Annotated in this window: 57 protein-coding genes (2 of these 57 running past the window's edge); 33 read left to right on the top strand and 24 right to left on the bottom strand. The window is 47.3% G+C overall.

Annotation, left to right across the window (positions count from 1 at the left end):
• Positions 1–230: the end of a carbohydrate kinase family protein gene (locus AYJ58_RS02455; protein ID WP_106648673.1), read on the top strand. Its footprint begins 730 nt before the window's first position; the window shows 230 of its 960 coding nt (coding positions 731–960); its start codon lies beyond the left edge, outside the window; the stop codon is at positions 228–230.
• A 254-nt stretch (positions 231–484) separates the two neighbouring features.
• On the top strand, positions 485–1,018 hold the full coding sequence (gene mog / locus AYJ58_RS02450; protein ID WP_106648670.1) for a molybdopterin adenylyltransferase: 534 nt from the start codon (positions 485–487) through the stop codon (positions 1,016–1,018).
• Positions 1,019–1,090: 72 nt separating this feature from the next.
• Here mog and AYJ58_RS02445 read toward each other — a convergent pair whose 3' ends face one another.
• The 4 genes from AYJ58_RS02445 to AYJ58_RS02430 form a co-directional block, all read right to left on the bottom strand.
• Positions 1,091–1,339: a hypothetical protein gene (locus tag AYJ58_RS02445; protein WP_106648667.1), complete on the bottom strand. Its 249-nt coding sequence runs from the start codon at positions 1,337–1,339 to the stop codon at positions 1,091–1,093.
• Between the two features lie 79 nt (positions 1,340–1,418).
• The gene (locus AYJ58_RS02440; RefSeq protein WP_106648665.1) at positions 1,419–2,558 is read right to left on the bottom strand and encodes an ABC transporter permease; all 1,140 of its coding nucleotides are present in this window, start codon (positions 2,556–2,558) and stop codon (positions 1,419–1,421) included.
• Between the two features lie 94 nt (positions 2,559–2,652).
• Positions 2,653–3,387: an ABC transporter ATP-binding protein gene (locus AYJ58_RS02435; RefSeq protein ID WP_106648662.1), complete on the bottom strand. Its 735-nt coding sequence runs from the start codon at positions 3,385–3,387 to the stop codon at positions 2,653–2,655.
• Between the two features lie 3 nt (positions 3,388–3,390).
• Positions 3,391–5,052, bottom strand: a complete 1,662-nt coding sequence (locus AYJ58_RS02430) for an alpha/beta hydrolase (protein ID WP_106648660.1) — start codon at positions 5,050–5,052, stop codon at positions 3,391–3,393.
• A gap of 93 nt (positions 5,053–5,145) precedes the next feature.
• Here AYJ58_RS02430 and AYJ58_RS02425 point away from each other — a divergent pair, with 93 nt between their 5' ends.
• The 7 genes from AYJ58_RS02425 to AYJ58_RS02395 all read left to right on the top strand — a co-directional run bounded on the left by AYJ58_RS02425 (position 5,146) and on the right by AYJ58_RS02395 (position 13,482).
• Complete coding sequence (locus AYJ58_RS02425; protein WP_106648657.1) at positions 5,146–5,517, top strand: GntR family transcriptional regulator; 372 nt, start codon at positions 5,146–5,148, stop codon at positions 5,515–5,517.
• Positions 5,518–5,569: 52 nt separating this feature from the next.
• Entirely contained in the window at positions 5,570–6,433 is an 864-nt protein-coding gene (locus AYJ58_RS02420) for an ABC transporter ATP-binding protein (protein ID WP_106648655.1), read from the top strand.
• Positions 6,430–7,740: an ABC transporter permease gene (locus AYJ58_RS02415; RefSeq protein ID WP_106648653.1), complete on the top strand. Its 1,311-nt coding sequence runs from the start codon at positions 6,430–6,432 to the stop codon at positions 7,738–7,740. Before AYJ58_RS02420 ends, AYJ58_RS02415 begins: the two co-directional genes overlap by 4 nt.
• Before the next feature lie 128 nt (positions 7,741–7,868).
• Entirely contained in the window at positions 7,869–9,674 is a 1,806-nt protein-coding gene (locus AYJ58_RS02410; RefSeq protein ID WP_106648650.1) for an AMP-dependent synthetase/ligase, read from the top strand.
• A gap of 140 nt (positions 9,675–9,814) precedes the next feature.
• The gene (locus AYJ58_RS02405; RefSeq protein ID WP_106648648.1) at positions 9,815–12,271 is read left to right on the top strand and encodes a toxin-antitoxin system YwqK family antitoxin; all 2,457 of its coding nucleotides are present in this window, start codon (positions 9,815–9,817) and stop codon (positions 12,269–12,271) included.
• Positions 12,272–12,399: 128 nt separating this feature from the next.
• Positions 12,400–12,810 carry an acyl-CoA thioesterase gene (locus AYJ58_RS02400; RefSeq protein ID WP_106648645.1) on the top strand — a complete coding sequence of 137 codons (411 nt, stop codon included), beginning with the start codon at positions 12,400–12,402 and terminating at the stop codon, positions 12,808–12,810.
• 123 nt (positions 12,811–12,933) lie between these two features.
• A complete protein-coding gene (locus AYJ58_RS02395; protein ID WP_106648643.1) occupies positions 12,934–13,482 on the top strand; it encodes an HPP family protein in 549 nt (182 codons plus the stop codon).
• On the opposite strand, the gene AYJ58_RS02390 is transcribed toward AYJ58_RS02395, so the two are convergent.
• Both AYJ58_RS02390 and AYJ58_RS02385 read right to left on the bottom strand, forming a co-directional pair.
• A complete protein-coding gene (locus AYJ58_RS02390) occupies positions 13,479–13,745 on the bottom strand; it encodes a GNAT family N-acetyltransferase (protein WP_106648640.1) in 267 nt (88 codons plus the stop codon). The genes AYJ58_RS02395 and AYJ58_RS02390 overlap by 4 nt on opposite strands.
• Before the next feature lie 62 nt (positions 13,746–13,807).
• Positions 13,808–14,236 (bottom strand): acyl-CoA thioesterase, encoded by a 429-nt coding sequence (locus AYJ58_RS02385; RefSeq protein ID WP_106651727.1) that lies wholly within the window; start codon positions 14,234–14,236, stop codon positions 13,808–13,810.
• 156 nt (positions 14,237–14,392) lie between these two features.
• Here AYJ58_RS02385 and AYJ58_RS02380 point away from each other — a divergent pair, with 156 nt between their 5' ends.
• The 4 genes from AYJ58_RS02380 to AYJ58_RS02365 all read left to right on the top strand — a co-directional run bounded on the left by AYJ58_RS02380 (position 14,393) and on the right by AYJ58_RS02365 (position 17,138).
• Positions 14,393–14,788 carry a GFA family protein gene (locus AYJ58_RS02380; protein WP_106648638.1) on the top strand — a complete coding sequence of 132 codons (396 nt, stop codon included), beginning with the start codon at positions 14,393–14,395 and terminating at the stop codon, positions 14,786–14,788.
• A gap of 3 nt (positions 14,789–14,791) precedes the next feature.
• Entirely contained in the window at positions 14,792–15,148 is a 357-nt protein-coding gene (locus AYJ58_RS02375) for a MerR family transcriptional regulator (protein ID WP_106648636.1), read from the top strand.
• Positions 15,149–15,367: 219 nt separating this feature from the next.
• A complete protein-coding gene (locus tag AYJ58_RS02370; protein WP_106648633.1) occupies positions 15,368–15,754 on the top strand; it encodes a carboxymuconolactone decarboxylase family protein in 387 nt (128 codons plus the stop codon).
• Between the two features lie 292 nt (positions 15,755–16,046).
• On the top strand, positions 16,047–17,138 hold the full coding sequence (locus AYJ58_RS02365) for a hypothetical protein (protein ID WP_106648631.1): 1,092 nt from the start codon (positions 16,047–16,049) through the stop codon (positions 17,136–17,138).
• Between the two features lie 93 nt (positions 17,139–17,231).
• Here the strand turns inward: AYJ58_RS02365 and mtnC are convergent, their stop codons facing one another.
• Positions 17,232–17,912, bottom strand: a complete 681-nt coding sequence (gene mtnC / locus AYJ58_RS02360) for an acireductone synthase (RefSeq protein WP_106648629.1) — start codon at positions 17,910–17,912, stop codon at positions 17,232–17,234.
• Between the two features lie 242 nt (positions 17,913–18,154).
• Here mtnC and AYJ58_RS02355 point away from each other — a divergent pair, with 242 nt between their 5' ends.
• Entirely contained in the window at positions 18,155–19,312 is a 1,158-nt protein-coding gene (locus tag AYJ58_RS02355) for an alpha/beta hydrolase-fold protein (RefSeq protein ID WP_232790849.1), read from the top strand.
• A gap of 209 nt (positions 19,313–19,521) precedes the next feature.
• Positions 19,522–19,950: a hypothetical protein gene (locus AYJ58_RS02350; RefSeq protein ID WP_106648624.1), complete on the top strand. Its 429-nt coding sequence runs from the start codon at positions 19,522–19,524 to the stop codon at positions 19,948–19,950.
• 105 nt (positions 19,951–20,055) lie between these two features.
• On the opposite strand, the gene AYJ58_RS02345 is transcribed toward AYJ58_RS02350, so the two are convergent.
• Positions 20,056–22,254, bottom strand: a complete 2,199-nt coding sequence (locus AYJ58_RS02345; RefSeq protein ID WP_106648622.1) for a TonB-dependent receptor domain-containing protein — start codon at positions 22,252–22,254, stop codon at positions 20,056–20,058.
• A 354-nt stretch (positions 22,255–22,608) separates the two neighbouring features.
• Here AYJ58_RS02345 and AYJ58_RS02340 point away from each other — a divergent pair, with 354 nt between their 5' ends.
• The 3 genes from AYJ58_RS02340 (at position 22,609) to AYJ58_RS02330 (ending at position 24,711) form a co-directional block, all read left to right on the top strand.
• Positions 22,609–23,622 (top strand): DUF3137 domain-containing protein, encoded by a 1,014-nt coding sequence (locus AYJ58_RS02340; RefSeq protein ID WP_106648620.1) that lies wholly within the window; start codon positions 22,609–22,611, stop codon positions 23,620–23,622.
• A 26-nt stretch (positions 23,623–23,648) separates the two neighbouring features.
• On the top strand, positions 23,649–23,858 hold the full coding sequence (locus tag AYJ58_RS02335; RefSeq protein ID WP_106648618.1) for a hypothetical protein: 210 nt from the start codon (positions 23,649–23,651) through the stop codon (positions 23,856–23,858).
• A gap of 124 nt (positions 23,859–23,982) precedes the next feature.
• The gene (locus AYJ58_RS02330; protein WP_106648616.1) at positions 23,983–24,711 is read left to right on the top strand and encodes a hypothetical protein; all 729 of its coding nucleotides are present in this window, start codon (positions 23,983–23,985) and stop codon (positions 24,709–24,711) included.
• A 108-nt stretch (positions 24,712–24,819) separates the two neighbouring features.
• On the opposite strand, the gene AYJ58_RS02325 is transcribed toward AYJ58_RS02330, so the two are convergent.
• Positions 24,820–26,712, bottom strand: coding sequence for a DUF885 domain-containing protein (locus AYJ58_RS02325; protein WP_232790848.1), 1,893 nt, complete (start codon positions 26,710–26,712; stop codon positions 24,820–24,822).
• Between the two features lie 582 nt (positions 26,713–27,294).
• Between AYJ58_RS02325 and AYJ58_RS02315 the strand changes: the two genes are divergently transcribed.
• The 3 genes from AYJ58_RS02315 (at position 27,295) to AYJ58_RS02305 (ending at position 29,222) form a co-directional block, all read left to right on the top strand.
• A complete protein-coding gene (locus AYJ58_RS02315) occupies positions 27,295–27,846 on the top strand; it encodes a protein tyrosine phosphatase family protein (RefSeq protein WP_106648612.1) in 552 nt (183 codons plus the stop codon).
• A gap of 70 nt (positions 27,847–27,916) precedes the next feature.
• Complete coding sequence (locus AYJ58_RS02310; protein WP_106648610.1) at positions 27,917–28,477, top strand: MarR family winged helix-turn-helix transcriptional regulator; 561 nt, start codon at positions 27,917–27,919, stop codon at positions 28,475–28,477.
• Positions 28,470–29,222 carry a siderophore-interacting protein gene (locus AYJ58_RS02305; RefSeq protein WP_106648609.1) on the top strand — a complete coding sequence of 251 codons (753 nt, stop codon included), beginning with the start codon at positions 28,470–28,472 and terminating at the stop codon, positions 29,220–29,222. The genes AYJ58_RS02310 and AYJ58_RS02305 overlap by 8 nt, the downstream gene beginning before the upstream one ends.
• Before the next feature lie 97 nt (positions 29,223–29,319).
• On the opposite strand, the gene hutI is transcribed toward AYJ58_RS02305, so the two are convergent.
• Positions 29,320–30,546 (bottom strand): imidazolonepropionase, encoded by a 1,227-nt coding sequence (gene hutI, locus AYJ58_RS02300; protein ID WP_106648607.1) that lies wholly within the window; start codon positions 30,544–30,546, stop codon positions 29,320–29,322.
• Between the two features lie 174 nt (positions 30,547–30,720).
• Here hutI and hutC point away from each other — a divergent pair, with 174 nt between their 5' ends.
• The 3 genes from hutC to hutH all read left to right on the top strand — a co-directional run bounded on the left by hutC (position 30,721) and on the right by hutH (position 34,846).
• Positions 30,721–31,428, top strand: a complete 708-nt coding sequence (gene hutC / locus AYJ58_RS02295; protein ID WP_106651726.1) for a histidine utilization repressor — start codon at positions 30,721–30,723, stop codon at positions 31,426–31,428.
• Positions 31,429–31,584: 156 nt separating this feature from the next.
• Positions 31,585–33,252 (top strand): urocanate hydratase, encoded by a 1,668-nt coding sequence (gene hutU / locus AYJ58_RS02290; protein WP_106648605.1) that lies wholly within the window; start codon positions 31,585–31,587, stop codon positions 33,250–33,252.
• 52 nt (positions 33,253–33,304) lie between these two features.
• A complete protein-coding gene (gene hutH / locus AYJ58_RS02285) occupies positions 33,305–34,846 on the top strand; it encodes a histidine ammonia-lyase (protein ID WP_106648603.1) in 1,542 nt (513 codons plus the stop codon).
• A 172-nt stretch (positions 34,847–35,018) separates the two neighbouring features.
• Here the strand turns inward: hutH and AYJ58_RS02280 are convergent, their stop codons facing one another.
• Both AYJ58_RS02280 and AYJ58_RS02275 read right to left on the bottom strand, forming a co-directional pair.
• Positions 35,019–36,353 (bottom strand): M48 family metallopeptidase, encoded by a 1,335-nt coding sequence (locus AYJ58_RS02280; RefSeq protein ID WP_106648601.1) that lies wholly within the window; start codon positions 36,351–36,353, stop codon positions 35,019–35,021.
• Positions 36,354–36,561: 208 nt separating this feature from the next.
• Positions 36,562–37,197, bottom strand: coding sequence for a hypothetical protein (locus AYJ58_RS02275; protein WP_106648599.1), 636 nt, complete (start codon positions 37,195–37,197; stop codon positions 36,562–36,564).
• 402 nt (positions 37,198–37,599) lie between these two features.
• On the opposite strand from AYJ58_RS02275, the gene AYJ58_RS02270 reads away from it, so the two are divergent.
• Positions 37,600–38,238 carry an MliC family protein gene (locus AYJ58_RS02270; RefSeq protein ID WP_106648597.1) on the top strand — a complete coding sequence of 213 codons (639 nt, stop codon included), beginning with the start codon at positions 37,600–37,602 and terminating at the stop codon, positions 38,236–38,238.
• An 18-nt stretch (positions 38,239–38,256) separates the two neighbouring features.
• Complete coding sequence (locus tag AYJ58_RS02265; protein ID WP_106648594.1) at positions 38,257–38,709, top strand: VOC family protein; 453 nt, start codon at positions 38,257–38,259, stop codon at positions 38,707–38,709.
• Here AYJ58_RS02265 and AYJ58_RS02260 read toward each other — a convergent pair.
• Positions 38,692–39,723, bottom strand: coding sequence for a DUF481 domain-containing protein (locus tag AYJ58_RS02260; protein ID WP_232790847.1), 1,032 nt, complete (start codon positions 39,721–39,723; stop codon positions 38,692–38,694). The two genes, AYJ58_RS02265 and AYJ58_RS02260, sit on opposite strands and share 18 nt — an antisense overlap.
• 92 nt (positions 39,724–39,815) lie before the next feature.
• Complete coding sequence (locus AYJ58_RS02255; RefSeq protein WP_063881930.1) at positions 39,816–40,442, bottom strand: DUF3157 family protein; 627 nt, start codon at positions 40,440–40,442, stop codon at positions 39,816–39,818.
• A gap of 232 nt (positions 40,443–40,674) precedes the next feature.
• Between AYJ58_RS02255 and AYJ58_RS02250 the strand changes: the two genes are divergently transcribed.
• The gene (locus AYJ58_RS02250; RefSeq protein ID WP_106648592.1) at positions 40,675–41,067 is read left to right on the top strand and encodes a DUF1090 domain-containing protein; all 393 of its coding nucleotides are present in this window, start codon (positions 40,675–40,677) and stop codon (positions 41,065–41,067) included.
• 35 nt (positions 41,068–41,102) lie between these two features.
• On the opposite strand, the gene AYJ58_RS02245 is transcribed toward AYJ58_RS02250, so the two are convergent.
• Positions 41,103–41,681, bottom strand: coding sequence for an outer membrane beta-barrel protein (locus AYJ58_RS02245; protein WP_106648590.1), 579 nt, complete (start codon positions 41,679–41,681; stop codon positions 41,103–41,105).
• A gap of 208 nt (positions 41,682–41,889) precedes the next feature.
• Between AYJ58_RS02245 and AYJ58_RS02240 the strand changes: the two genes are divergently transcribed.
• Positions 41,890–43,158, top strand: coding sequence for a mechanosensitive ion channel family protein (locus tag AYJ58_RS02240; protein ID WP_106648587.1), 1,269 nt, complete (start codon positions 41,890–41,892; stop codon positions 43,156–43,158).
• Here AYJ58_RS02240 and AYJ58_RS02235 read toward each other — a convergent pair.
• Both AYJ58_RS02235 and AYJ58_RS02230 read right to left on the bottom strand, forming a co-directional pair.
• Complete coding sequence (locus AYJ58_RS02235) at positions 43,155–43,778, bottom strand: LysE family translocator (RefSeq protein WP_106648584.1); 624 nt, start codon at positions 43,776–43,778, stop codon at positions 43,155–43,157. The genes AYJ58_RS02240 and AYJ58_RS02235 overlap by 4 nt on opposite strands.
• 27 nt (positions 43,779–43,805) lie before the next feature.
• Positions 43,806–44,369 carry a lysophospholipid acyltransferase family protein gene (locus AYJ58_RS02230; RefSeq protein WP_106648582.1) on the bottom strand — a complete coding sequence of 188 codons (564 nt, stop codon included), beginning with the start codon at positions 44,367–44,369 and terminating at the stop codon, positions 43,806–43,808.
• Positions 44,370–44,498: 129 nt separating this feature from the next.
• Here AYJ58_RS02230 and AYJ58_RS02225 point away from each other — a divergent pair, with 129 nt between their 5' ends.
• A complete protein-coding gene (locus tag AYJ58_RS02225) occupies positions 44,499–44,951 on the top strand; it encodes a YybH family protein (RefSeq protein ID WP_106648579.1) in 453 nt (150 codons plus the stop codon).
• Positions 44,952–44,990: 39 nt separating this feature from the next.
• On the opposite strand, the gene AYJ58_RS02220 is transcribed toward AYJ58_RS02225, so the two are convergent.
• Positions 44,991–45,794: an NRDE family protein gene (locus tag AYJ58_RS02220; protein WP_106648577.1), complete on the bottom strand. Its 804-nt coding sequence runs from the start codon at positions 45,792–45,794 to the stop codon at positions 44,991–44,993.
• 61 nt (positions 45,795–45,855) lie between these two features.
• Complete coding sequence (locus tag AYJ58_RS02215) at positions 45,856–47,502, bottom strand: metal transporter (RefSeq protein WP_106651724.1); 1,647 nt, start codon at positions 47,500–47,502, stop codon at positions 45,856–45,858.
• Positions 47,503–47,721: 219 nt separating this feature from the next.
• Here AYJ58_RS02215 and AYJ58_RS02210 point away from each other — a divergent pair, with 219 nt between their 5' ends.
• Positions 47,722–48,315 (top strand): YhgN family NAAT transporter, encoded by a 594-nt coding sequence (locus AYJ58_RS02210; protein ID WP_011848195.1) that lies wholly within the window; start codon positions 47,722–47,724, stop codon positions 48,313–48,315.
• A 314-nt stretch (positions 48,316–48,629) separates the two neighbouring features.
• Entirely contained in the window at positions 48,630–51,224 is a 2,595-nt protein-coding gene (locus tag AYJ58_RS02205; RefSeq protein WP_106648574.1) for an immune inhibitor A domain-containing protein, read from the top strand.
• A gap of 94 nt (positions 51,225–51,318) precedes the next feature.
• On the opposite strand, the gene AYJ58_RS02200 is transcribed toward AYJ58_RS02205, so the two are convergent.
• Positions 51,319–51,882, bottom strand: coding sequence for a chorismate--pyruvate lyase family protein (locus tag AYJ58_RS02200; protein ID WP_106648571.1), 564 nt, complete (start codon positions 51,880–51,882; stop codon positions 51,319–51,321).
• 171 nt (positions 51,883–52,053) lie between these two features.
• On the opposite strand from AYJ58_RS02200, the gene AYJ58_RS02195 reads away from it, so the two are divergent.
• Positions 52,054–52,476: a flagellar basal body-associated protein FliL gene (locus AYJ58_RS02195; protein WP_106648569.1), complete on the top strand. Its 423-nt coding sequence runs from the start codon at positions 52,054–52,056 to the stop codon at positions 52,474–52,476.
• A 58-nt stretch (positions 52,477–52,534) separates the two neighbouring features.
• Positions 52,535–53,626, top strand: a complete 1,092-nt coding sequence (gene rlmF, locus AYJ58_RS02190) for a 23S rRNA (adenine(1618)-N(6))-methyltransferase RlmF (RefSeq protein ID WP_106648566.1) — start codon at positions 52,535–52,537, stop codon at positions 53,624–53,626.
• 75 nt (positions 53,627–53,701) lie between these two features.
• Here the strand turns inward: rlmF and AYJ58_RS02185 are convergent, their stop codons facing one another.
• The 4 genes from AYJ58_RS02185 to moeA form a co-directional block, all read right to left on the bottom strand.
• Entirely contained in the window at positions 53,702–53,959 is a 258-nt protein-coding gene (locus AYJ58_RS02185; RefSeq protein ID WP_106648564.1) for a putative hemolysin, read from the bottom strand.
• A 17-nt stretch (positions 53,960–53,976) separates the two neighbouring features.
• Positions 53,977–54,639, bottom strand: coding sequence for a Bax inhibitor-1 family protein (locus AYJ58_RS02180; protein ID WP_106648561.1), 663 nt, complete (start codon positions 54,637–54,639; stop codon positions 53,977–53,979).
• 99 nt (positions 54,640–54,738) lie between these two features.
• Complete coding sequence (gene moeB / locus AYJ58_RS02175) at positions 54,739–55,506, bottom strand: molybdopterin-synthase adenylyltransferase MoeB (RefSeq protein ID WP_106648559.1); 768 nt, start codon at positions 55,504–55,506, stop codon at positions 54,739–54,741.
• Between the two features lie 10 nt (positions 55,507–55,516).
• Positions 55,517–56,393, bottom strand: the 3' portion of a protein-coding gene (gene moeA / locus AYJ58_RS02170) for a molybdopterin molybdotransferase MoeA (protein ID WP_106648557.1). The gene runs 377 nt beyond the window's last position; the window shows 877 of its 1,254 coding nt (coding positions 378–1,254); its start codon lies off the right edge, out of view — the gene reads right to left on this strand; the stop codon is at positions 55,517–55,519.

Raw genomic sequence — 56,393 nt, 5'->3', positions numbered from 1 at the left:
AAATCTCTGCCGTCGATACCACGGCCGCGGGCGACAGTTTTATCTCAGGTTTTCTGTTCGCCTTAGGTTTAGATCTGCAATACGATTTAGGTAATTTGACCTTGAAACAGAGGCTCGAAAGTAAAGAACACTTAGAGGCGGCGGTGGTATTTGCCACTCGCTGCGGCGCGATTACCTGCGGGCAAAAGGGCGCGTTTCCTTCTTTGCCCACACTTTCGCAGGTGAGCTAAAGCTGACTGCATTAACGATAACATCCAAGGTGGGCCTGTTGAGTTTGCCTTGGATTTTTTGTCTTTTAGATTTTCTGCTCGCCATTTTTCAATGGCAGAGCGCGAACCCCATCACGTTTTAGTCGCCCCTTTTCCTGAGCATTTATGCTATTTTAGCTGCGGCTAAAGGTCGAAGCTGTAGCGGCTTCTTCCATGCTTGATGTCGATATTTTTTATTTCGGCATGTTTCATTTCAACATCACTGGGGATTTCCTATGAGCAAAGCAAAAATCGGTATTGTGACGGTAAGCGATCGCGCCAGCGCGGGGATTTATGAAGATATCTCAGGCAAGGCGATTATCGACACGCTCAACGACTACCTCACCAGCGAGTGGGAGCCGATTTATCAAGTGATCCCCGATGAGCAGGATGTGATTGAAGCGACGCTGATCAAAATGGCCGACGAGCAGGACTGCTGTTTGATTGTCACCACGGGCGGCACAGGACCTGCGAAACGCGATGTTACCCCAGAAGCCACAGAAGCCGTATGCGATCGCATGATGCCTGGCTTTGGCGAGTTGATGCGTGCTGAATCCTTAAAGTTTGTACCCACCGCCATTTTATCGCGCCAAACCGCAGGTCTACGGGGGGATTCGTTGATCGTGAACTTGCCCGGTAAGCCAAAATCGATTCGCGAATGTTTAGATGCCGTGTTCCCCGCTATTCCTTACTGTATCGATTTGATGGAAGGCCCGTATTTAGAGTGCAATGAGTCGGTAATCAAACCATTCAGGCCTAAGGCTAAGTAAGCTTCTATCTAGCTTGTAAAAACAATAAAGCCACTGAAATTCAATGGCTTTATTGTTTTGTTCGTTTAGGGCTCATAACTGATTAATCTGCTGCTTTAGCTCGTACTCTGGCTCTGTCACGATTTTTTCAAGTACTTGTACTCGCTCGATCAGTGCTTGGTTTTGTAGGCTGAGTTGAGTCACTTTATCCTTAAGATGGCTATCGTCTGCGGCGCCTACTCCAAATTGGCGTGCTTTTAGATAGTGCTTAAGCATCTCAGTGGCACTCATTCCTATGATGAAGGTGACCATAATCACCATTAAGACATACTCGTTTTCCATAACAAACTCCCGTAGTTATTGAGGTTTTCAACTTGGAGACGATTTGGCGATCTCCGCCAAGTTGAGCAATCGATTTACCTTACAAACCGAAGATTACTTTTTCACTCTTGAGCGACCTTTCCATGCCAAACGCCAGCAATACCGCAATGGCGAGTGTGCCTAAGGTCGACACCAGTAACTGCAACATGGGCAAGTCTTTACCTTTGATAAAGTCCATTAAGGCCTGTTGCTGACCCGAGACTGGCAGCCACTGCAGCATGTCTGGCGCTATGTTGTAGCTGGCGGCCATCGACAAGGCTAAGGGCACAAACAGCACCATAGTCAGGTAGGATTGTGCTTCCTTAAAGGTTTTTGCCATGAAAGACACAAACAATTGTAGGCAAGCGGCCATAAACGCGACGGGGATGCCGACCACTAACATCAGCGCCATAAATTCCGTGGTGATGTTGACGCTAAAGCCGAGTTCTTGCCAAGGCACAAAGGTGTAGGCGATTTTAGACACCAGCAAAATCAGCACTAAACCGAGCAAAGCGAACAGACTCACGGCGATGATTTTCGACAGCACTAATTGGCGAGTGGTCAGTGGATGACTAAGTAACAAAGCCAGCGAGTTACGTTCACGTTCACCCGCGCTGGTATCTATGGCGAGGTTCATGCCCGAGATAAATACCGAGTAAATCATAGTGAAAATCGCGATGCCTAAGATCATCCCGCCCTTAGAGTCACTGGTCGCTTGGTCATGGACACTGACCTTCAGTGGTTGCATCACGCGGGGATCGATACCGCGGGCTATCAGCCGTAGACTGCCCATTTCTGTGCTGTAGGACTGCAGTTGCTTCTCGAGTCGGCGAATCGAGTTTTGCAGTTTTTCATTGGAATTATCGGCAACAATCGTGATCTCGGCGCCTTTGCCTTGGTTCATTTGCGCGGCATAGTCTGTGCTGATGATAAGCTCTATGGCCTTAAGTTCACTGTCCTTAGCTTCACCGCTGTTAATACCTTTATTCGATAAAAAACGGACTAAATCCGGCGCTTTATCAGGGTTGGTAATAGTGATTTTAAGATCGTCTGGACTCGTTAGCTGACCAATTAACACCATAAACAGGCCGCACATGATCAGCGGTGTGCCTATGGCGTAGTACAGACCCGCCATCACAGAGCGCTTATCGCGGGCGGCATCGATGAGTTCTTTACGAACCATAGCGATTATTTTATTCATACTGTCATTCCTTTAACCATGTTCTTAAATGCCACGCCTTTACATATCAAGGCCTTAAAGGTTAAAACCTGCGGCCGTAATCTTTGCTGAGTCATCATGCCGCTATCCCTTCATCCGTGCCGATAAGTTGAATAAAGGCTTCTTCGAGCGAGTCTTTGCCTGTTTGAATGCAAAGCTCTGTTGGGCTACCAATGGCGACGACTCTGCCCTGAGCCATAACGATCACTTGGTCACACAGTGCGGCGACTTCTTGCATCACATGGCTCGAGAACAGCACGCAATGTCCTTGATTTTTAAGGTCGATAAGAATGTCACGCAGCAGGCGAGTGCTCATCACATCGAGTCCACGGGTTGGTTCGTCGAGGATAATATTGCTCGGGCTGTGGACGATGGCCTGTGCGAGGGCGGTTTTCATCCTTTGGCCTTGGGAGAAGCCTTTGCAGCGGCGATCGCTAATGTCTTCCAAACGTAATTTCGCAATCACTTGGCTGGTGGCCTCTTTGGCCTCCTTGGGTGATAAGCCGCTTAGCTCGGCAAAATAACGAATGTATTCCCGCGGCGTTAAACGTTCGTACAGACCAAAAGGGTCGGGGAATAATCCGAGTTGCTGCTTAGCGCCGATAGGGTCGATGGCGACATCTATGCCTTCGATTTCTGCTTTGCCGTTATCGGGTTTCAGCAAGCCAAAAATCGTGCGTAAACAGGTAGTTTTACCCGCGCCGTTGGGGCCAAGTAATCCTGTGATTTGGCCGTTTTGTGCGACAAAGCTTAAGTCATTGAGCGCCTGCACGTCACCGATGCGCTTGGAAAGGTTGGATACTTTGATCATGGCTTACTCCTTGGCCCCAGTGCTGGCGTTATCATCAGTTGTCGTGTTTTTTGTGCCGGTAGCATCAAGCGGTTCTACCGAGCTGGCATTCAAATAAAAGCTGCGGCGCACATCTTTCTTTAAACATTCGCCGTCGAGATCCTTAACGGAACCCGAGCGAACGAGATCGGCAATCAGGTTATTAGCGCAGGATTGATAGGCTACGCCGTGGGTCGCATAGGGTGCGACAAAGTGCTTGGCATTGGTGAGTTTTTCCATCGCTAACTCGCCCCAACTCGGTGGTGTCGCGGGGTCGATTTCGCCGGATAACAACAAGGTCGGAATATCGCTGCTGATGGGCTCGCTAAAGCTGTCATCGACCGAGGGGACTTTCCATACTTCACAGGTGGCTTCTAAGCCTTCGAGCATAGTTTTGCCCATAAAGGAATGCTGAGCCTGCTCGCGCATGGCGGGCGTAATACGGTGCATATCTTCGCCACAGACCACGGATGCATGCATACCCATCGCCATGCCAGCATTGTCGATAGTGAGGGAATACAAACCGAGTATGGGTTGGAAGTTGTGTTTCGCCGCTTGATGAATCGCATGGGGCACTAAGGCGCGCACATTAGCTTGATACAGCGCCATGCGGATGGAGCCGTAGAACTTACCGCGCGTCATAGTCAGCATGGTCTTTTCACCCGTGACTGGGTCGTAGACGTTTTCCATCACGGGCGCTTTGGCGAGTGAGGCCGCGACTTGGTCGAATTCAGCTTTAAGCTCAGGGAATTGCGTATGACAAGCGGTGGTTTCTTGGCAATCCTTAAAGAGTAAATCAAAGCCTCGATCAATCGATGCGCCGATTTCTAACACGCTTTGCTGCATTGGCACTATGCCGTCTAAGGTCACTGTGGCTAAGTGTGCAGGGTATAAACGCATGTAAAGCTGCGCCATACGCGTGCCGTAGGAGATGCCGTAAACATGCAGTTTTTTGTAGCCCAAATGCTGGCGCACGGCTTCGAAGTCTTTAATCGCATTGAGGCTACCGTATTGGGTGACGTCGGCATCGATTTTGGCTAAGCATTTTTGGGTTTCGGCTTTGGTGTCGGCATTGTCATCATCGAATGACAGTGGAGATTGTGCGCCTTCATTGCAGGTCAGCAGATTCGAGCGGCCTGTGCCCCTTTGGTCTATCAGCAAGATATCCCGCTGTTGGCGAACTTTGCTCAGCATGGCATCAAAACCCGCGGCATTGTCTATGGCCGATTGTCCTGGGCCGCCAGCAATGGCGAGTAAGGCTTCTTCATGGTTGACGTTTTTCACCGCGGGCAAGACCACGTAATGCACTTGGATCTGCTTGCCATCGGGTTTGTTGGGGTTTTCAGGCACAGTCACAAAACCGCAGTTTAGGCGATCGGATACACCTTCTACATAACAAGTGTCGGTGTTATTCGCTATGTTACTCGCGATATCAGCCGCTTGTGTCTGTTGGCTTTTTACATCACTCGCCCACGTCGCCGTACTTGCCATCGCCAGCATAAGTGCGCTTATGCTTAATATGCGCGAGCCTAAAATATGCGTGCGCCATGTGGCAAGCGTGGTATTAGCCGTACCATGCAGTTGCCGAGTGGGCGAAGGGCGTTGAGCGGTTTTGCTTAACTTCCTGTGTGTCATGCTATCTATCATGCGCGCTTTCCTTTTTGCATTTCAGGACGAGTGTGTTAATTTAAATACCAGTGTATCGGTGTATCAATGTATTAATACAGTGTGTAAAGGCTAATGTTAGAACTTTTAAATGTCAACCCCAGCAGTGGCGAACCCATTTATAAACAATTACACGAGCAAGTCGTGCGCTTAATTGTGGGCGGTCAACTGCAAGTGGATGATGTCTTGCCCTCTGTGCGCCAGATTGCCGAGCATCTTGCAGTGAATCCTATGACTGTCTCCCGTGCGATTCAGCAGCTTGTCGATCAGGGGTGGCTCGAACGCCGCCGCGGCCAAGCGACAAAAGTTGCGCTGCGCACTGAGACTATGGCATCGGGGGCGAGCATGCTCGAACCCCAGCTCGATGCTTTGTTATCGCAGGCTAAACAGTTAGGCGTCAGCCTGTCTGAGTTAATACAATTGATAAATGAACGCTGGCAAGACTAGCGTTAACCTACTGTCTATTATCGATAAATAGAATAAAAAAGGATGAAATTCGATGGACCAAGCGTGCACACCAATACTTGAATTTAACCAAGTGAATAAAGTCTTTCGCGGCAAAGGCGCGGGTGAAAAGTGGGCGCTTAAGGATTTATCGTTAACCTTGTCGGCGGGCATGGTGGTCGGGCTATTAGGGCAAAATGGGGCGGGTAAATCGACCCTAATGCGCTGCGCCTTAGGCGTGCTTACGCCGGATTCTGGCAGTATTGTTACCTTAGGCGAAATGCCCGAAAACTTAACCTCAAAGGCAAAGGAGCGCTTAGGTTATGTGCCGCAGCAACCTTTTGGTTATGAAGGTTTTACCATTGAACGGGCTCTCGATTTACACCGCAGCTTTTATCCTAATTGGGACAGGCAATTAGAACAAGATTGGTTAGTACGTTTCGAGTTAGATGTGACCCAACAGGTGCAACGTTTATCTGTGGGGCAAAGACAGTCGCTAGCCTTGATTATGGCGATGGCTTATCGTCCTGAGCTATTGATCCTCGATGAGCCGGTTGCCAGTCTCGACCCGATTGTGCGGCGCAAATTTATGGTCGATTTGTTCGATCTCGCCCTCGAATCGGGTTCCGCTGTGCTGTTTTCATCCCATATCACCTCTGATATCGAGCGGGTTGCCAGCCATGTGGCGCTGATTAAACGCGGCGAATTAGTGCTGTTTAAAGAAATCGATGCTCTACGGGAACAAGTGCGTTTACTCACACTCTCGCCTGCAACAGTTTTGCCTGAGTCGGTCACTGTGCTCAGCCGTGTCGGTGATTCTGTGCTGGTTGATTTAGGCGAGTACAGCGCGCCAATCTCGGGTGTATTAAAGAACGAAGCCCTTAATCTGGAACAGCTTTTTATGGAGCTACACAGATGAGTGCGCCAGAACTAAACATCACGCCGACAGCTAAAATGAAAGGCGCGCGGTTGATGAATCCATTTAAAGGCATGCTGCGTCTTTGGTGCTTTGATGTCGGCAGTGTGAGCTTTTTGGGTACTGGCTTATTGGGAATGGTCTTAGGTTGCATTACTGCGTTGCAGGGCAAAAGTGACAGTGCTGAACTGTTGTTTTCTATGGGAATCGTTTCAAGCTCGGCGGCGGTGGCGTGGCAACTTATACGTTTGATGGCGAGCGAGTGCGCTCAGTTAATTCCCCATTATCGTCGCCATATTTATATTCAAAGTGCTGTGGTGTTAACCAGCGTGTTTGGCATAGGCGTGTTAATTTGTTTGGCTCTGGGTTCAATGTCTAGCCTGTCCACCTTAGTGCTGGCCTTGGTGATGAGTTTTGCCTTTATTTACCTGTGTTTACTCAGCACTCAGTGGTTTTACGCTTCCTTTTTATTGTTTGTTTTAGTGCCGTTTATCTCCTTGATTACAGGTTATATTTCCCTATGGTTTAGTGCGATTGCACTGGTGGTATTAGGTGCGCTTATTGTCCGTACCTGCCGTGCTTTACCTTGGCGTGCTGAGGCGAGAACCGTGTACCTCAATGGCCTCGAAATGGGCTGGTTCTGGCTGCCAAATTTGCAATCGATGCGCATTTTGAGCCGCTTTGAGCGTTATCTGCATCCCACTAATTTTTTTATCGGCCCTATGCTGACGATTTTATTGCTGCTTATACCGGCAGTCTGTTTAGTGCTTGGGGTGTTATCGCACCAATTTCATCAGAATTTCCCTGTATTACTGCTGTTGGCACAGTTCAGCGTGATTAGCTGTGCTCTTGTGCATTGGAGTCGAGTGCAGCGTTCGCGCTCGACTGAAACCTTATTGCTGATGCCTGGGTTTGATGGCCGAAAAGGGCTTATTGCGGCTTTTTGCCGTGGGCAGCAACGACTGCTGAATGTGGTCGTCGGCATTATGCTGGCGTGTAGTTTACTGCTGGGTTGGCTCAGTGGTGATCTGAATATGCCGTTAGTGGGTCATCTGGTGCTCAGCACTTATTGGGCCTGCGCTTTGACCTTAGGTTTTGGCTGTATGTGTCGCCGAGTGTTGCATGTCACGCTCACTATGATGTTTGTCGCGGGACATTCCCTGTGGGTTTCCATCAGCCTTGCATCGTTACGCGATGGCGGCAATCTAGGTGATTGGTTTATCTGGGATATGCTCTTAATGATACTTGGGAGCATAGTCCTGTTTTGGGGCAAGAAAACCCTCTGGAAGGGAGATGTCATTAGCGGCTAAACGGATATAGATTGCGATATTGGGACTTAGCTTGCACAAGATTAGAGCAAAAACTCTTAGTTTTTGGCTGGCCTTCAGGTAGAATGGCGCAAAAGCGGTACACTTGTAAGCTAAAAGGTGAGTCTCTTATGTCTCTCGATCAATATCATGTTATTCGACTATTACAGCAGCAGAGCGAGTCTTTAAAAGACGCGATAGCGCTGGAAGGTTTTGAAATGGCCGCTCCTTGGCATCAGGTGAGTTGGCAGGCCTTTGACCAAATTAGCAGTAAAATTGCACAAGTGTTGATCGAACTTGGCGTACAAGTGCAAGACCGTTGCGTTATTCTGGCGCAAAATTGCCCACAGTGGACCTGTGCCGATGTCGGTACACTTAAAAGTCGCGCCGTTGTGGTGCCGATTTACCCCACCAGTACCGTCGAGCAGGCAAGCTTTATCGTTAACGATGCCGCGGCGAAGGTTATGTTTGTCGACGATGCTAAGCAATATGCTATGGCCTGCGAGCTTCAAACCTTATGCCCAAGCCTAGAGCATGTGATTGTTTTTGATGCCAGCGTGGCACTCGCAGCCGACAAAGCTTTTCAGCATTGGCATTTAGATGCCCTGCTAGCGGACGATGCGAAAGCTATTAAGCAAGAAGTTGAGCTTAACCAGCGTTTACAGGCGGCTAATCTCGATGATTTACTGACCTTAATTTATACCTCTGGCACCACGGGCGATCCTAAAGGCGTGATGCTGGATTACCGCAATATGGCCTCGACTATACGTCAACACGATCATATTTTGCCTTTTAAAGCTGGCGATGTGTCTTTGGCATTTTTGCCATTAAGTCATGTATTTGAGCGCAGTTGGAGTTTCTACGTTTTGTGCCGTGGCGGTCATAACGTTTATCTGCAAAATACCCAAAGAGTGAAAGAGGCGATTAGCGCCGTACGTCCACATACCTTGTGTGTGGTGCCGCGTTTCCTCGAAAAAGTGTACAGCGCCGTACAAGATAAAGTCGCCAAGTCAGCCGATGGCCGTAAGAGGCTGTTTGCTTGGGCTATGCGCGTTGGCGGGCGTCAGTTCGAAGTCGGCCAAGGTCGTGCTAAGGGCGGATTATGGTTATCGCTGCAATGGCGTTTAGCTAACAAACTTGTGTATAGCAAGTTGCAAGCTGTGCTCGGTGGACGTTTGAAGTTTATGCCTTGCGGTGGCGCGGCATTAGATGTGAATGTTGGCAGTTTCTTTCATGCGATAAATATTCCTGTACTTTGTGGGTACGGCATGACCGAAACCAACGCCACTGTGACCTGTAACACCTTGGACAATCGTGTTGCCGGATCAAACGGTAAAGTCCTACCTGAAATCGAAATTAAGCTGGGTAAGGACGATGAGATTTTAGTCCGCGGCGACACTGTGATGCGTGGTTATTACAATCGTCCTGAAGATACCGCTGCTGCATTTGAAGATGGTTGGTTAAAAACCGGTGATGCAGGGCGTTTCGATGCGAAGGGTAACTTATTTATTACCGACCGTATCAAAGAGTTAATGAAAACCTCTAACGGCAAATATATTGCGCCGCAACGGGTTGAGGGCGCTGTGGGCTGTTGTCCTTTTATCGAACAAGTGGCGATTATTGCCGATGCGCGTAACTATGTGACCGCCTTAATTGTGCCAGCGTTTGAGTCACTGGAAGCGTGGGCGAAGGACAAAGGGCTGAAGTATGAGTCGCCTTTAGAATTGCTGCGCCATAGCCATGTGGTTGAACATTTTGAGCAGCGCTTAAAGCAGTTGCAGCATGAGCTGGCGGGATTTGAACAGATTAAAAAGTTCACCCTCTTGCCTGAAGCTTTCTCGATGGAAGCGGGTTTAATTACCCCAACGCTCAAGTTGCGCCGCAAAATGATTTACCATAAATATGCCCATGAAATAAATGCTATGTATAACAATTGATTGTTAAGTCATTGTTACTAAAGGCCGCTATTGCGGCCTTTTTTGTTTCTGCTACTTCCTGAAGCGCCTAACTTAGCTTAAAATTCGCCCCGTTTACTGGTGCGCACGAGGCGCAAGGTGTCGGTGTAAAGGATAGTTAAATGGAACTTTCGATTCGTCATTTATGCGCCGCTGTCGGTGCTGTGTTAATTTCTTCTTTTGCGGTCATTCCTGCTGCGGTGGCGGCGGATTTCGACAAAGTGGTTCACGGTCCCGTGGATCTTCCTAACGGCCAATGGCTCGATTTCTATCAAAAAGACCAGCACGTATGGAGCGAAATGCTCTACGGCGATGCGCCAGGCGTGCGCATTGACGATTACGGCCGCGCTGAAATTGTGGCGGTGTTTTACTATGACTTTGATAAAGGCGGCACCAAAGAAGTGATCGTCATGCTCAAGGATGAAGATGGTCAGCATCTGCGCGGCTATGGTTTTGAGGGGGAAGAGCTGACTAAACTACCGCGTCTACAAGTTGTGCTCGATGAACTGGCACCGACCATTACCACCTTTACCGTGGGCGGCGTCCGTAAAGTGCTAAGCCAGATTCCGCCACAACAGTACCGTATGACCTATGATGTTGAAGCAATTGAAGATCCTGCCATTAAAGCGATTGTCGATGGCTCAACTAAGCTCAAACCGACCTTAGTGGGTTATCGAAATTCCGAAGGTTCACCCGTCGATGTAAAAACCGCCGTCGAGTATAAATTACGTTATCCACTGACTCGCAAAGATAAAGATGCTCAAGGCATTGAGCGCCAATACAGCTTAGTGACCACCTTTGATCGCAGTGGTTATAGCGAAGAAGACGGTAGTTTTGTATTGGTGAGTGTGGCCTTTGAGGCCGATCACTTCGACTGGCTTAAAAGCGGCGGCGCTGAAATCCCCCGCACAGGCCCATTCTACAATTTTATGAGTATGGGCATGGGTAGCACTTGGGCAGGGCTTGCGAGTGAAAGTCATTATGCCCAAGGTCTGCTCGATGGTGCCTATGTTGCTTACGATGGCCGCAATGGCAATGTGATGTATTCGGGCGATTACAAGCAGGGTAAAAAAGTCGGTAAGTGGATGGAAGCCGATAGCCGAGAAACCTATTGGGAAGGCGAATACCTTGACGGTAAAAAACAAGGTAAATGGATTGCACAGTCAATATTCGATGAGGCCGATAACTTCGGTTTTGCCCACTACAATCAGGATGTGCTCGACGGCCCCTACGAAATTTATGCACCAGATTATGGCTCCAGCACCGAAGGCGCTAAGCAATTAATGGAAAAAGGCATTTATCGCAACGGAGTCAAAGACGGTGAATGGTTAGAGCAAGATGGGACGAAAGGTCGCTATGAACAAGGCATAAAACAAGGGCCTTGGGTCGATAAAGAGACCCGCGGACATTTTTGCGATCAGGTCGGCGAAGGGGCTTACCTTGGAGGAAAACGCACTGGTCCTTGGATATTTAAAACCGAGAACGGGGCTCGTACTGAAGTGAATTATATCAACGGCTTGCGTCAAGGTGAGTCTAAATCATTCGACAAGAATAATCGGATGTTTAATATCCGCCATTATGAGCAAGGTAGGCTTAATGGTCAGAGTATTTGGTATTCCAGTCAGAATATTATGGTAGATATTTCTAACTATCGCCAAGGTGAGTTAGATGGCCAGCAAATGCGTTTTAACCCCCGGAGCAGTGAGCTGGCTGAATTAACGAGTTATAAATTTAATGAAGCGGTGGCGCTAAAGCCTTCGCACGATGAATGTATCATGCGTGAGAATCCCTACTCAGATGATTGTGAAGGGGTGATCAATAATAAAAGTGAAACAACCTCATCGATAAAGCACGGCGAGCAGCGTGAATATCTCGACAGCGGCACGTTATATAAATTGTCCTATTACACTAATGGCGCCGTAGATAAAGAATATCAGTTCGATTCCAACGGCCGTTTAAAGTATATGAAGGCCTTTAAAGCGGGTAAGGAATACGGCCCAAGTATCAGTTATTCCACAGATGGTGGATACTCACTCTCTCAATATGGTCAGTTTGTGAATAACCGTCTCTCTGGCCCCCATTACAGCTTCTATCCGAACGGTCAGTTAAAGCATTTTTGGAACTACTGCCAGCAAGAAGGCGAAACCTGGAACGGTGAACCTTACTACTGGGATAACGCCATTGCGCGCTGTGGTATACAGCGGGAGTATTTTGATAATGGTGCCGTGAATTGTATTGAAGAGTTAGATAGCAATTATGCCGTGGATAAAGTGTGTTACGACTCTAATGGCCAAATCGCGCAAGAAATGCTGCGCATCGATGAACAGCATGTGGTCCATAAGCGTTATATCAAGGGGGTGATCTATCAGGAAGACCCAGGGTTTGCTGCTCATTCTAAAATGGTCAAAGGTCGCACTATTTATCACTTAGAAAACCCAAAAAGCCATGGCGTGTTTAAGTCCTACAATAGTGGCAAGTTAGATTATGAAAAAATTTTTAATATGGGTAAGGCAGGATGCTTTAAAAAGTATGATGCCAATGGCAAGCAAACGGCAGATACTGCCAGTTGCCAATTCTAAGGTCTAGGTTTGTTTAGCCTTTAGGGTCTGGTAGGCTTGGGATAAAGGATGAATTTGGTGCGGGTAGCTTAATCGCGATAATCATTAAATTCATCAGCTTACAGAATAACAATAAAAGGGAAGTCCGAATGTCAGTTACCGAATACAACCTCGAAATCCACCCAAGATTCACTGAAACCGATGGTCTAGGTCATATCAACAACACAGTGATCCCTGTATGGTGCGAAGCCGCGCGCACACCAATTTTCGAGATTTTTAATCCAGAGTTGGATTTACATCAGTGGAATCTTATCGTGGCCGGCTTTACCGTGGCCTTTATCGCGCCGACTTATTACGGCAAAAGCGTGACAGTGAAAACCTTTGTCAGCCGCATCGGCAACAGCAGTTTCGAACTGACTCAAACCTGTTGGCAAGCGGGTAACAAGACCGCCGAAGTGAAAACCACACTGGTACATTACGACTACAGCTGCGAAAAAAGCCGCCCTATCCCTGAAGATATCCGCGAAATGCTCGCCAAGCTGAATGGTGAAAGCGCTTAATCTGCCCTGTCTCTCGGTCAGCGCAATTGCAATTGCGCTGCTGAAGCGTTAATTTGTCGACCCGCTAACTGTGATGCAGATCACTTACCTGTATCGCCAAATTTTTATCGGTTCGGATTAATCATGAGAATCTATTTTACCCGCATGCGCTCGAAGGATATTTGTCCACCAAGACAGCCACTTAAAAAGATTGTGTGGTCATGGGTTGGGGCTTTCTGTGGCATTTACTTAGTCGCGAGTCTCGCAAATTATATGAGCGAAAACCTCGTCGGCACTATGTTTGTGATTGGCTCATTCGGGGCGTCGGCGGTATTAGTCTATGGCGCACCGCTGGCGGAATTTTCTCAGCCGCGTAACTTGATTGGCGGCAGTGTCTTATCGGCCTTAATTGGGGTCGCAGTGTACCAAGTGTGTGGCGATTATGTGGTGCTAGCCAGCGCCTTAGCAGTATCCCTGTCTATCGCATTCATGTACCTGACTCGCACTCTGCATCCACCGGGCGGTGCAACGGCACTGATTGCCGTGATAGGCGGTGAGAACGTACATCAACTCGGCTTTCTCTACGCGCTAATGCCAGTATTTCTCGGCTCAGTATTACTCTTACTGGTTGCGCTGGTAGTCAATAACCTCTCCACCGATCCCAAGCGCCATTACCCTGTGTATTGGATTTAGCTTTTCAAAAACTTCTGCACATACCAGCAGCTGGCTTGGATAGTCAAATCTTGGCTTTTGGCCCATTTAAGCCCGTGGCGAACTAAGCGTTCGGCAAGTCCTTTACCGCGCAGTTCGTTGGGGACAAAGGTGCGGCTAAAATCGATATCTTTGCCTGATAATTGGTATTCCAACACGGCTTCATAGCCATCTACAGGGATAATAAAACGTTGTTTATCCTGTTGATGTTCAATGGCTATTTCGATATTTTCGTTATCTGACATATATGCTTCCCTCAAGGTATGGCCTAAAGTGTGCTGGCAATTTAGCTATCGATTTGGTTAGCTTAAGCGACTTCGTGCTGTTTGAGAATCGTCAGCAGTTCTGCGGGTAATTCGGCTTTTTTGCCGGTTTTAAAATTAAACATCACGGCGACTGAAGTGCCTAAGGTGGTTACTGCCTGCTGCTGTTTACTAAAAGCCTGATAATGCATGGTAAATCTATCGCTGTGAATATCGCTAATGCTGACACTTACCAATAAAGTATCGGGGAAAGTCACTGGGCGTTTATAGCGAGCCTGATTTTCGCTGATTACGGGGCCAATGCCGGATTTATACAGGGTATCCAGTGGGAAGAGGCGATTGAAGAAGTCGATACGGGCTGTTTCAAAATAGCGGAAATAGACGACGTTGTTGACGTGTTGCAACGCATCCATTTCGCCCCAAGCCACAGGGATTTCGGTCACTATAGGGTGCTGTGCGAGAAACTTTTCCATTGTGTTTTCAAGTGTGTTTGGCATTGAATTGTCCATCTAAAAATGCGAGTTGAAACGCTCGTTTAAGATGGTCAGACTAGCAGCATAAAGAACAAGCGACAAGCCATAGCGTTATGGACATTTAGCGATAACATTAAGCGAAACAAGGAGTCGAGTGTGATTAAACAAGTGGGCAATACTCTTATTCAGCCAAAACACACAGCATCTTGCCATTGTGGTGCTGTGGTATTGGAATTGTCATTGCCTAATGGCATTGAAAATCCTCGCCGCTGCGATTGCTCAATCTGTCGTCGTAAGGGCGCGATTGTCGGCTCGGTTCCGCTGGCGGGGATTAAGATCCTCAAGGGTGAAGATGTGCTGAAATGCTATGAATTTAATACCAAAACCGCCAAGCATTACTTCTGCTCCAACTGCGGCATTTACACCCATCACCAGCGGCGCTCCAATCCCCATGAATATGGTTACAATATTGGTTGCCTCGAAGGTGTGAATCCCTATGAACTGGGTGAGGTGCCTACTAATGATGGTGTTAATCATCCTGCGGATCGTTAGATTATGAACATAGGTCAGTTTGCTGCACTCACAGGTTTGTCGGCGCACACGCTCAGATATTACGAGAAAATCGGCCTGCTGCAGTCTGTGGTGCGAAATGCGAGCGGGCACCGCGATTATGCTGAGAAAGAGGCGCAGTGGATTGAGTTTATCAATCGCTTAAAAGAAACGGGCATGCCACTAAAGCAGATTTTGACCTATGCCGAGTTGCGTGCTCAAGGCGATACAACCGCAGGCCCGCGGCAGCAATTGCTTGAGCAACATGCCGCACAATTAGCCGAGCGTATTCGCCAAGAGCAGGCGCACCTGATCGCCCTCGAGCAAAAAATCTGCTATTACCAAACGCATTTCAGTGATTAAGCTTAGCGATTCCATTTAGCCACCTATTTAGCGATTCGGTTCAGTCGCTCAGTTCCGCGTTTAAATCCTAATATATTAATATTATTATTTTTTATCTGTCGCTGCTGTCTTCCTGCTTCAAGCATATAACTGCCTATGTTATTCATCAATCAGCCGTTGACTTAGAGTTAACTCTAAGGCGTAAGCTGACTTCTGTGGTCCAATCCAAAGGAGTTAAAAATGAGTAATCAAAGGTATATGCAGGGCTTAGCTAAGCTGACAGAAATCGACGGCGAGGCGGGCGAGAAAGTGATCAACAGTCTGGCAAATATTTGCCCCGACTTGGGCAAGTACATTATCGAATATCCTTTTGGGGATATTTATCAACGTGAAGGACTCGATCTTAAAACACGGGAGTTAGTCACAGTCGCCGCGCTCACAGCATTAGGGCATTGCCAGCCGCAGCTTAACGTCCATATCAACGGCGCGTTGAATGTTGGTTGTACGCCGCAGGAAATCGTCGAAGTGATACTGCAAATGTCGGTTTATGCTGGCTTCCCCGCAGCACTGAATGGCATGTTTGTCGCGAAAGCTGTCTTTGCCGAGCGGGAGTTAAGTGTCGTTTGAGTCTATTCTAAGTTAGGTTCATAACACCTTATGGGTTGTTCTTAAGGTCGCTTTGATTTACTCATAACTATTACTTCTAAATCCCTTTAAACGATATGTCTGCTCCGCGTCATCGACATAGAATCTCGTGGGAGATTCATTTCGCCGTAAGGGAGGACTCGGCAAATTTTGCTAGTGAATTGCCAAAGTTAGTCGCTACACTGGCATAGGTGACGCGAGTATCGCCATAGATTTTGCAGCTTAGATCGACAACTTATGTTCGTCTTAATCGTAAACGGAATTTAAAATTATAATGAATTTAGTTCATTACACTGAATCTGCTTGTCAGTACTTACGGCAAGTCATCAAGCCTTTACTTAGCAAGCTCCTGCTAGAGTTGAGCAAGTTGTGGCACTACCTAAGCCAAGGGTTTGCTAAGTTATCCTTTGCGCAAAAGCTGTATCTTATTGCCTTGATATTGGCCTTTAGTTCCGATTTGATGGGTGTGGTCGCAGTGATTGCTGTCATCGCCATGGCCATCGAGTTTTGGCCTGTGTTCGAGCGGGTCTGGCACAGTCTAGCGGGCAAGGCCGTGTTGTTGCTGTTTTACGCCATTATTGCCAATTTTGCCTTAGGTTGGTCAGGCGCTATAGTGAACGAAGTGGTTGGGGTGTCGGCAAGTCATCTGGATTACACCCATAACTTAGCGATTTTACTCTATATGCCAGCTTGGTTTTTAATGGTGAGCGCGATTGTGCTGCTGGCATTGCAGTTGATTATTCCCATCTATTTAGTATTGATTTTTTTGCTTAAACCTTTAGGTGTCAAATCGTTACGGCTTACCTCGCATACTTCATTTCGTAAAACGACCTTTATGATCCGTATCGTGCTAGCGACTGTGGTTTTGTATCACTTGAGCCTGTTAATTGATCTAGAGACTCGCATTGAAACCTCGTTTCGAAACTTTATTACCTCTCCCCAAGAAGCCGCTAAGCATGCTCCTCGCGAGCCTAAATCGGGACAGTTGCCGGATGCGACCGATGTGCTAACGGCACCTATTGTAGAGCTAACTCAGACAGCTCTTGACTCTGAAAGCGATAAATCGAGCAAGGCCGACAATAGTCATGATGACAGCGAGCAAGAAGAGGAAGAGCGCAAAAGGGCTTACGCCTCGGTGCGAACTCAATATCAGTATTTAGTCCGGCAATGGCTGGCGACGTTCGCTTTCACACTTGAAGCCAATAGCCGTTCGCGTTGTGAAAAGCCCGCCGAGTCGAATGTGATCGAGTTAAATGACTATGAGATTTTGCAGATAACGCCGGATAAGAAAGCGGATTATGGTTATCGTTTTGAGGTGAAAAAGTGTATCTCGGCCGCGTTTCCTTTGACGGAAAAGGTCAAATAAGCTGCCCCATAAAAAGCGACCATAAGGTCGCTTTCATTTTGGCTAAATCAGCTTGGCGGAGTGAGTCGACTATCGTGTTATTCAACAATCACGTTATTCAATCAGTAACTCATCGAAGCTGCTGATGGTGCGGAACTCACCCGTGCGTTGTTTGCTATCGCGTACCATTTGGCAAGTCATCATGCCTGCAGCGTCGGCAGCCTTTAATTCTTCAATCACATCAGACACAAACAGCACTTGCTTAGGGCTTAAGCTGATAGTGTTGAGGATATTGCAGTAAGCCTGTTTATCTAATTTGTTGCCGGTACGGGTGTCAAAATGACCGTTAAACATCTCGGTTAAATCACCGCCGTCACTGTGGCTGAACAACAGTTTTTGCGCATCGACCGAACCCGATGAAAAGCTATAAATACGTAGATTTTGCGCGCTAAAGCGTTTCACTGCTTCAATAAAGTCAGGGAAGATATGGCCCTTAAATTCGCCATGGCCGTAGCCTTGCTTCCAGATCAAGCCTTGCAGGGTTTTGAGCGGTGTTGCTTTACGATCTTCGCTGACCCACTGCTGCAAAATTTCAGTCACGCGTGCTAAGTCCGCATCTGGCTCTAGGGCGATATCTTTAGTGTCACAAATACAGTTTTCAACCAATACATTGTGTTGGTTCTGTTCTAAAAAGTCTGGCAAGGCTTTGACAGAATAGGGGAATAGTACATCTTGGATAAAGTTTAGGTCTGTCGTGGTGCCTGCTGTGTCTACGACTATGGCTCTGATACCCATAATGTTTTGATACTCCACAATATGTTGGCTAAAAAATGCAACTCCGATCCTAAGCGTTATTGGTGAAATTGGCTAGTCTATTTCGCGAGTCTTACCACCGCCATCACAACCAAAATGGGAATGGCTAATATTGGGTATGTGTTTGGCGAAAGGGTTAGGCCGTGATATCGGATTTACTTTCAAGAATACGGGTGTTAACTTCGGCTGATACTTATATATTTGATTTTCAAGGAATGAAATTTATGCGTACGCTATTAATTCTGCTGGTGATTTACTGCTTTGCATTCTTCAGTGTGTCAGCAAATGCCGATAATACCTTTCCCGCTCAACCACAGATGTTAAAGGTCAGTTCGAGCCTGTTAACTGAGCCCGCTGACTTTAAGGTGACATTACCAGCGAGTTACCAATCGAAAGCGGATAAACGCTATGTGGTGCTGGTGGATTTACATCCTCGTAGCCATGGCTATCTCGCTGGAATGGAAGACTGGATGAGTCATAACGGTGGCTGGCCTTGGCTGGAAACCATTATCGTGACGGCGCCAGATGGTCATGCAGGCTTAGGTGAGTTAAAAACTTTAGCCATTAAGCAGCAAGAAAATCAGCAGTTTTTGGATTTTATGGAACAAGATCTACTGCCTGCTATCGACAAACAATATCGCACAAATGGTTTTCGGATCCTTAATGGCTTTACTGGCAATGCCACTTTTAGTCTTTATACGCTTTTGAATCGCCCAAGCCTATTTAATGCTTACATCGCCGCAAGTCCCGTACTGGATGATAACTACGCTTTTGTAATGGCAGATGCTGCAAAGAAGCTCGCAGGGATGAAAGGGAAGCCAAGATTCCTTTTTATGAGCACTAGCGACAGTGATTTCGAACAAAATCAGTTAGCTGACTTTGGCAAGCTTGAAGCCATCATTAAAGCGAACGCCACGGATTCTCTCGACTACCGCATCAAGCGCTTCGATGGCACTTACTATATGACGCAACCTATTTTGGCGACGGCTTATGGTATTGAAGCTATTTTTAACGATGTACACCAAGTGCTTAAGCCTGACTCGACCATATCACGTCAAGGCGTAGCCGCTATTTTGGCGCATTATAAAACCCTGTCGAACGACAAATATGGTTTTGACGTGCCCGCTACCGATTCGCTTATCGCGTTGGCACGTTCCTTCGAGACGACTGATCCTGCCAAAGCTATCGACATTTATCAGCAAACCTTAAAGGCGATCCCAACAGCATTCGAGGCCAGCCATGCATTGGCAAGTGTCTATGCGAGCCAAGGTCAACAAGCTGAAGCGATTAAGTATGAAAAGCAAGCGCTTGAGTTAACGGACCATCCATTCTTCCAAGACAAATACCGTAAACAGTTAGCCGAATATCAGGCGGATAAATAAGTGAATTAACTTTGGCGCTTGCGTTTTACCTGTTTACTCACCGTATAACGCGCACGGGTTTGTGCTAGCCATAAGACTATGGTCTTAATAGCTAAGGGAAATTTTGGCTGTTATTGTAGTTACAGTCCTTTTTCTATCCTGTGGTTTCTATGCAGTGGTTTTTCGGGAGATGAGACTGCGTATTTTCAGCTGCGAATAGAGAGAGATAAATGAAATATTTACCCGCATTTGGTTTTGGTATCTTATTAGCTTTATTGAGTTTTATCAGTTTCTCATTAGTTGCTAGCGCGGGTTATATGCTAGATATGTTAAGTGCTGTACCCAAGATTACGCCGAACAGTGTGGAGTACCTGCTGTTAGGGGCTCACGATGCGAGTTTGCTGATATTGCTAGCAGGTTTAGTGCTTTACGCTTACCACAGGATTTTTCCTAAACTTCCCTTCGATTGGTTCACCGCTGTGTTTATCCAAATGCCACTGGGCTTGGCTGTGTTAGCGTTAGATGGTTTTAGCTTAAACCTATTATCATTCAAAGGTTTTGCGCTGACGCTGACCACTTTAGCCGCTTCCTTTGGGGTGTTAATCATCTTCTGGTTACTACAGCGTAGAGCTAAGCGTTTCGAGTTGAGGTTGAGCTAAAAAATTGAGTAGACTAAAAATATAAGGCCATTAAAGTTGTTTTCAATGGCCTTGATTTTGTGAATTTACAATTTAGTCAGAAGATAGTGTTCGTTGATGCATTTTCTAGAATTGATAACTGAGTGCCAGTTTGTAGTTACGTCCAGGTAAGGTTTTTTCCTCATCATCAGGCCAAACTGAGTAATTCTCATCCATAAGATTCTCAATACCTGCCCTGAGTTCTAGGCTCGCTAACCAAGGCGCCTGATAAGTTAGGTATACACTGTGAAGCTGATAGCCTTCTGCATCCATCTCTCTTTTGAGTTGTGCTTCGGGAAGACGGGTCATATCCATAGCAAAACTCGATGTCCATGACAGTCTCAGTTGTGATATCAGCTGCCAGCTAATTCCTAGATTGATTTTATCTTGGGGGGCGCGGTTGTAGGGCTGGCGAATATCTTCAATGGTACCTAGGTAGAAGTTGGGCATGCCCTCGACATCCATCTTCACTTTGCTGTAATTAGCAAACATATCAATATTATTATATTGATATGTCAATTCTGCCTCGATACCGCTTGAATAGAGCATGCCAATATTTTTACTGGAATAATCTCTGTGCGTGGCTTCTGTTGGGGAGGCAGGTTCTTTTTGGCCATCAACAATTTTGTACATATAAGGTGCCGTGTCGATATAATTTTCCACTTGGGTATCAAACCAGTTGAGTTTGAATAAGAGCCGATCGGCATAAGCAAGTTCGTTGAATACTAAGCCAAATCCAACTTCATAGTTACGGCTATTTTCGGCCTCTAAGTCTGGTTGCGGTTCGCTGTAGCATTGTTTGCTTGGTCTATGACAAATCCATTCATCTTTCTTGTATAGCTCCCTTAAATTTGGCCCACGAAAGCTTTCATTATAGCGACCATAGAGGCGTAACCAGTCTGTCGGTCGAATGGTCAAGCCTGCATTAGCTGACCATGCATTATCCCTATTCTCACCAAATTGTGGGTAGTTATCGGATTCATTCTGATAGGAGTCAAAGCGAAATCCTGCTTCTGTGCTCAGCCAAGTACTGTAATCAGATTCATGTCTTAGGCCAAAAGCGAAGGTTTCTCCTTGGCTTTTCCCATAGTAAGTGCCATTGGTATTCGTGAGTCGATTAAATTCTTCGTCTTGAAATTGGCTGTAATCGAGATTGGTAAAAAGAGTAACTTCACCACGCCAATGGTTAACTTCATGACTTATGCCATTACTCAAGTTAAGGCCGAAGCTCTTATCCTCGAAAGTATCTTTTTTATCGAATGGATATTCAGTTGGGTTGAGTATGATCTTGCCTTGCTGTTCGCGAACTCTTTGGTAGTCTTGATAATAGACTTGTGCTTGCAGATTGACCCAAGGGGAGTGGCTATCGAGGTGATAGGCCAATGACTGGCTTAAACGCTTACCCGTTTCACTTTCGTTTAAGGGTTGATCAATCCAATTAGTGTTATTACCAAAGGGGAGTTCTGCTATTTTGGAATTAGTGTAAAAGGTATCCGAGTCGAAACGGCCTATTGGAGTTTCCAAATTGAGTTTTAAGCGCAGGTCATCATTTTTGCCATCATTTTTTAATATTTCAGTTTGACCTCTAAGTGAGTCTTCATCATCCCTTGGATTAACTTCGACATCGCCAAAGGTACGTCTATTGGCATGCAATGCGATACCTAAATCTTCAGTCGCATAGTAAGCGGTAATTCCACCGCGCCGCATGGAGTCGACATCACCCATACCAGCTCTTACTAACACGCCTGCCCCCGCGTTTCCAGCGGTATAATCCCACGCATTTTTAGTGACAACTTTAATTTGTCCCCCTATAGCACCGCTTCCCGCTGATATGCCGTCGGCTCCACGAGTGACTTCTACTGCTTTAACGACACTGGGGTCTAAATCGAGCGGGCTAATATAACCATTAGTATTGCTTCCATCGCTATACTGTTTGTAATTTACCCCGTCAACTTGGAGGTTAATCCTTTCATTTCCAAAACCGCGAATACTGATATCCCCCATAAGAGGCCTATCGTTATTATTTACACTGATACTTGGGGTTTGCATTAATACATCGGTCAGCTCGGACGCTTGGGTATCTTCGATATATTTATCAGTAATAACAGTAATAGACCTAGGGATTTCAAGTGCTTTTTGTTTTAAATCGAGTTTAGTTCCAATAACTTGTATGACCTCTAGTTTAGTGGCTTCTTCTGTCTTCTTATGGATATCTTCTGCAACTGCGTGGAAGGATAAAAAGGGAAGTAAAGCATAATAGAGAAGAGAATATGGATGAGCTTTCATACAACTAAGTCCTTTTATAGAGAGGCTTTAAAAATCGCAGAGATTTTAAGCTTGTAACACACAAATGCAAACGATTCTCATTTAATTTACATTGTTCAAACAAAGTAAATGTGTTTTGTATGGATGGTTTTATATTTTATAAGATGAGGGATTGCCGAGTTGAAAATGGACGCTGGATTTTAGGGTTGAAATGCCTGTGACGCTCAGAACTGAATTAGAGATTTAATGTGATTGGTATTACTTATTGTTTATTACTAGTAACTGTTTTACAACAGGCTGCTTAACTGTTTTTCGGTCACTAAATTATGTAAAATCATTGGCCTAAATGGATTTGAATCGTAAGAGTAGGAGCCAATGAGTTCGATTGAATTTGATATTCCCGAAGATCACCGTATTGCTTTTCAGAAGTATTACAAACAAAAAGTCGCCCCTAAATGCGCACCGTTTGAAGCTAAACGTGAAGGCGTGAACCAAAGGCGGCGTGAAAATGCCAAGTTCACTACCCCAATCTACTACATAGGTATCACTATTATTTTGGGCGCCTTCGCCGGGCTGCTCGGGGTCCAGTTTATGCTGGTGCCTATGGATTATTTTGTGCCTTTGATGATTATCGCGTTTCTGCCCGCTCCCGTGATAGCGTTAGCGGTCATTGCCTCGGGTAAGGAAAGCAATGAGCTCTATAATGCCGCCTTTGAAAAACTCTATCCCATTAGCCTTAAGTATTTTGGCGATGACTTTGCGCTAACGAGAGAGCCTAAGGTCGATTTCTCTCTCTTCCTTGAGTTGGGGCTGCTGCCTAAAACCGATAAGCAGTATGCGCAAAATTGCCTTAAGGGAACCTATAACAAGGTGCCGTTCCAGTTTTATGAGGTCGATGCTTACAACACTAAAGCGAACGATAATGGCTCGGTTCAGCGGGAGATCATCTTCAATGGTGTGCTACTGGTTTGCAATATTCCTAAGCGATTCAATAGTACTACGCTGTTAGTCACAGATAAGGGCAGTTTAAAAAATCGCCTTGAGGGTTTTAAGACTAAGTTGTCGCGCGTTAAGCTTGAGGACGTAAGGTTCGAGCGACGCTTTGAGGTTTATAGCAGCGACCAAGTCGAGGCGCGCTACTTACTCAATCCCTTGATGATGGAGAATCTGTTGGCTTTGAGCCGCGAGTTAAATGCCGAGGTTGAAGCCTGTTTTTATCAAAAACAGTTGCTGATTAAGATCCCGACAAAACACCACTTCTTTATTAATCAACTCGATTTAGATCGCCCCATCGATTTTAAGCGTAATATCGAGCAAATGTTTACCGAGTTAGGTTACACCTTCTCGATCATCGACACTTTAAAACTTGATAAACATACCGGGCTGTAGTCAGGCTCGTAAATTTAGAGGAATGTATGTCGCCAGATAATCAAATAGTGTTTAAATCGCTGATTGGCTATGGTTCATTTTTCTTTATGATTTGGCTTGTTTTATCAGCGGTACTTATTATATCGGGGTCAGCTACTTTTTCAGTAAAAGGCTTAGTGGGAGCATTTGTAGTGTTACAGATCCCGACGTTATTTTTGATTATTAAAACAAAGCTTCGGATTAATCAAAATCCATAGAAGAGTCAAATACCTGTTATAGGATGTAATGCTAGGCAATACCCCATAAAACATGACTTTTGGCACTTATAGGTGACTCCCACGCTCGTTAATATCAAGCTTCAAACTTTGATGGAGCAAGATTATGAACACGATTTTCACCCTGTCGCAATTTGTGCATATTACCGCGGGCGCACTGGCATTAGTGTTATTTTGGATGCCTGCCATGCTGAAAAAGGGCAGCGCGAACCATAGTCGTTTTGGCCGTTATTATGTTTATGCCATGTATACAGTGGCAGCGACTGGCGTGGCGATGGCAACGACGGGCCTCATTGATCCGCTCGCCGTGATTAAACAGCCTGCGGCCAGCTTGGACGCCTTAGCAGCGCAGATTGCGGATCGTAAAAATGCTTGGATATTTCTCATCTATATCAGCTTATTAACCTTAGTGACCGTTAGGCATGGCGTGTTGGTTCTGCGTTATAAGGCGCAGCGTCAGCAATTAAAATCGCCGCTGCATTTGTCGTTAATGCTGAGCTTAACGCTACTTGGCCCTGTGATGGCGCTATGGGGATACCAAGAAAAGCTGATCCTTGCGATGATTTTCGGCCTGTTAGGCACAACAGTTGGGGCGGGATTCCTACGCTATAGTTTTAAGGCGACCCTGACCAAATTAGAATGGTGGATTGAGCATTTAGGCGCCATGATTGGCTCGGGTATCGCCTGTTACACCGCCTTTTTCGCCTTTGGTGGCAGTCGCTTGTTTATCGACCATGGTAATTTGCGTCTGCTGTCGTGGACACTGCCAGGTGTTATCGGTTTTGTGGTGATCCGCTATTTAAGCGGCAAGTATCAGCGTCGTTTTGCGGATTAACCTGAAACGTAAAAGCATAGGGAGCCGTAAAAACAAAGGGAGCCGTAAAAAGAACAGGGGCCGCCTAAGCTGCCCCGATTTGAGATGATGTGAGCGGTTTTACCCGAACTAAGCCTTGGTCTCGGCGGCAACATTGGCCGCCTTCGCAGACTCGAGCCACTGATCGATTTTTTGCTCTAATAGATCTAAGGGCAAGGCGCCGTTTTCGAGCAACCTGTCGTGGAAGACTTTAATATCAAACTTATCGCCCAAGGCTTTTTTGGCCTTAGTGCGCAATTCGATAATTTTCAGCTCGCCCAGCTTGTAACCTAAGGCTTGCCCCGGCCAAACCACATAGCGCTCGATTTCGCCCGTGGCTTCAGAGAGGTGTATTCCCTCAGTAGCCACCGCATAATCAATGGCTTGCTCACGGCTCCAATCCTTGGCATGCATACCCGTGTCGACCACTAAGCGCACCGCGCGGTGTAACTCAGACTGCAAGCGGCCAAGGTCATTAATCGGATTATCCTGATACATGCCCATCTCGGCGGCTAAACGCTCGGCATACAGCGCCCAACCTTCCCCCGCGGCATTAGAGTAAAAAATGGTACTCAGCAGCGGCAAGGTATCCGACAGACCGATGAGCGTCTGTAGATGATGGCCGGGATTGGTCTCGTGGTAGGTTAAGGTTTGCAGCGAATAGGAGGGCAGCGCCGCCATATCGTACAGACTTATCCAGAAGGTGCCCTTACGCGAACCATCCTGTGAAGGCGCATCGTAAAATGCGCCGCTGGTCGCGGCGGCGCGGCTATCGGGCACTGCTTCAACCGCGACGTCTTGATTCGGTAACAGCCCAAACCATAACGGCAATTTGGTATTCACTTTGGCGAGATAGCCGTGAATGTCCGTCATTAATTGCTGTTTACCCTCGGCGGTGTTGGGGTAGATGTATTTAGGATCCTTGAGCAATCGCTGCATGCGCTCGCCAACTGTGCCTTTGCGGTAACCCACTTGTTTGAGTAACACATCCATCTCGGTGGTAATGCGGGCAACTTCATCTAACCCTAGTTGGTGGATCTCATCTGGGGTCATCTCCGAATTGGCGAGGTGTTTAATCATCGCCTTGTAGAGTTTAGCGCCTTGAGGTTGGTGGCCGAGTCCCGCCACATGGGTGGCCTTGAGGCGCACGGCTTGCAGTGCGGAAATCAACTGGCGCGTCGCAGGGTAATATTTAGTATCCACCAACTCGGCGGCAGAGTTCGCCAACGCCTCACTTTCAGGTACTTGGGCGGCGGTTAATTTGGCTTTAAAACTGCTGACTAAGGGATGCTCATTAGCATGGTGCACTAACTGTTGCTGCAACACGGCTATGGTCTTATCGATAATAAAGTCGGGTGGGATCACCCCCATTTGCACATCTTGATCCAGCTTATCGATAACTGTGCCCATGGCGGCTGGGTACATGGTTAAGCGGTTGAGATAGGCCTTAGCTTGTTCTGGGGTGGTGACCGCAAACTTATCTTCCATATACCCCGGAAATTCAACATGCAATCCAGATAAGTGGTTGACAACATATGGTAAAAACCAAACGCCGTATTCACCGATCATAGTGCCATAGGCCACGGTTTCGGCAGGTAACAGGGCACCAGCGATTTCGGATTTTATCGAGCCTAAACTCACTTGCTCCGAGGCGCTAAGCTGGCTGGCATCGATAGCATTGAGTTCAGCTAATATGGCCTTAAGCGCTTTACGGCGATGATTTTCCCCCGATGGGCTGTAATCGGTCAGCTTAGAGAGCACATCCTTGCCCGCCTCATCATCGGCCACGCCATAATAGGTGGCGATTTCGGGTCTTAGGGCAAAATAACGCTGGGTGATTGGCGCGAGTTGCTGCTTAAGGCTCAGTACCTGAACGGTTTCGGCCTTGGCTTGCTCGGTGGTTTGATTGGTCTGCGTTGTGTTTGGATCGCTACAACCTGTTGCTAACATGGCCAGCATTAACGCATTTATTATTCTTTTCATCGGGTTACTCATACAAAGACATTGAGGCAAATCCGTTATTGAACCTATACCTCAAGTGTTAATCCGTGATTAGTGTGATCAAGCTCAAATTTGAACGGTTATCCTAGCAGTTTATTGCAACCAAACCGCAAAAATTTTTGTTGCTAGTTTTATTGATACTTTGGAGTGAGGAGAGAGGATTCGTTGTCCGGGAACTAATGGAATCCTTGTGGAACACTATCATGGGCAGCCACCATCGAATAAGTGGATTTCAAATGGATTCTCATCCACATAAAACAGTAAAGCGCCTAATTCATGCCTAACAGAGAAGGCATTACTCATCATGACTTCTGGTGCCGACAGACAATACCATTGAGGCTCATCTTGTTGACGTTGCTGCCATTCAGCGGTTAATTTTTGTGACTGAGCGATTAATTGCTGTCTTTGTGTTGTAACTGGGAAAAGTTGTCCTAGGTAATATTAAAAATGAGCGCTTGCTCAAAGGTTTTTACATCCTGAGTGATTTTACTGAACTTAGCGGATATGGGATTATCAGAGGATTAAGCAAGCCTCAGATTTTTTATGTTGATTAAGGAGTTGTTGATGAGAAAAACCGCACTGTCGAGCCTTGTTTTTGCCCTGTTTCTAGGTGCTCCGCTGGCGAATGCCGCTAATATCACTACTGAATTTAAATCGGTCGAAAATATAAAAGATGTGAGGGCATTACAGCAGCAAGCGCCACAGCTATTAAGTTCGGGTTTACCGAATGAACAACAGTTTCAACAGCTTAAACAGGCGGGTGTGGATGTAGTGATCAACCTTATGTCGGACAGTAGCAAAGATGCTCATCCCGATGAAAGAAAACTCGTGACTCAGGCCGGAATGGAGTACGTGTATATTCCCGTGGATTGGCAAAACCCTAAAGTAGAAGATGTTGAAGCCTTCTTTACAGTAATGGAACAGCATAAGGGGAAAAATGTGTTAGTTCATTGCCTTGCTAATTATCGCGCCTCAGCGTTTGCTTATTTATATCAGTTAAAGCAAGGCCAAAAGCCTGAGATAGAAAAGACCATGGCGCCCTGGAATGGGGAGTTATCGAGCTATCCTAAGTGGCAGGCATTGTTAGCGGATGTTAGCCAAAAATACAGTTTTTAAGCTCAGTATAGTTGACACTGTCAATTAGTCTCAATATGGTTGATTAAGTCAATTATATCGAGAGCCTTCTATGCCTTCATTGTCACTCAGTGAAACTTTGCACAGATTAGTGCATGCTTACAAAAAGCAATTGCGTAGCGATATTGCTGCACAAGAGATTGATTTACCTGTCACTCATATCCGTGCCTTGAAGGGGGTGTGTCGCAATCCTGAATCGACGGCCCAGTCTATTGCCCTGCGAATGCAGCGGGATAAAGCACAAATTACCCGTGTTCTTAATGAGCTACAGCAGGGCGGGTTGATCACTAAAATCGATAACCCAAAGGATGGCCGCAGCCAGTTGCTGCGACCCACGGCTGAGGGGGAAAAGATCATGACCCAGATCAGTACCTCAGAACGCAAAACTGTAGCGCGCATGACGCAGGCGCTCAGTTCAGCCGAAGTCGATACTTTTATTAAACTTGCCAATCGGATTAGCAAAAGTGTGGATGAGGCGACTGCCGCCAAAAGTGAAACTGATTGCCTTACTCAAAAAAGACCATCTAGTCAGCCAAAAGACATGACTGGCAAAGGAGCCATTGAGTTGCGCTTAACGGCAGAAAACGCAATAGGAGAAAATCATAATGAATAAACCTGCACCACGTGAGCTAGAAGTGATCCGCGCAACTTATATCACTCCGCATATGTTACGCATCACCTTAGGCGGTGCGGGATTGGCTGGATTTCCTGTCGATCAAGAGAGTGCCTATATCAAGTTGTTATTCCCACAAGCGGGTGAGCGTCCATTAATGCGAACTTACACTATCCGTCAGCAACGCAATGATGAAATCGATGTGGATTTTGTGCTGCACGATACCGACGGCCCCGCATCGAGTTGGGCGAAAACGGCGCAGGTGGGCGAACTCATTCAAATTGGCGGACCCGGACTTAAAAAACTGATCAACTTTGAGGCGGATTGGTTTTTACTCGCAGGTGATATGACAGCCTTGCCCGCCATTAGCGTGAATCTGGCAAAATTGCCAAACAATGCAGTGGGTTACGCTGTGATTGAAGTGCTAAGCGAGGCCGACATTCAGCCTCTCGTACATCCTGAACATGTTGAGCTGCATTGGGTGATCAATCCTGAAGCCGATCCCGAAGGTCGCCCTTTGGTTGAGCGAATTGCCCAATTACCTTGGCTTGCTGGCGAGCCAGCCGTATGGATTGCCTGTGAATTTAATAGCATGCGCGCGTTGAGAAGGCATTTTAAGCAAGCGCATTCATTGCCTAAGAGCCATTTTTATACCTCGAGCTATTGGAAAATCGGTTGTAACGAAGGTGAGCATAAGCTGGTAAAACAAGAAGATGAACAGTTAGAAAATGGGGCCAGTGTTTAAATTCAGATAAGGTCGCCAAGTTTGATTTAGCGACTTTATCTAACCTTTTGCTTATGCCGTTTTTGCTGCTGATGCACCTATTATTGATGCACTTAGGTTACTGGTGAACTAGCTTGCCATTCTTTACCACATCTTTGCAGGGATTGACGCCGTAGGAATAGGCTAATTGCGCAGGCGTGGCGATATCCCACAGACAAAAATCGGCTTGTTTGCCGACCACTAAGCTGCCGACGTTATCTTCAATCCCTAGTGCCTTGGCGGCATTGAGTGTTAAACCCGCAAGCGCTTCCTCTGGCGTTAAGCGGAACAAGGTGCAGCCCATATTCAGCATCAACAGGGTTGAGCAAATGGGGGATGAACCAGGATTAAAGTCGCTGGCGAGCACCATAGGTACGTCGTATTGGCGCAGTAAATCGATAGGTGGTTTTTGGGTTTCCCGCAAAAAGTAAAACGCGCCTGGCAGCAGTACGGCGCAGGTGCCACTTTCACTCAAGGCTTTAACGCCCGCTTCATCTAAGTATTCAATATGATCCACAGACTTAGCGCCAAGACGTGCGGCCAGTGCGCTGCCGCCCATATTGGTTAGCTGCTCGGCGTGGAGTTTAATCTCTAAGCCCGCCGCTTTGGCTGCACTAAGTACCCGTTCGGTTTGCTCAAGATTAAAGGCGATATTCTCGCAGAACACATCCACAGCATCGGCAAGGTTTTCGGCGATCACTGCGGGCAGCATCTTATTGATAATTAAGTCGACATAGCCGTCGCTATTGTCTTTATACTCAGGCGGAATCGCATGGGCGCCGAGGAATGTGGTCTTTACATCTACATGGTGATGCTTGCCGAGCTCGCGGGCAACACGCAGGATTTTCAATTCAGTTTCAGTATCTAAGCCGTAACCCGATTTGATCTCAACCGTAGTCACCCCTTCTTTGGCGAGCGCGTTTAAGCGCTGGCGGCCGAGTTCAAATAATTCTGCTTCATCCGCTTCGCGGCAGGCTTTAACGGTCGAAATAATGCCGCCACCTGCACGAGCAATTTCTTCGTAACTGGCGCCCTGTAGGCGTAACTCAAATTCATTGGCGCGATTACCGGCAAAGATTAAGTGGGTGTGGGCATCAATCAATCCTGGGGTGATCCAGCCGCCTTTGCCTCTGTAAACGGGAATGGACAACACATCGAAGGCAGGCAGTTCGCTGCGGGGGCCAAGCCAAGCAATTTTACCATCTTTTACTGCGATGGCCGCATTGGTGATCGCACCATAAGGTGCTGATATGGAAGGGTCCATTGTGGCTAAGTTAACGTCTATCCAAACCTGATCCCAAGACATGTATTCCCCTCGCTGTGCTGGCAGATGTTAACCAAGTGATTAACGGTTTATTAAATTTATGTGAGCTGGCTTGTATTTACTTGTATATACAAGCTAGGATTGTAGCCGCAATTTTGAACGTTTGAAAGAGTGAATAGTACCTAGATTCTAGCGCTCTATATTGAGGAAATGTTTTTGGCTACACCTAAGTTTGCAGAAATTAAGCAATACATTATCTCCTCTATCGAGTCGGGTGAGTGGGAAGAGCATGCTCGTGTGCCTTCTGAGAATCAGCTTGCCGATTTGTTTACCTGCAGCCGAATGACGGCGCGACGTGCGCTAACCGAGCTGACGGATAGCGGTGTGCTTGAGCGTTCTCAAGGGCTAGGTACCTTCGTCGCAGGGTGTAAATCCCAGTCGTCTATGTTGGCGATCCGCAATATTGCCGATGAGATAAAAGACCGTGGCCACGGCTATAGTGTGCAGCAATGGGTGTTAGAGCAAGTCGCTGCGAGTACGAGTATCGCAATTTCCCTTGGACTTGAGCACGGTGCGACGGTATTCCATTCGATCTTAGTGCATTGCGAGCAGGGGTTACCGCTGCAAGTCGAGGAGCGTTATGTGAATCCCGAGTTGGTGCCCGATTATTTATTGCAGGATTTTACCCTGCAGACACCCCACGAATATTTGTCCCAAGTGGCACCGCTGACCGAGGCGCATCACACGATTGAAGCGATTATCGCCAGCGCCGAATTACAGCAAAGGCTCGAAATCCCCGCCACTGAGCCCTGTTTACAGATTTTGCGCCGCACTTGGTCGCGCCAAGGCGTCGTGAGTTTTGCAAGGCTAGTTCACCCAGGTAGCCGCTTTAAACTCGGCGGTCACTTAACCTTTAGCAAGTAGCGCCAGTGGCGTGATTAACAGATGTAAATCAGTAATTTAAATAGCTGCACCCTTATAAGTTAAAAAGATGAAAACACAATAAAAACAATAGTGCTAACCCGTATTAGCGACTCAGCGAATACGAGTTAGCACCACAGGTTGAAAGAGGAAAATTCAATGGACAAGCGCCACGACCCAAGCCGCCGAATTATTGCACCGCATGGCACACAATTAAGCTGTAAGAGTTGGCTCACAGAAGCGCCAATGCGTATGTTAATGAACAACTTACATCCCGATGTCGCCGAGCGCCCAGAAGACTTAGTCGTCTACGGTGGTATCGGCCGCGCCGCCCGCGACTGGGATTGTTACGACAAAATCATCGAAGTCTTACAACGCCTCGAAGACGACGAAACCTTACTAGTGCAATCGGGCAAACCTGTGGGCGTATTTCGCACCCACGCAGATGCACCGCGCGTACTGATTGCTAACTCAAACCTAGTGCCACATTGGGCGAACTGGGAGCATTTCAATGAGTTAGATAAGCTAGGTTTGGCTATGTACGGGCAGATGACGGCGGGTTCTTGGATTTACATCGGCACTCAAGGCATAGTCCAAGGTACTTACGAGACCTTTGTGTCGGTCGCAAAACAGCACTTTGAGGGTGCATCCAAAGGCAAATGGATCCTCACCGGCGGACTAGGCGGCATGGGCGGCGCACAAACGCTGGCGGGTACTATGGCTGGCTTCTCAGTGTTAGCCTGTGAAGTCGACGAGACCCGCATCGATTTCCGTTTGCGCACTCGTTATGTCGACAAAAAAGCCACTTCGCTCGATGAAGCATTAGCCATGATTGAAGAAGCGAACCAAGCTGGCAAGCCAGTATCAGTGGGCTTATTAGCGAATGCCGCCGATGTGTTTGCTGAATTAGTTAAACGCGGCGTTACTCCTGATGTGGTGACCGACCAGACCTCGGCACACGATCCATTAAACGGTTATCTGCCGCAGGGCTGGACTATGGCTGAGGCTGCGGCCATGCGTAAAACCGACGAAGCTGCTGTGATTAAGGCGGCAAAAGCCTCAATGGCGGTGCAAGTACAAGCTATGCTCGATTTGCAAACTGCCGGCGCAGCAACGCTTGATTACGGTAACAACATTCGCCAAATGGCGTTTGAAATGGGCGTTGAAAACGCCTTTGATTTCCCTGGTTTTGTACCTGCTTATATTCGCCCACTGTTCTGTGAAGGCATTGGCCCATTCCGCTGGGTGGCGTTATCTGGCGATCCTGAAGATATCTATAAAACTGACGCTAAAGTCAAAGAACTGATCCCAGATAATCCACACCTGCACAATTGGTTAGACATGGCGCGCGAGCGTATTGCCTTCCAAGGTCTGCCTGCGCGTATTTGCTGGGTTGGCTTAAAAGATCGCGCTCGCTTGGCGTTAGCTTTCAACGAAATGGTCAAAAATGGCGAGTTGTCAGCGCCCGTGGTAATTGGTCGTGACCACTTAGATTCTGGCTCTGTGGCCAGCCCGAACCGCGAAACCGAATCTATGCTGGACGGCTCAGATGCAGTATCCGATTGGCCATTATTGAATGCACTACTCAACACCGCCAGCGGCGCAACTTGGGTGTCGCTGCACCACGGCGGCGGCGTCGGTATGGGCTTTAGCCAACATTCGGGTGTGGTCATTGTGTGTGACGGAACTGACGCGGCGGCAAAACGTGTTGGCCGTGTGCTGTGGAACGACCCCGCGACAGGCGTAATGCGTCATGCCGATGCGGGCTACGAGATTGCGAAAAACTGCGCCAAGGAGCAGGGCCTCGATTTACCTATGCAAGACTAGCCGATGCTAACGATTCAATAACAATAATAACTAAAAGCTTGGAGCTAAAAATATGAAATCTGTGAATCACTTAGTGTTAACGCCGGGCAGCTTGAGCCTAGCGCAATTGCGCGAAATCAGCCGTCATAAGTTGACACTGGAACTCGCGCCAGAGGCCATTACTGATATCAACACCAGTGCGCAAATCGTGCAAAAAGTGTTGGATGAAGGCCGCACCGTTTATGGCATCAACACGGGTTTTGGCTTGTTGGCCAATACCAAGATAGCGCCTGAAGATCTGCAATTACTGCAACGCTCTATCGTGTTATCCCACGCGGCGGGCACGGGTCAATATATGCAAGATGCCACAGTACGCTTGATGATGGTGTTAAAAATCAATTCATTAAGCCGTGGTTTCTCGGGCATTCGTTTAGAAGTGATTAACTTCTTAATCAGCCTAGTGAATGCCGAGGTTTACCCTTGCGTGCCAGAAAAAGGCTCTGTTGGCGCCTCGGGCGATTTAGCGCCACTGGCGCACATGTGTTTGCCTATGCTGGGCGAAGGCGAGATGAGCTATCGAGGTGAGTTAATTTCTGCCGCCGAAGGTTTAGAAATCGCGGGCCTCAAGCCAATCGATTTAGCAGCCAAAGAAGGGCTTGCCCTGCTTAATGGCACGCAAGCGTCGACTGCGCTGGCGCTGGAAGGCTTGTTCCACGCCGAAGACTTGTTTGCTGCAAGTTCAGTGATCGGCGCCATGAGCGTCGAAGCGGCTATGGGTAGCCGCAGCCCGTTTGATCCACGTATCCATGCGGCGCGTGGTCAGAAAGGTCAAATCGATTCGGCCATGGTGTTCCGTCATCTACTGGGTGAAGAGTCTGAGATAAGCTTAAGTCACGCAAACTGTGAAAAGGTGCAAGATCCTTACTCACTGCGCTGTCAGCCACAGGTGCTGGGTGCTTGCTTAACGCAAATTCGTCACGCGGCTGATGTGTTAGGCACTGAGGCCAATGGCGTAACCGATAACCCGCTGGTATTCCAAGATACTGGCGACATTATCTCTGGCGGTAACTTCCACGCCGAACCCGTGGCTATGGCGGCGGATAATCTGGCGATTGCGATTGCTGAGTTAGGCTCTATTGCCGAGCGTCGTATTGCGTTATTAATCGATTCTAGCCTGTCGAAACTGCCGCCATTTTTGGTGAAAAACGGCGGGGTGAATTCAGGCTTTATGATCGCCCAAGTGACGGCGGCGGCATTAGCGTCCGAGAACAAAACCTACGCTCATCCGGCATCGGTTGACAGTTTGCCAACCTCGGCCAACCAAGAGGATCACGTCTCTATGGCGACTTTTGCGGCCCGCCGCTTGCGCGATATGAGCGAAAACACCCGTGGCGTACTGGCAATTGAATTGTTAGCGGCGGCGCAGGGGTTAGATTTCCGCGCGCCTTTAACGCCAAGTGTTGCAGTGGCTAAGGCCAAAGCCGAATTGCGTGAAGTCGTCGCTTATTACGATAAAGACAGATACTTCGCGCCAGATATCGAAGCCGCGACTGATTTGTTGTATACAGCGAGCTTTAACACTTATCTGCCAGCAGGAACGCTAGCCAGCTTTTAGGTGCTTTAACTTATAAGGCTTAATCAGCGTTAGTGACTGATTTTCACTGAGGCGTAAAACTGAAAAAGGCACAAACATAAGTTTGTGCCTTTTTACTATTTCCTTTGGAAATACAATTAATTTACTCTGGAAAAGTTTCCTGTAGTCGATATCTAACCGAGTTAACTCAGGCTTAGCCTTGGCAATCTATTGGCAGATATTCGTCGGGAATGTCGCTACTGCTGCATACCCAAGTGATATTGCTTTGCTCATCAACTTGTGGCGATAGATAGACTTCGTAGCCTTGATAATCACCGAGGGCTTCGCCTCCGACAAAGCCGACTATGCCATCTGTGTACAAATTAAATGTCGCAATCTGCTCGTCCGTCAGCTTTAGGGCATCTAATTCAGTTGGCCATGCTTGGTTGGTTTGATAATAGCCAACTAAGATGTCGGTGATCGGCGTCAGTGCTTGGTGCTGCTGATCGATACTGGCAATGGCGAGTGTTGCGTCAGGCACAGTCATAGCTGCTGGTGTCGCTTCGGTTGCGGCCGGGGCTTCATAACTCGTGGCGGCACTCATCTTTTCTTGATATTGCTTGTACGCTGGCAACGCAACTGCGGCGGCAACACCAATAATCGCAGCAAAAATAATGAGTCCACCGCCTGCTGTGCCCATGCGTGGCATAAAGAGGCTAAAGACAAATGCCCATGCACTGCGTGATGGCGGCGTGTATTCCGTTCCCTGCGCTTTGGCGTCGACTCTTGCCATACGTTTAGTCAGCCAAGGATAGCTGCCGTTAAGCTCGTGCAGTGACATCCAAAAACCACTCGATTCGCGAGCTTGGCGGATATATTGATCCACATTCATACGTTTCCATTGCTCTACGCCAGCGGCTAATACGGCGACGGCATTGGTGGCAGAACGTAAGCTGTTGCAGCAACGTAACCCGTGGAGATCGCAGGTATATTCGCAGGCGCGAGAATAAGCCGCACCCACTAAAGGCAACCAAGTGGCGAAGACTAAAAAGGGGGCCTTGCCAATATGATTGCGGCGAATATGGCCTAATTCGTGGCCGATATAGAAGTTAAGTGCATCTTTATCGGACTCAAGCGCATCCACAATCGATGAAAATAGCACTATATAGTTACGGCCGAGGAAGCGGGTTGCCAGCGCGTTGAGCATGCCATCGGCGGCCAACAAGTAAGCTCGTGGTGGCTCTTTCATTTCTAGACGATCGCAGCATGCTAAATATTGTTTATGTAATTCAGGGAATTGCTCTGCATTGATTTCGACAGCCGTCCCTTTTAGGTAGCTAATAAAAGCGGAGTGGCTGAAAAGATAAATAATGAAAAACATCAACACATAGAGCAGGGCCATGCCCAAAGTACCTATGATCAATGCTGCCCAGACGATCCCTGAGATAATCGCTAACAGAGTGAACAGCGATTTTTCCTTCGAATAGACAATATCTGTCATTTGGATGGGATTATCTTTCCCTGCGGTTGGGGTAATAACTTGTTCCATGTTGATCCTTTTCCTAGTGAAGTGACAAGCGGCGTGAAAATAGTCAATTTCGCTCGAAAATTCAACCACTATCACGCGTAATGCCAAAATTAACCGTTCTGTGATTCGGTTAAATCAGCATTAAGCGCAACTGGGGTAGGAAGCTTGTGTCAGGATCTTGCGGCTTTTAGCCTGTTGGCAAATCCCGATGGCTGTTTTCCAAAGGCGGTTAAGGTGCCTTTATCGCCGTGCCCGCCTTAATGGCTGCTTGAGCGAGGCTGACAATTTGCTTCTCTGCGGTATTGGAAAGGCTTTGATGAACTTTGCTTAGCTCATCCATTTGTTGACCAAGCATGTCCATTGATGTGCTCAGGTTGTCGATCTCCATCTGTATCTGAGGATCTTCTCTATCGGCCGCAATGTTGAGTAGAAGTTGCTGAGTTTGGCTGTTGATCGCGTCGCCTTTTTGCTGCATTTGTTCGCCTAACACTTTCATTTTCTCACCCTGTTGCTGCATTGGCATGATGGCGGTTTTGATTTGCGCCACTATGGCGGGATCTGTGATGACATAAGGCGTGCCTGCTTTTTTCACCCATAGGTAATCGGTATGATAAGGATTACCTTGGCGCTCCAGCTGTTCCCAATCGTCACTGTGGCCAGCACCGATAGTCATCTCGCCATCCTGTTTAACATAAATCCATGAAAAATCTGGCTGACTTTGGCTGAGCACTGATTGGCTGAAGACAGATATACCTCCATCGGCACTGCTGCTCGTTGCTTGGCTCTTTGTTTGAGTCGCCCAAATGGCGGTTGGGATCAGAGCGAGAATAAACAGACCGCCCATAAGTTGAGTGCGCGTATTCATAGTGTTTCCTTGTATGGCTGTGTGGATCGGCGGGTTATGCCAGAGTTGCATTAACCTGCCACAGCAGAATCTGTGCCATAAAAATTTAATCTTACTTATCAATGTAATGGCTATTTAAGTGTCCGCGCATTGTTGCCGAGAAGGTGTAAGAGTGTCCGCTAATGTGTCCGTTCAGGCTGGTGGACACGGGTGGCTAAGTCGACGTATTTCTTTCGCCGAGTTTGATTGTTAGCACTAGAATGAAGTGCTCGTGAGGTTGAGATAAAGGTGAATTTAATCACGATTTTTACACTATTTTGAGTGCAATTTAAGGCATGACTCTTTGAGTCAGGTTAGGTTAAGCCGCTATAGGCTTAGCTATGGCAAGCGTTGAAGTAAACCACAGAATATAAAGGAATTGAGATGGCAAAGTTAATCAATAAGATGTTGAATAATCGGCTGGGCTTCACTCGGTATTGCGCCGCCGTTGTGATGGGGAGTTCGTTAAGTACAGGAGCGATGGCGGCCGATGCGCCGTCCTTTGACTGCACAAAAGTCGATGCGGGCAGTATCGAAGCTATGGTCTGTAAGGATGCGGGACTGAGCCAACTCGATAATAAGTTAGCTGAGGTTTACAGCCAAGCGCTTGAAAAAGCAAAAAATGAACAGCCACCGACTTTAAAAGCGATGCAGCGTGGTTGGGCGAAAGGCCGTAATGAGTGTTGGAAGAGCGACGATAAACACGCGTGTATTGAAGCTAGCTATCAAACCCGTATTGCCGAACTGCAGGCGCAGTACCGTTTAGTCGATATGACCGGCCCAGTGTTTTATGCCTGTGACGGCAATCCTGCTAATGAAGTCGTGGTGACTTATTTTAAAACCGAACCCGCGACTCTAATTGCTGAACATGGTGATAGTACTTCATTGATGTTTGTACAACCCAGCGGCAGTGGTGCTAAGTATCAAGGCCGCAATGAAAGTCTTTGGGAACATCAAGGCGAAGCGAAAGTGGTTTGGGGCTTCGAAGCGCCAGAAATGACGTGTAAACTGGTGACCAAATAGCGTTAATTGAAGGTCGCCATGAAACAAGCCCTTGTGCATATCGCCTTGGTCGTACGAGATTACGATGAGGCGATTGATTTTTATGTTAATAAATTAAAATTCGAATTAGTCGAGGACACTTATCAAGCCGAGCAAGATAAGCGCTGGGTCGTCGTTGCCCCGCCGGGTTCTAAGGGCGCGTCTATTTTGTTAGCCCGGGCTTCTAAGCCAGAGCAGTTCGATTTTATCGGTAATCAGGCGGGTGGGCGGGTGTTCTTATTCTTGAATACCGATGACTTTTGGCGTGATTATCGCCGTATGGTCGCCGATGGCGTCGAATTTGCGCGCGAGCCACAAGAGCAAGACTACGGCACAGTCGCTGTGTTTAAAGATCTCTATGGTAATTTATGGGATTTACTGCAATTGAATGATGGGCATGCTATGGCGCACAGGTTAGCGTATCAGGATTCAGGATTAGAAATTAATACCTAGTCCAAGGTTGTACTTGATATCACGAGTAGTGTGCCAAGGTGTTTGAGTTTCATTAATATCATACTTAAACGAGAGATAAATCTCTTGTGCAAGCAGATACTTAAGCCCTATTGTTGAGTCTGAAATATAGTCAATGGTTGGCGTGTCAGGGAAAGCGATTTGGAGATCGGCATAGGTCTCCAGCACGCCATCAAACCAATACTGTTTATAGTTAATTGTGGTTGCCCAAGCATTGAGTTGATAGGTAAATATTTGACTATCTAACCAAAAGTGGTTGTAAGTGACAACAAAGTCCAGTTTATCTCGTCCTATTCCCCAAAATCGATAACCCGGTCCGAGTGCGGCGTAATAATTGCGAACGGGGAAGTCGAGTCTATCTTCTTGAAAATAATCTTCTTGACGTAATAACCAATGCTCGCTGATGAGGTAGTCAAGGCTGTAGTGAGCTTCAAGCGTATTGCGTTTAGTGGTTTTCTCTTCGGTTTCATAGCGAACCTCAGTTTTGAGGTTATGGCGCCATTGTAAGGTTTCGGCGGTAATATCGCCTTTGGCATGAAGCTTTTGGGTCTTTTTAGTGTTACTGGTGACATCAATTGCGGCTTCAACACTGCCACTATAGCGCCACTCAGAGTCACTTTTTCGGTCAGAAAACACCAGATCACTAATAGGAGTCTGTCGATTATTTACCAGCACAAACCCATCGAGGTCGGAGTATTGAATGCTCACATCATGCAGGGTGCGATTAATGCTCCAATAATGATTTTGGGTGGTTTCAAAGCTTTTAATTGCACTACGTTCGATGGTTATTTTAGGGGAATAATTGGGTTTGATGATTAAGTGTTCTTCGTCAAAGTTTTTAATTTCGCCAGTGATTCTATCGCCATTTCTGAGTAACACGGTATCAGCAAGGCTTTGTCCACTTAAGCCCACCAGAAGCATGGCTATAGATAACGTAGGGTAGCGATTTGGCATTAGCGACTGGCTCAGCATAAACGGTGTCGGATATGTTGGCATTCTAGCCTATATCACAGCGAGTAAGGCAATAGTGTTAAGAGGAAGAGATGGAATTGGACATCAACGTCCAATTCCTGCTTTTACTCAAAGGATTAGCGGGAGTTAATTTCGGTGATTTTGAGGTTAATTAGCTGCTTCTGCCATTGGGCTTTATCTATGCCTTCGACCCAAATCACGCTGCTTTTACGCTGCTCGCCCTTGCGCAGATAGGTTTCTGGCATGCGGAAAATGGCTTCCCAGACTTCAAGTTTTTCGGTTTTTAATAAAGTACCATTATCGGCGAAGAAGCTGGCTTCGACTTCGACTAAGGTCACGTGCTCATTGCTGGTGCTAGCAAGGTCGAAACTGAGTCCAAGTTTATCGCCTTTCCATTGTCCGCCGGTAAAGCTGACTTTGATGCCATCTTTACCGGTTGAGCCTAATAATTCGGGTTGGGCAATTGCAGTGGCAGTCAAGGTGGTGACAGGTTCAGCCACAGTTTGAGTGGCGAGTGCAACACTTGGGACGCTGGCAACATTGCTTGAGGTGCTTACTGCCGTCGCAGCTAAGGCATTGGGCGCGGCTTTGGTTTCTGTGATCACATATTCCCAGGTAAAGTCGTCTTTGAGTCTGACTTGGGCGCCATTTTCTAGGGTGATTTGAGCTACGTCGGCGGCCATAACCGATGATGTGAGCAATAACAATGAGCTAAGTGCGCTAAGGCGTAATGAAGTTTGCATTAATTTTCTGGCTCCGATATCCGTCTGAGTCAATATTCTGCCCTAACATAAACAATTTGCCGCGTATTAGTCACTGTCTAAGTCGTGTTTTGACGAATAAAGTGGATTTAGCTGGAAGATACTGACTCGAATACAGATTGAGTTCACTGAGTGTGGCACTATATTGATAGCGCGGTGACAGGACACAGTCAGATAGCGGCATTATCAATCAATTTAGCGAGAGGAGATTAAGATGCAGATTAAACATGGAATTTATGGCGTCGTTATTGGCTTGGTATTGAGCGCAGCGGCATGGGCCGATGACGCCCCTAAAGTCGGCTGCGCGGCGAAATTAGAGGCCATCAGTGCCGAACTTGCCCAAGCCAAAGCAGCAGGTAATAAACATAAAGTCGACGGGCTCGAAAAGGCCTATAACGAAGTCTCAACCCATTGTGACGATGACAGCTTATATGCCGAGCGCGCCGCCAAAGTTGCGGCCTTAGAAGAAAAACTGACCGAGCGTCAAAACGAGTTGGCCAAAGCCATAGAAGAAGGTCGTTCTATGGATAAAATCAACAAGAAACGCAATAAGGTCGCCGAAGTGGAATTGGAGCTTGCTAAGGCGCGAGCCGAGCTAACCCAATAAGTCGCCTAGCTCAGTCGTTTGGATATGCATTAGGCTTAGCCCGCGTAACCTATGCTTAAAACTGTGGATTCTGTGCTGGAGTTGTAGCCCGCGCTCAGGATGAAATGTTCGGTAATGCGGTATCTAAGCCCAGCTTCTGCGCCCCAGCTGGTGGTTTTATCTTCATCCCACCTAGGTTTGCCATCGACAATTCTGGGTGAAATATTGTTAGTGTAAGACACTGTACTGATATAGCCGCTGCCGCCCGCATAAATGCTTAAGTCGGCAGTGAGGCTGTAGCTTAACCCTAAGCGAAAGAGGCTTTCTTGGCGGAAGGACTGCGCGGGCTCTGGTACGATAATGTCGGTTTCACGGCTGCGTGCATAGCCTAGGTAATATCCCCATTGCTGGTAATTATTATCGAAATGATAGGGTGCGAGTGTAATACCGTAGAGATTGTCTGCAGCGGGCACGTAATCCAGCATGAGTGCGATATAAGGTGCATTGGCGGTTTTCTCTGATTTATCTGGCATCACCAATGGCTTAGAAGTGCTATATTCGGCCGCTTGAAGCGGTTGGTATAGGCTCAATAGTCCAAAGCTAAGACAAGCGACCTTAGATGAATAACGACACATAGAATGGTTTCCTTAGAGATAGGGGAAATATTGTTCATTTTCCTTTGTGCTTGGTCAATTCAAAATGCTAAAATCTCTTTTAAAATAAGTGTTTGTAAATTTATTGTGTTTGAGCATGAGTATTTTCTAGGGTGGCATTAACCGAGGTCAACTCGGCCGTTACCTTTGTATGGGTTTGTTGCGCTAGCGCCTAGGTTGGAGTGGAATTGTGGATCAGGAAATAAGACTCGAAATTTCGGCATGGTTAGCGGGCTTTGGGATTGATAGCCAACCCTCGGACGGCATATCAACCAGCATAATGATCATTGCCTGCTTACTGCTGGCGGGTATCGCTTATCTCATTGTTCGACGTGTAGTCATACGCGCTGTCAACATGGTGATCCTGCGCTCCAAAGTCACCTGGGACGATGTGTTTATGCGTTACAAAGTGCTCGAAAAGCTGGCCATGCTAGTGCCTGCAATCGTGCTCAATCTATTAGTACCCATCGCCTTAACCGAACATCAAATCTTAAGTAATTTAATCGACCGGTTGCTGAGTATTTGGCTGGTGGTGCTGATGATCCGCGCTATTTATGCGGGTTTAGATGCGGTCGATGAAATTTCAGATGTCAATCTGGTGAGCCGACGTTTACCCGTTAAAAGCTTTGTGCAGTTAACTAAGCTGTTTTTATTCTTTGTCGGCATTATCGTTTCTATCTCCATCTTGGCCGATCAGTCCCCTGTGTACTTCCTTAGCGGCTTAGGTGTGGCGACGGGTTTTGTGATGTTAGTGTTCCGCGACACTATTTTAGGTTTTGTGGCGGGTATTCAGTTAGCAGCAAACCGCATGGTGAGCAAGGGCGACTGGATCCAGATGGACAAATATGGCGCCGACGGTGCGGTAGAAGAAGTCTCGCTGACCACAGTTAAAGTGCGTAACTGGGATAAAACCATCACTATGATCCCCGCCTATGCCTTAGTGTCGGATGCGTTTCGCAACTGGCGTGGTATGTCTGAGTCGGGTGGGCGTAGGATTAAACGCGCTGTTAATATCGACATTAACAGCATTAAGTTTTTGAGCGAGGAAGAGCACGAACGTCTCAGTAAGATCAATTGCTTAAAAGAATATTTCCCTGCCAAAATCAACGAAATCCGCGAGGCGAATGCCAGAGTCTCTGATCTTGATATGAAAGTGAATGGTCGCCATTTGACTAACGTCGGCACCTTCCGCGCTTACCTGCAGGAATACCTACAGCGTCACGATAAAGTGCACAAGGACATGACCCTAATGGTGCGTCAGCTCGCGCCAACCACAGAGGGTCTACCGATCGAGATTTATATCTTCACTAACGATACTCGCTGGGCATTTTATGAAGCGATACAAGCAGATATCTTCGACCATGTTTTTGCAATATTGCCTGAGTTTGGTCTGCAGGCTTTCCAAGCGCCAACGGGTAACGATATTCGCAGCTTAAAATCGGTGAAGGTCGAGGGTTAGTCTCGACTGATCAGAATCGCGGCTAAGGTAAGAAAGACACCGCCGCTGCTTCTGTCAAACCAATGCAGCTTGTTGCTCGCCTTTAGGCTGGGCGCAAGCACATTGGCCATGCAGGCGTAAATCATCACAAAGCTAAAATCCACTATTGCCCAAGTGGCTGCCAGTATCATAAGTTGCGGTAATTGCGGCGCGGCAAGATTGATAAATTGCGGAAACAGCGCGGCAAAAAACAGTAAATCCTTGGGATTACTGATCCCCACTAGAAACGCCTGCTGATAAAGTTGCCTTGGCGTGCCTTTGCCTTTTGATTGGCTGATCTCAAGGGGTTGACCTTGGCTCTTGGTCAACAACAGTTTGATGCCTAAAAACACTAAATAGGCTACACCGCACCATTTTAGCAAGGTAAAACCGTATTCTGAGGTGCTGATAATGGCGCCTAATCCCGCCGCTGACGCCATCATCAAGACTAAAGCGGCACTCACACTGCCAAGGCCTGTGGCCATGCTGCGCATCTTGCCGAAATGGATCCCGTGGGACATAGACAACATAGCGATGGGGCCGGGTGAGATCCCAATCAATACAATGGCCAAGAGATAGAGTAACCAAGTTTCGGGTTGCATGTGTGCCGCTCTAAATAGGGGGAAAGATTAATGCTTCGTGCTCGCCACAAAATCAGGGATCACCTTAGGATGACGGCCTTTAATGGTGCGATAGAAGCTCAAAATCTCGTGCATGTCGGTCGCGATATCACCACTGGGCTGCAATGGCGTACGGATAACGACAGTGCGGCGGCTAAAGTCTAAGCCAACGGGAGTGATAGGTACGTGAGCCTTGCAGGCAATATGGTAGAAGCCGCACTTCCAGCGGGTCACTGGACTACGGGTGCCTTCGGGCGCCAACGCTAGCTTATAATCGGTTTTCGACTCAAACAGCTGTACGGCAGCATCGACTAAGTTATTGTTTTTGCGTCTATCCACTGGGCTACCGCCAATGGCGCGGAAGAACCAGCCCCAAGGCGGGATAAAGAGTTGGTGTTTACCGAGAAAGTGAATTCGAGTGCCCAGAGCACCACGAGCTAAGATGCCTACGATGAAGTCCCAGTTACTGGTATGTGGTGCGACTATGATGATGTATTTAGCGCAGTCGGGCAGTTGGCCTTCTATCTGCCAGCCTGAAAGCTTAAGTAGCCAACGGCAAAGTGGTGTAAACATAGTTCGGTGCCCAGAGTCGAAAAATTAATAATATCATCAGCTTTTTTAGATTTTAAATTGGCTTAAGCAAGATAGTCGGTGCTGAATTCGCTATAGTACAGTTTAACCTGATTGTGGGGGAACAATACTATGTTGAAAAATGGACTATTAAACAATGCTAGCTGGCAGCGTTTTTTTGCGACACTTTTATTCTTAGTAACTTGCCATGTGAGTGCGGTGCCGACGGATGAAATTACGCAGATGCTCAAAGGCCAAGAAGACGCCTGGAATCGCGGCGATCTCGATGCTTATATGCAAGGTTACTGGAAGAGTGAGCAATTGCGTTTTGTTTCTAACGGTAAGTTTCGTTATGGCTGGGAGGAAACCCTTGCCGCTTATAAGAAAAATTATCCCAATAAAGAAGCGCTTGGTGAGCTGAAGTTCACGATAAAAGAAATCAAAATGCTCAGCAATTACGCCGCTATGGTGGTTGGGCGCTGGGATTTACGGCGGATAAAAGATGCCCCAACGGGTGTGTTTACCCTGTTGATTGAGAAAATTGACGACCGCTGGGTGATTACTATGGATCACAGTTCGGACTAAGCCGTGTCCTTTACACTCAGTACTGCACAGCAGTTCAAATTAGATTTGCGATAATAAACAGTCTGGCTTAGCGGGTGGCTCGGCGGGCAGGGTTAAATGGAAATCCTGCTGTCCGAGCTGTCTACCTTTACCGTCGTATCTCACTTCGGTGAAATGCATGCCGCCTTCAGTATCCTCAAGTAGAATGCTGGTTGAGCGCGTACCATAGTCGGGGTGACGAATATAAATTGCGGCTAAGCGCCGTTCCCACTCTATCCCCACTCCCGTGTTCGGCAATTCATTATCTTGTGGTTGAGAGTCGTCTTTCATCAGCTGTAACAGCGCTTGCACTTCTAGGTTGTCTGACTGACTTATCACAGCTTCTAGCGCTTGTTGTCCCTTCGCCATTTTCGGCCAAATATCATCGAGTGCACCATTGCTAATGGCATGAAACCCATCGGCGAGTTTAACTGTGTCTTTATTGATGCTGTTAAAACAATATAAGTCAGTACCTTGGCCGAAGATGAGATTGAATGGTTGATAATTGTCACTGTGCTCAACGAGCCAATTCGGGCACACGAGCGACCCAGAGTTGAGTGTCATAGTGATGAGTTCACCACGACTACGCATGGCTTCTGGGGGCTTTTGCGGTACGCGCAAATTCGTCACAGCGGCGACTTGTCCCTGCTTATTCACCCCAAACCAAGTGCCGCCCGCCTGCAGATCTTTTCCAGCGAGTATGTTTTCTTCCGGTGGCCAAAAGTGTGCTGGCGCGGTCGGTCTATGGTGAAACTCATCACGGTTGGCACAGATGATTAAGGGATACTTAGGATGGGCATTAATGGCGACAAAGAGTATGCACATAGCAGGCTAAATTAATCCAAAGGTAGATTAACTTAGCCTGTCTGCTCACAAATGAACAGTGTTAGTGGTGTGAGTGCTTATCCGCTTTTGCTTTTTCGTGTGTATGTTCATCGGAATGATCATGGGCGCTAGGTATTTCAGTCGTGCTTTGAACAGATGCGTGCGAAGCGCTATGGCTATGAGCATGTTCGTGGGAATGTCCATGCGAGTTCGCTACCGGCTTGCTCAGCATTAAGCGGCGTAAAAATTTACGTGGGCCTAAGCGTAGTAAGCTGGCGGCAAATAATCCCGACAGGATCAGCAGCGCGATTAAGTTCACCACTTCCGGTAAAGTGAACAGCGAGAACCACAGTGGTAGACGCAGTGCAGCGACTAAACTCACCGCAATAATACTCAGTAATATTGCCCTTTGTGGCCATGTCATTAACTTAAGCTGCGCTATGTTAAGCACAGGTGCGGCAATCAGCGGCATGATAATCGCGATAGGGCTCCAGCCACTATAGGCCAGTGCAAGAGCCAGCACCGCTGCGCCTAAGTTGCAGAAACGCATAGGTAAAAACACGAGCAACAGCACTATAACCTGCAGCAGCGGATTGCTTAATGGCACCGAAGGATGGCCGATTAAATTCACTAGGACTAGGCTGAGTAAAATCCACGGTGCGCTGCGATCGACTAAATGTGCAAAGCCGAAACGCAGGGCATTGCTAGGTAATTTAGTGTGTGGATCGGTAATAGTGACGTTAGCGTGGCTTAAATAAGCGCTAAGAATAAAGACCACAAGTAACTGGAATAACGCTATCCAAGGACCGAGCAACAGGGCGGTGATCACTAAGGCTTCTGGCCCCGCTAAGCGTTGAAACCAGCGGCGGGCTAAGCTGCTATCCTGCGGTGTTAAACCGAATTTGAAGCGCAGCGCAGCCGCACCATAGCTCAGCAGTAATATGGGCGCGAGTGTCAGTAACCAAGTCATTAATTGTTCTGTGCTGTGATCATGGTGGGCATGTTCGTGGCCGCCAGAATCCATTAATAGCAGCATCACGAGCAAGCCTATACCGAGCAAACTGCCGATACCAGCTTGGTATTCGTATTTGCCTTGCTTGTCGGTATCGTGTTGACCGTGGGGTTGATGTAGCACCACATGCAAAATCGAACCGGTAACAAACGCTTGTAAATAAACGGTATTTTCTAAACTGAGCTGAGTGATTAATTGCTCGCCTGCAAAGTAACCTACACCCGTAAGCAGCATCATAGCGACCAGCACTAAGCTAGCCCAACGGGTGCCGACTTGAGGTTTGAGTAACCACCAAATGGCGAGGCCGACGGGGAGGCGATGCATAATGACCCCGAGTGCGAGTAAAATCGAATTGCCATCTTGCTGCGCCAATACCATAGCGCCACCGTCTGTGATGGTGTGCAGTAGCAAGCCACCGATCCCTAGGGACAAGGTGAGATTATGGGTGATTTCTGAATAACGGTGGAATAGGCGTTCGCTGGCGGTCGGTCCCCAGATACCTAGGAATACAAAAACAACGGCTAACAAACCACCATGCTGCAGCAGCTCTGGCAAGATGTGGATCAACACTAATCCGCCTAATGAGACGAATATAAAGCCATCGAGCCCCTTCTGTAATCCGCTGCCCGATGAAAAGTAGCGATAAAACAGTGGCCCAATTAAGAGTGCGATACAACTAGCAAGAAGATAGAGCATGGATTCCACGGAAATTTGCTGAAAAAACGCCATAGTATACCAGCTGTAAGTCAAAGTGAGCAGTGACTTGCTGGCAATTTACCAAACTGACATTTTGCGCTGGGGTTTTCGGGGGCGAATTTTATTCACTTTGGCCATTTAGCGGAGAAATTTTCACATCAACATCGAGAAAAGGTTATACAATATGGGCTTATGTTGGCTTGGGTGTTGATACGTTAAATGGATATATTTTCTGCTGCGGTAATGTTGTTTTTGATCATGGACCCCCTGGGGAATTTGCCGATTTTTGCGTCGATTCTACGGCATATCGATCCCAAGAAACGTCGTAAGGTATTGATCCGCGAGTTACTCTTCGCCTTAGTGATCATGCTGTCTTTCCTTTATGCGGGTGAGGCTATCTTAAGTTTCTTAAATCTTCGCTCTGAGTCTGTGAGTATCGCGGGCGGGATTATCCTGTTTCTTATCGCGATTAAAATGATTTTCCCCCAACCCGGTGGTGTCGTTGGATTAGCCGCGGGAGAAGAGCCATTTATCGTGCCTATGGCCATTCCCCTGATGGCAGGTCCATCGATTCTTGCCGCTTTGATTCTACTGGCGCATACCGATAGCTCACGCATGGGTGATTGGACCATAGCATTAGTGTCTGCTTGGGGGGCAAGTGCAGTGATCTTAATGTTTTATAAACTCTTTACCCGTGTGCTGGGTGAAAAAGGCCTCACTGCGGTTGAGCGTTTGATGGGCATGGTATTGGTCATGATCTCAGTACAAATGTTCCTCGACGGTATTTCAAATTATCTAAAAACCGCTGGCTAAATTTATCTCGCTTGCTTAAAACGAAACCGCATTAACACTGTTAATGCGGTTTTTTTATGGCAGAAATCTGGTAGGAATACCCTCAGAACAGAGATTTGCTGAATAAACGCTGACAAAAGTGTAAATCTTTCTGGTGAAGCAATGTATCAAGTTGTTACTGGTGTGTAGTGCTGCTAATGTCGAAAACTCCGTCTGTATCTTGAGATGGGGCAACCCTGAGTAGATGACTCATAAAGGCAAATTTGTCTTAATACAAAGAGACACTAGTCTTAATAAATAGAATGGCGTTGGTTGTTACAGTAAGGATGTTAAAAATGCGAAGTGCAAAAGGCGTGACAGCGTTTGGACTGATGTTGGCATTGATTAGCGGCGCGAGTATTGCGGCTCCGAATCATACGCCTGCAGATGCGGGTGTGATTAATAAAGATCGAATTTTATATTGGTTGATTAAGCGTGGCGAAGTGGCCGCCGATGCCAGTGATAGCGTCAAGCAGGAAGCGATAGAAGCGTATATTCATCGTGCCACATTGGCTCAACCTAAGGCGCCGCGCATCGAAGTTGAAGCCGAACACGCGCGTCTGCAAAGAGCTAAGTCATCGCAAATGATGCGCTCACCCGCACAGCGTTTACTGGTTGATGCGGATGTAAAAAAAACCGTTAAAGTACTCTCTATATTAGTGGATTTTCCTGATTTAAAACATGATAACAATGGCTTAAGTGCGGGCGATACGGCCATGTATTACCCAAGTTATCCTGCGTCCCACTACAAGGCATTACTCTTTTCGACGACTGGCTTTAATGGTCCACAGGGGCAGACGTTAGATTCGGCTTATCAATATTATCAAGCGGTTTCAGGGCAAACCTTCTCCTTTACTGGGGATGTAAAGGGTTGGTATACCGCCTCACAAAATGCCGAATACTATGGTGCTAATGATCCAGATACTCGTAGTGATTCACAGGTCGAACAATTGGTAAAAGAAGCCGTATCTCAAGCCGTCGCGAATATGTCTCCTGCAGAGTTGGCTAGCTATGATGTTGAAGACCAAAATGACTTGAACAACAACGGTAATTACAACGAGCCCGATGGCATTATCGACCATGTGATGATTTTCCACTCTAGCATAGGTGAAGAAGCCGGTGGTGGAGCTTTAGGCGCGAGTGCAATTTGGTCGCATCGATTTTTTGTTGACCAAGCAACCAATGGCTATGCGCTTCCTGGTACGGATAAAAAAGTATTCGGTTATACCATTCAGCCTATCGATGCGGCCACGGGCGTGTGTACCCATGAGTTTGGCCATGATTTAGGTCTGCCAGATGAATACGATACCACTGAAAATGATAATAAAGACGGCTCGCCTGTAGGGTTATGGTCTTTGATGTCTGGTGGAAGTTGGGCTGGCGCTATCGCTGGTGCCCAGCCGAGTGGCTTTAGTCCCTATGCGCGCTCTTACCTACAGGAAAGATATAAAGGTAAGTGGTTGAATGAACGTGAAATCAGTTTAGATAGTATTCCAAAATCTGGCATGGATGTGACCTTGAATGAGGCGGTTAATCATCAGGCGGTTAACCAGATCTCCATTCCACTTCCTCCAACGCCAATCCCCTTTAAAACACCTTATCAGGGCAGTTATCAGTATTATTCTGGTCAAGGGGATATGCTGAATAACAGCATGAATTTCAATGTTACTTTGCCCACAGCCACGACAGATAAACTGATCCTGAGTATGAAAGCCAGTTGGAGTATTGAACGTGACTATGACTACATGCAAGTGAAAGTGGATGGTGAGGCTATTGCGGGTAATCACACTAAGTTTAACAATGGGGTAAATAGCGCTCGTCATATTATTACTGGCGAGTCGTCTGCGATTGCTCAGGCGGAAGGCAATGATGCTTGGGTAACGTTAGAGTATGATTTATCTGCCTATTCAGGGAAAACGATTGCGGTCGAGATCAATTATGTCACCGATGACTATACCGGAGGATCAGGGATCACTCTCGATAACATCAGTGTTAAACAAAATACCACTGAGTTCTATAGTGATAACGCCGAAGTCGCGGATAAAGTGACGTTCTATGGTTATAGCCGGATTAAGGACTCACGTCCTGGGCCAGCATCTCGCTATCTTATCCAACTGCGTAGCCATAACGGTGTCGATGCTGGCTTAAAAGCCGCAAGTTTTGATCCTGGTGTATTAGTCTGGTTAGAAGATTTTGGTTACAGTGACAATAATGTCTCAGACCATGCGGGCCATGGCTTGATTGGCGTGATTGATGCTGACCAAAATCTTATAGGCACTCGCTCTACTGACGAGCAGATCCGCGATGCAGCCTTTAGCACAGTAAAACAAACCTTCTACTTAGGTGACAATAATCGCGATGCTGTCAGTCTGTTTGATGACAGTCTAGATTACAGTGCGCCGCTACAACCGCAGTCAGGTATGGTATTGCAGCAGTTAGGTTTGACGATGCAGGTACTATCGCAAGCCAGTAATAACAGCACAGCGGTTATTCGGTTAGCAAATGCAAATTCTGATGCTGTAGCGCCGTTAAAAGTCAGTTTTACTAATACAGTCAATCAATTAGTTGTAAATTTCACCAGTAATGTCAATGGTGGTGCGGGAGCATTAACCTACGCTTGGGATTTTGGTGATGGCACCACAAGTGCAGCGGCTTCGCCAACCCATACCTACGCAAGCGCAGGCTCTTATACTGTGACGCTTACTGTGACAGATGCGAGTAATAAAGATATTAGTAGTCTGACAGTGACCGTTACTGCACCAGTTACGCCGCCAGTCACACCTCCGGTGACTCCGCCGGCGAATGAGAGTTCTGGCGGTGGTAGTCTAGGTTGGTTGAGCCTTGCTTTCCTTGGCTTATTGACTTGGCGTCGTCAGTTAAATATTCGCTAAGTGAATCGCGTAATAGCAGATCAAAAATGCCTCTAATTTAGAGGCATTTTTATTTGTCATCAGTCATTAGTGCAGCTTTGGCTAAAACTCGGATTCATAACTGACGGATAGCTTGCTCGGCCGCAGGCAGAAAGATTTCACTGACAATCATTTCGTGTTCACCGTGATGAAAATAGCGGCGGCGTCCCCAGAGTTCATGTTCGACACTCTGATCTAAACTTTCGGCTAAATGCGCGAGGCGACTACAGGTCTCAAAACTGGCGACTTCAATTCTGCCAGGGATAAAATGATCTTGGCTAAACAGCAGTTCACCTAAGGGGCGGGTGCCCAGCCCTAAAAAATCCGCTTGGCGCTCGGCCATTAACTTTTCGGGGATCAAGGTTCTGGCAAATACCCAAGGGATTGAGTCGAGGCAAAGTAACACTTCGCGGATCCATACTGAGCCTTGCTGGGGATATTCGCCATCTAAGGGCGCATGCAGCCCTTCGCCAAGGACTTTGACTTCAAATTGAGTGCAGCAAGTTTTGAGTTTTTGAGTTAGGCTGCCTGTAGCTAGCAACCATTCTTTCAAGGGCGATTTTGGGAGTTTGTCGGCTAGTTCGGCTGAAAACCACTGAATAGATTCACCATAGGGGAAGCTTAAGCTAGTCACATTCATTAAATACTCGTTACAATATAGGCAAACGTCGGCAGTTTAACATGTCGCGACACTAGCATATATACCCAAGCGACCTCCTGATACTGATCTGGCGTTTTCAGGTTGTTTGGCTATATAGATTGGGAAGTATTTTCCATCACCATGATTGTTTTTAGGGAGCCGCAAGTCGCTATGAAAAAATTACTCTCAGTCTGTCTGATCCTGTTTACCAGTGTTTTCAGTGTTTATGCGGTCGATGAAAAAGAAGCCGCACCCGCGGCAACACCTACGGGGGAGTACGCCTACTATGGTTTTGAGCCCGAAATCGTCACTAACTACATTTCTAACCGTAAGAAATTAGGGTTTGTGAAGATCAGCGTCGAGTTAATGGTGAAGAGCCCCGATGATCTGGTCACTATTGAGCGTCACGATCCGCTATTACGCGCCGCGATTGTGGAAGTGTTAGGTAATCAATCGGAAGAAAAGATTAAGTCACTCACTGGCCGTGAAGAGATTCGCCGCGAGTGCTTCGATATGGTCAATAACTTGATCACTCAAGAAGCAGGTAAAGCATTGATTGTAAACTTACTCTTTACCTCTTATCTGTACGATTAATTCATTGTCTTATTCTATGGGCTGACTTATGTCGGCCCATTGCGTTACAAGAGCTGCTATGTCAAAACCTGTCGTTAAATCCGTTCCATCAGCGACTGCGAAAACCGCAACCCGCGCAGCGAACCCCCGCCAAAAAGCTAACGCATCTAAGCAGGTTAAACCTGAAGGCAGGGCAAAACTAAGCAAAGACAAACCTAGGGCTGAAATCAAAAAAGCCCTGCATCCGCGTAATGCCCACTTGAATGGCTATGATTTTCCGGCGCTAATCAGTGCATTCCCTCGGCTGAAAACCTTTGTGCGGCCCACGCCCTATGGCGCGTTGTCGATAGATTTTGCCGACCCCTTGGCAGTCAAAACCCTCAATGCGGCGCTACTTAAACATCACTATGGGATTGGATCTTGGGATATTCCTCAAGGAGCGTTATGTCCTCCAATTCCCGGACGCGTCGATTATGTGCATTACGTAGCAGATCTGTTAGCCGAAGGCGATAAGTCATGTGCCATGGATAAGGCGAGAGTGCTAGATATTGGTACAGGCGCGAACGGTATTTATCCCATATTGGGCAGCCAAGTGTATGGTTGGCAATTTGTTGCCTCGGATATCAATACCCATTCACTCACCAATGTGCAGAGTATTATCGAGCAAAACCCAGCGCTGCAAGGGCGGATAAGCTTACGATTACAGCCAGATGACAAGGCGGTCTTCAATGGAGTAATCCAAGCCGAAGAGCGTTTTGAGCTCACCCTGTGTAATCCTCCATTTCATGCCTCTATGGCCGAGGCGAGCGAAGGTACAAAGCGTAAGGTGGCCAATCTACAGCTTAATCGTGGGAGCTCAGTAAAGGCTGCACCTAAGCTGAATTTCGGCGGCCAAGCGGCAGAGCTTTGGTGCCAAGGCGGAGAGCGACAGTTTTTGGCGACTATGATCCGTGAGAGTCAGATGTTTGCAGAGCAATGCCTGTGGTTCACTAGCCTAGTGTCGAAGCAAGAAAACCTGAAACCTTGTTATCAAGCCTTAGCACAGTTGAACGTTGATACAGTGAAGACGATTGAAATGCAGCAAGGCAATAAAATTACGCGGGTTTTAGCGTGGAGCTTTCAGTCGGCCGCTAAGCGCAAACTCTGGCGCGCTGAACACTTAGCCAATTAAGATTTTCAGTTTACTTAATAACAAAACAGGCGCCATTATTGGCGCCTGTTTTGTTAAGGGTAAAAAGAACCACTGTTACTGCGGCTTTTCTTCTTGATGATCACGGCGGAATAACGCCCACTCTTCTATGGCTTCACCGTTTGGCAAGGTACAGATACCATGCTCACCTTCGGCGGTTTTCTCTATTACTAAGCTACCACCCTGAGAGATGCAATACTCAGAGGCCGGATTAGCAATCTTAACTTGCGCAGCAGGTTTTTCAGCTTCGCCGCAACCCACGAGTGCCACAGTTGCCAGCAGTAAAGTTGCAGTAAACGGTAATAGGCCTTTCATAGACACTCCTTGGTGACTTATTTACGCCCTAAAATTCGCAGAATGCGTAGGAATAAGTTGATGATATCCATATACAAAGCGGCAGCGCTATCGATGGCATTATCTATGGTTTTCGGAATTTGATTCGCCCGTCCCCAGTCGTAACCTATATATCCGCAGAAAATCAGCACCACTATCCAATCTAAAATGCCGTGGTGAGTATTAAAGATAAACACTTCAATTAGCTCGACTACGATAACCAGCAACAAAGCAATCGTGAGTGCACCGGCAATTTTCTGGAAAAAGGCGGGAAAGAGTGTGCCTAGACACATCATGGCAATGGTTACTAGGCCAGTAATGCGAATGGCTTCCGTCACTAATTCAGGGTCGTATTGACTGACTACCATATTGATAATTAAGCCGAAGGGGACGACTACAAAGTTGTAGCCAATAAAGCTGACCACGGGATTGCTCGATTTTTGAAACAGATAAATCCCGAAAAAACAGGAGGCAAAATAGCCGATAAAGAAAATCCAAGGATTCACGCTGGCAATCGCTTCTGGGTCTATATTGGTGACCATCCAATAGTTAACGGCAAAACCCCAAATCAGCGTGAGGCCGATAACGAGGTTGTAGATACCAGCGCCAACGATGGGATCATCTGTGGTCATGCGATCAAATACACTGTTTTCCGAATCCATATATTTTCCTTTTTATTTCCGTATGTTAACTGGTCGTTCAGCCTCACCAGCGTCGGGCTAACTTAAGGCAAGTAAAGCTGTTTTTCAAGCGAGAATATCTTAAGCTTGAGTACCACAAACACTACATTTCGCGTGTTTCGGGAGTTTCATCTCACGAAACTCCATCGTCATCGCATCGATCATCAACATGCGGCCCGCTAAGGTTTTACCCATACCAGTGATGACCTTGATGGCTTCAACTGCCTGCAAGCAACCTATCATGCCGACGACAGGCGCGAGTATGCCCGACTCGACGCAGCTGAGTTGTTGCTCGCCAAATAGGGCGCTAAAGCAGTGATAACAAGGTGTGTCGCTGTGATAATCAAACACTGTGACCATGCCTTCCATCCGAATGGCCGCCGCGGACACTAAGGGCACTTTATGCTTAAAACAGCTGAGATTGAGTTGTTCGCGCACACTGACATTATCGGTGCAGTCGAGCACTAGATTGTGATCGGCGACAAGGGCGTCAATCTCATGATCATCTAATACGGCATTGATAATGTTGATCTTAATGAAGGGATTGAGCTGACTAAGGCTCTGTTTGGCCGATTCGACTTTTGGCTGGCCGACATTGGCATCTTGATGCAGCACTTGGCGCTGCAGGTTAGAGAGTTCAACTGTATCAAAATCGACCAGAGTCAACTCGCCAATCCCCGCAACTGTGAGGTACTGGCTGGCGGCGCAACCTAAACCGCCTGCGCCTATCATCAACACTTTTGCTTGTTTTAGGTGTTCTTGGCCGTCGATATCCATGGCTTTGATGGAGATCTGACGGCTGTATCTTAAGAGTTCACTGTCGCTGAGAATATCGTCAGGCACATTCATGGAGATTTTCCTAGCAAAGCACGCTGTTAAAGGGCTCGACTGTCACTTGGGTGCCAGCGGGTGTATCCCCTTGGAATTGTTCCAATAAAACGAAACAGTTCGCTAGGCTCATCGAGGTCAACATACCTGAACCTTGGCTACCAGTAATGGCAACCTCAAGTTTGCCCTGCGCATTACGGCTTAAAATGCCCCGTTGATATTCGACGCGGCCCGGTTGTTTACGCACTGGCGTGGTGAGCGTAGCGTCTAACATCAAAGGTGCAACTGGGGTTAAACCCTGCATCTTGTTCAGTATTGGCCAAACCAGCTTGTAAAATGTCACCATAGAAGACACGGGGTTCCCCGGTAAACCACAGAATACTGCCTTGCCAATTTTGCCCATGGCGAAGGGCTTACCTGGTTTGATGGCGAGTTTCCAGAAGGTGATTTTGCCTTCTTCATCGAGGATTTGTTTCGTAAAGTCTGCTTCGCCGACCGACACGCCGCCCGAGGTTAATACCATGTCGGCTTGGCTGGCGGCATGGCGAAATGCCTGACGTATGGCTTCAGGATCATCGGCGATTACGCCTAAATCGAGCCATTCCACATTAGCGCGACTGAGTAAACCTTGAATCGAATAACGATTCGAATCGTAAATTTGTCCCGGTGCGAGTTCGCTGCCAACGGGACGCAGTTCATCGCCTGTGGAGAAAAAGGCCACTTTAAGCTGACGATAAACTCGCACTTGGCTAACACCAATAGTGGCCAACACCCCGAGTTCGGCAGCACCAATTTGAATGCCAGCACTGAGCACTTTAGTGCCTTGGGTGAGTTCTTCACCGCGGCAACGCACATTGGCGCCTTGTGCCCTAGGATGGCGGATATGAATAATCTCACCTTCAACCTCG

Source organism: Shewanella sp. Pdp11 (assembly GCF_002838165.1).
Classification (GTDB): Bacteria; Pseudomonadota; Gammaproteobacteria; order Enterobacterales; family Shewanellaceae; genus Shewanella; species Shewanella hafniensis.
The sequence above is the reverse complement of the archived record's forward strand: the minus strand, read 5'-3'. Positions and strand labels throughout refer to the sequence as shown.

Excerpts from the sequence above, each read along its gene's own strand:
- mog (WP_106648670.1), top strand. The coding sequence starts at position 485 with ATGAGCAAAGCAAAAATCGGTATTGTGACGGTAAGCGATCGCGCCAGC.
- AYJ58_RS02445 (WP_106648667.1), bottom strand. The coding sequence starts at position 1,339 with ATGGAAAACGAGTATGTCTTAATGGTGATTATGGTCACCTTCATCATA.
- AYJ58_RS02440 (WP_106648665.1), bottom strand. The coding sequence starts at position 2,558 with ATGAATAAAATAATCGCTATGGTTCGTAAAGAACTCATCGATGCCGCC.
- AYJ58_RS02435 (WP_106648662.1), bottom strand. The coding sequence starts at position 3,387 with ATGATCAAAGTATCCAACCTTTCCAAGCGCATCGGTGACGTGCAGGCG.
- AYJ58_RS02430 (WP_106648660.1), bottom strand. The coding sequence starts at position 5,052 with ATGATAGATAGCATGACACACAGGAAGTTAAGCAAAACCGCTCAACGC.
- AYJ58_RS02425 (WP_106648657.1), top strand. The coding sequence starts at position 5,146 with ATGTTAGAACTTTTAAATGTCAACCCCAGCAGTGGCGAACCCATTTAT.
- AYJ58_RS02420 (WP_106648655.1), top strand. The coding sequence starts at position 5,570 with ATGGACCAAGCGTGCACACCAATACTTGAATTTAACCAAGTGAATAAA.
- AYJ58_RS02415 (WP_106648653.1), top strand. The coding sequence starts at position 6,430 with ATGAGTGCGCCAGAACTAAACATCACGCCGACAGCTAAAATGAAAGGC.
- AYJ58_RS02410 (WP_106648650.1), top strand. The coding sequence starts at position 7,869 with ATGTCTCTCGATCAATATCATGTTATTCGACTATTACAGCAGCAGAGC.
- AYJ58_RS02405 (WP_106648648.1), top strand. The coding sequence starts at position 9,815 with ATGGAACTTTCGATTCGTCATTTATGCGCCGCTGTCGGTGCTGTGTTA.
- AYJ58_RS02400 (WP_106648645.1), top strand. The coding sequence starts at position 12,400 with ATGTCAGTTACCGAATACAACCTCGAAATCCACCCAAGATTCACTGAA.
- AYJ58_RS02395 (WP_106648643.1), top strand. The coding sequence starts at position 12,934 with ATGAGAATCTATTTTACCCGCATGCGCTCGAAGGATATTTGTCCACCA.
- AYJ58_RS02390 (WP_106648640.1), bottom strand. The coding sequence starts at position 13,745 with ATGTCAGATAACGAAAATATCGAAATAGCCATTGAACATCAACAGGAT.
- AYJ58_RS02385 (WP_106651727.1), bottom strand. The coding sequence starts at position 14,236 with ATGGAAAAGTTTCTCGCACAGCACCCTATAGTGACCGAAATCCCTGTG.
- AYJ58_RS02375 (WP_106648636.1), top strand. The coding sequence starts at position 14,792 with ATGAACATAGGTCAGTTTGCTGCACTCACAGGTTTGTCGGCGCACACG.
- AYJ58_RS02370 (WP_106648633.1), top strand. The coding sequence starts at position 15,368 with ATGAGTAATCAAAGGTATATGCAGGGCTTAGCTAAGCTGACAGAAATC.
- AYJ58_RS02365 (WP_106648631.1), top strand. The coding sequence starts at position 16,047 with ATGAATTTAGTTCATTACACTGAATCTGCTTGTCAGTACTTACGGCAA.
- mtnC (WP_106648629.1), bottom strand. The coding sequence starts at position 17,912 with ATGGGTATCAGAGCCATAGTCGTAGACACAGCAGGCACCACGACAGAC.
- AYJ58_RS02355 (WP_232790849.1), top strand. The coding sequence starts at position 18,155 with ATGCGTACGCTATTAATTCTGCTGGTGATTTACTGCTTTGCATTCTTC.
- AYJ58_RS02350 (WP_106648624.1), top strand. The coding sequence starts at position 19,522 with ATGAAATATTTACCCGCATTTGGTTTTGGTATCTTATTAGCTTTATTG.
- AYJ58_RS02345 (WP_106648622.1), bottom strand. The coding sequence starts at position 22,254 with ATGAAAGCTCATCCATATTCTCTTCTCTATTATGCTTTACTTCCCTTT.
- AYJ58_RS02340 (WP_106648620.1), top strand. The coding sequence starts at position 22,609 with ATGAGTTCGATTGAATTTGATATTCCCGAAGATCACCGTATTGCTTTT.
- AYJ58_RS02335 (WP_106648618.1), top strand. The coding sequence starts at position 23,649 with ATGTCGCCAGATAATCAAATAGTGTTTAAATCGCTGATTGGCTATGGT.
- AYJ58_RS02330 (WP_106648616.1), top strand. The coding sequence starts at position 23,983 with ATGAACACGATTTTCACCCTGTCGCAATTTGTGCATATTACCGCGGGC.
- AYJ58_RS02325 (WP_232790848.1), bottom strand. The coding sequence starts at position 26,712 with ATGAAAAGAATAATAAATGCGTTAATGCTGGCCATGTTAGCAACAGGT.
- AYJ58_RS02315 (WP_106648612.1), top strand. The coding sequence starts at position 27,295 with ATGAGAAAAACCGCACTGTCGAGCCTTGTTTTTGCCCTGTTTCTAGGT.
- AYJ58_RS02310 (WP_106648610.1), top strand. The coding sequence starts at position 27,917 with ATGCCTTCATTGTCACTCAGTGAAACTTTGCACAGATTAGTGCATGCT.
- AYJ58_RS02305 (WP_106648609.1), top strand. The coding sequence starts at position 28,470 with ATGAATAAACCTGCACCACGTGAGCTAGAAGTGATCCGCGCAACTTAT.
- hutI (WP_106648607.1), bottom strand. The coding sequence starts at position 30,546 with ATGTCTTGGGATCAGGTTTGGATAGACGTTAACTTAGCCACAATGGAC.
- hutU (WP_106648605.1), top strand. The coding sequence starts at position 31,585 with ATGGACAAGCGCCACGACCCAAGCCGCCGAATTATTGCACCGCATGGC.
- hutH (WP_106648603.1), top strand. The coding sequence starts at position 33,305 with ATGAAATCTGTGAATCACTTAGTGTTAACGCCGGGCAGCTTGAGCCTA.
- AYJ58_RS02280 (WP_106648601.1), bottom strand. The coding sequence starts at position 36,353 with ATGGAACAAGTTATTACCCCAACCGCAGGGAAAGATAATCCCATCCAA.
- AYJ58_RS02275 (WP_106648599.1), bottom strand. The coding sequence starts at position 37,197 with ATGAATACGCGCACTCAACTTATGGGCGGTCTGTTTATTCTCGCTCTG.
- AYJ58_RS02270 (WP_106648597.1), top strand. The coding sequence starts at position 37,600 with ATGGCAAAGTTAATCAATAAGATGTTGAATAATCGGCTGGGCTTCACT.
- AYJ58_RS02265 (WP_106648594.1), top strand. The coding sequence starts at position 38,257 with ATGAAACAAGCCCTTGTGCATATCGCCTTGGTCGTACGAGATTACGAT.
- AYJ58_RS02260 (WP_232790847.1), bottom strand. The coding sequence starts at position 39,723 with ATGCCAACATATCCGACACCGTTTATGCTGAGCCAGTCGCTAATGCCA.
- AYJ58_RS02255 (WP_063881930.1), bottom strand. The coding sequence starts at position 40,442 with ATGCAAACTTCATTACGCCTTAGCGCACTTAGCTCATTGTTATTGCTC.
- AYJ58_RS02250 (WP_106648592.1), top strand. The coding sequence starts at position 40,675 with ATGCAGATTAAACATGGAATTTATGGCGTCGTTATTGGCTTGGTATTG.
- AYJ58_RS02245 (WP_106648590.1), bottom strand. The coding sequence starts at position 41,681 with ATGTGTCGTTATTCATCTAAGGTCGCTTGTCTTAGCTTTGGACTATTG.
- AYJ58_RS02235 (WP_106648584.1), bottom strand. The coding sequence starts at position 43,778 with ATGCAACCCGAAACTTGGTTACTCTATCTCTTGGCCATTGTATTGATT.
- AYJ58_RS02230 (WP_106648582.1), bottom strand. The coding sequence starts at position 44,369 with ATGTTTACACCACTTTGCCGTTGGCTACTTAAGCTTTCAGGCTGGCAG.
- AYJ58_RS02225 (WP_106648579.1), top strand. The coding sequence starts at position 44,499 with ATGTTGAAAAATGGACTATTAAACAATGCTAGCTGGCAGCGTTTTTTT.
- AYJ58_RS02220 (WP_106648577.1), bottom strand. The coding sequence starts at position 45,794 with ATGTGCATACTCTTTGTCGCCATTAATGCCCATCCTAAGTATCCCTTA.
- AYJ58_RS02215 (WP_106651724.1), bottom strand. The coding sequence starts at position 47,502 with ATGCTCTATCTTCTTGCTAGTTGTATCGCACTCTTAATTGGGCCACTG.
- AYJ58_RS02210 (WP_011848195.1), top strand. The coding sequence starts at position 47,722 with ATGGATATATTTTCTGCTGCGGTAATGTTGTTTTTGATCATGGACCCC.
- AYJ58_RS02205 (WP_106648574.1), top strand. The coding sequence starts at position 48,630 with ATGCGAAGTGCAAAAGGCGTGACAGCGTTTGGACTGATGTTGGCATTG.
- AYJ58_RS02200 (WP_106648571.1), bottom strand. The coding sequence starts at position 51,882 with ATGAATGTGACTAGCTTAAGCTTCCCCTATGGTGAATCTATTCAGTGG.
- AYJ58_RS02195 (WP_106648569.1), top strand. The coding sequence starts at position 52,054 with ATGAAAAAATTACTCTCAGTCTGTCTGATCCTGTTTACCAGTGTTTTC.
- rlmF (WP_106648566.1), top strand. The coding sequence starts at position 52,535 with ATGTCAAAACCTGTCGTTAAATCCGTTCCATCAGCGACTGCGAAAACC.
- AYJ58_RS02185 (WP_106648564.1), bottom strand. The coding sequence starts at position 53,959 with ATGAAAGGCCTATTACCGTTTACTGCAACTTTACTGCTGGCAACTGTG.
- AYJ58_RS02180 (WP_106648561.1), bottom strand. The coding sequence starts at position 54,639 with ATGGATTCGGAAAACAGTGTATTTGATCGCATGACCACAGATGATCCC.
- moeB (WP_106648559.1), bottom strand. The coding sequence starts at position 55,506 with ATGAATGTGCCTGACGATATTCTCAGCGACAGTGAACTCTTAAGATAC.